This is a genomic window from Lysobacter arseniciresistens ZS79, from assembly GCF_000768335.1.
GTDB lineage: Bacteria > Pseudomonadota > Gammaproteobacteria > Xanthomonadales > Xanthomonadaceae > Novilysobacter > Novilysobacter arseniciresistens.
In genome coordinates this window covers 1-53731 of record NZ_AVPT01000017.1, presented here as the reverse complement: position 1 = coordinate 53731, position 53731 = coordinate 1, and the positions used below count along the sequence as shown (strand labels likewise).

45 protein-coding genes and 1 other RNA gene are annotated in these 53731 nt (G+C 71.8%); 27 read left to right on the top strand and 19 right to left on the bottom strand.

Annotation, left to right across the window (positions count from 1 at the left end):
• Positions 1-43 precede the first annotated feature (43 nt).
• From N799_RS14850 to N799_RS15360, 8 genes are all read right to left on the bottom strand, one after another.
• Positions 44-184, bottom strand: a complete 141-nt coding sequence (locus N799_RS14850; RefSeq protein WP_081974923.1) for a 2OG-Fe dioxygenase family protein — start codon at positions 182-184, stop codon at positions 44-46.
• An 18-nt stretch (positions 185-202) separates the two neighbouring features.
• Positions 203-865 (bottom strand): ribose-5-phosphate isomerase RpiA, encoded by a 663-nt coding sequence (gene rpiA / locus N799_RS09600; protein WP_036211477.1) that lies wholly within the window; start codon positions 863-865, stop codon positions 203-205.
• Positions 866-870: 5 nt separating this feature from the next.
• Positions 871-1341 (bottom strand): EVE domain-containing protein, encoded by a 471-nt coding sequence (locus tag N799_RS09595; protein WP_036211474.1) that lies wholly within the window; start codon positions 1339-1341, stop codon positions 871-873.
• Entirely contained in the window at positions 1338-1937 is a 600-nt protein-coding gene (locus N799_RS09590; RefSeq protein WP_036211471.1) for a 5-formyltetrahydrofolate cyclo-ligase, read from the bottom strand. Before N799_RS09590 ends, N799_RS09595 begins: the two co-directional genes overlap by 4 nt.
• Positions 1938-2020: 83 nt before the next feature.
• Positions 2021-2208: non-coding RNA, 6S RNA (gene ssrS, locus N799_RS14845), on the bottom strand.
• An 80-nt stretch (positions 2209-2288) separates the two neighbouring features.
• On the bottom strand, positions 2289-2591 hold the full coding sequence (locus N799_RS09585) for a cell division protein ZapA (protein ID WP_036211468.1): 303 nt from the start codon (positions 2589-2591) through the stop codon (positions 2289-2291).
• Positions 2588-2809, bottom strand: coding sequence for a TIGR02449 family protein (locus N799_RS09580; protein WP_036211465.1), 222 nt, complete (start codon positions 2807-2809; stop codon positions 2588-2590). The genes N799_RS09585 and N799_RS09580 overlap by 4 nt, the downstream gene beginning before the upstream one ends.
• A gap of 54 nt (positions 2810-2863) precedes the next feature.
• Entirely contained in the window at positions 2864-7429 is a 4566-nt protein-coding gene (locus tag N799_RS15360) for an EAL domain-containing protein (protein ID WP_052101426.1), read from the bottom strand.
• 126 nt (positions 7430-7555) lie between these two features.
• Between N799_RS15360 and N799_RS09570 the strand changes: the two genes are divergently transcribed.
• Together N799_RS09570 and N799_RS09565 are read left to right on the top strand one after the other, a co-directional pair.
• Positions 7556-8104: a UPF0149 family protein gene (locus N799_RS09570; RefSeq protein ID WP_036211462.1), complete on the top strand. Its 549-nt coding sequence runs from the start codon at positions 7556-7558 to the stop codon at positions 8102-8104.
• A 1-nt stretch (position 8105) separates the two neighbouring features.
• Positions 8106-9440: an aminopeptidase P N-terminal domain-containing protein gene (locus N799_RS09565; RefSeq protein ID WP_036211459.1), complete on the top strand. Its 1335-nt coding sequence runs from the start codon at positions 8106-8108 to the stop codon at positions 9438-9440.
• Positions 9441-9455: 15 nt separating this feature from the next.
• On the opposite strand, the gene pepQ is transcribed toward N799_RS09565, so the two are convergent.
• Complete coding sequence (gene pepQ, locus N799_RS09560) at positions 9456-10799, bottom strand: Xaa-Pro dipeptidase (protein ID WP_036211456.1); 1344 nt, start codon at positions 10797-10799, stop codon at positions 9456-9458.
• Between the two features lie 64 nt (positions 10800-10863).
• Between pepQ and N799_RS09555 the strand changes: the two genes are divergently transcribed.
• Complete coding sequence (locus tag N799_RS09555) at positions 10864-13479, top strand: bifunctional diguanylate cyclase/phosphodiesterase (RefSeq protein WP_238978886.1); 2616 nt, start codon at positions 10864-10866, stop codon at positions 13477-13479.
• Between the two features lie 21 nt (positions 13480-13500).
• Here the strand turns inward: N799_RS09555 and N799_RS09550 are convergent, their stop codons facing one another.
• The 5 genes from N799_RS09550 to rph all read right to left on the bottom strand — a co-directional run bounded on the left by N799_RS09550 (position 13501) and on the right by rph (position 19377).
• Complete coding sequence (locus tag N799_RS09550) at positions 13501-13857, bottom strand: PilZ domain-containing protein (RefSeq protein WP_036211453.1); 357 nt, start codon at positions 13855-13857, stop codon at positions 13501-13503.
• Positions 13854-16178 carry a DUF1631 family protein gene (locus tag N799_RS09545; protein ID WP_036211450.1) on the bottom strand — a complete coding sequence of 775 codons (2325 nt, stop codon included), beginning with the start codon at positions 16176-16178 and terminating at the stop codon, positions 13854-13856. Before N799_RS09545 ends, N799_RS09550 begins: the two co-directional genes overlap by 4 nt.
• Before the next feature lie 176 nt (positions 16179-16354).
• Positions 16355-17518, bottom strand: coding sequence for a radical SAM family heme chaperone HemW (gene hemW, locus N799_RS09540; protein ID WP_081974919.1), 1164 nt, complete (start codon positions 17516-17518; stop codon positions 16355-16357).
• A 498-nt stretch (positions 17519-18016) separates the two neighbouring features.
• Entirely contained in the window at positions 18017-18610 is a 594-nt protein-coding gene (rdgB, locus tag N799_RS09535) for an RdgB/HAM1 family non-canonical purine NTP pyrophosphatase (protein ID WP_036211506.1), read from the bottom strand.
• 11 nt (positions 18611-18621) lie between these two features.
• The gene (rph, locus tag N799_RS09530) at positions 18622-19377 is read right to left on the bottom strand and encodes a ribonuclease PH (protein WP_036211501.1); all 756 of its coding nucleotides are present in this window, start codon (positions 19375-19377) and stop codon (positions 18622-18624) included.
• 67 nt (positions 19378-19444) lie between these two features.
• Here rph and N799_RS09525 point away from each other — a divergent pair, with 67 nt between their 5' ends.
• The 9 genes from N799_RS09525 to N799_RS09485 all read left to right on the top strand — a co-directional run bounded on the left by N799_RS09525 (position 19445) and on the right by N799_RS09485 (position 29089).
• Positions 19445-20305 (top strand): YicC/YloC family endoribonuclease, encoded by an 861-nt coding sequence (locus N799_RS09525; RefSeq protein WP_036211447.1) that lies wholly within the window; start codon positions 19445-19447, stop codon positions 20303-20305.
• Between the two features lie 2 nt (positions 20306-20307).
• Positions 20308-20931 carry a guanylate kinase gene (gmk, locus tag N799_RS09520; protein ID WP_036211444.1) on the top strand — a complete coding sequence of 208 codons (624 nt, stop codon included), beginning with the start codon at positions 20308-20310 and terminating at the stop codon, positions 20929-20931.
• 102 nt (positions 20932-21033) lie between these two features.
• Positions 21034-21333, top strand: coding sequence for a DNA-directed RNA polymerase subunit omega (gene rpoZ / locus N799_RS09515; RefSeq protein ID WP_036211441.1), 300 nt, complete (start codon positions 21034-21036; stop codon positions 21331-21333).
• Between the two features lie 146 nt (positions 21334-21479).
• Positions 21480-23663: a RelA/SpoT family protein gene (locus N799_RS09510; RefSeq protein ID WP_036211438.1), complete on the top strand. Its 2184-nt coding sequence runs from the start codon at positions 21480-21482 to the stop codon at positions 23661-23663.
• 69 nt (positions 23664-23732) lie between these two features.
• The gene (locus N799_RS09505) at positions 23733-24116 is read left to right on the top strand and encodes a RidA family protein (RefSeq protein WP_036211435.1); all 384 of its coding nucleotides are present in this window, start codon (positions 23733-23735) and stop codon (positions 24114-24116) included.
• The gene (recG, locus tag N799_RS09500) at positions 24109-26271 is read left to right on the top strand and encodes an ATP-dependent DNA helicase RecG (RefSeq protein WP_052101424.1); all 2163 of its coding nucleotides are present in this window, start codon (positions 24109-24111) and stop codon (positions 26269-26271) included. The genes N799_RS09505 and recG overlap by 8 nt, the downstream gene beginning before the upstream one ends.
• Before the next feature lie 43 nt (positions 26272-26314).
• Positions 26315-27256: a nucleoside hydrolase gene (locus tag N799_RS09495; RefSeq protein ID WP_036211430.1), complete on the top strand. Its 942-nt coding sequence runs from the start codon at positions 26315-26317 to the stop codon at positions 27254-27256.
• Positions 27257-27337: 81 nt separating this feature from the next.
• Positions 27338-27580: a type B 50S ribosomal protein L31 gene (locus tag N799_RS09490; protein ID WP_036211427.1), complete on the top strand. Its 243-nt coding sequence runs from the start codon at positions 27338-27340 to the stop codon at positions 27578-27580.
• A gap of 210 nt (positions 27581-27790) precedes the next feature.
• A complete protein-coding gene (locus N799_RS09485; protein ID WP_036211424.1) occupies positions 27791-29089 on the top strand; it encodes a citrate synthase in 1299 nt (432 codons plus the stop codon).
• A 100-nt stretch (positions 29090-29189) separates the two neighbouring features.
• Here the strand turns inward: N799_RS09485 and N799_RS09480 are convergent, their stop codons facing one another.
• Positions 29190-29882, bottom strand: a complete 693-nt coding sequence (locus tag N799_RS09480) for a hypothetical protein (protein WP_052101428.1) — start codon at positions 29880-29882, stop codon at positions 29190-29192.
• A 79-nt stretch (positions 29883-29961) separates the two neighbouring features.
• Positions 29962-32478 carry a penicillin-binding protein 1A gene (locus N799_RS09475; protein ID WP_036211421.1) on the bottom strand — a complete coding sequence of 839 codons (2517 nt, stop codon included), beginning with the start codon at positions 32476-32478 and terminating at the stop codon, positions 29962-29964.
• A gap of 217 nt (positions 32479-32695) precedes the next feature.
• Here N799_RS09475 and N799_RS09470 point away from each other — a divergent pair, with 217 nt between their 5' ends.
• The 13 genes from N799_RS09470 to tkt all read left to right on the top strand — a co-directional run bounded on the left by N799_RS09470 (position 32696) and on the right by tkt (position 48289).
• Entirely contained in the window at positions 32696-33754 is a 1059-nt protein-coding gene (locus tag N799_RS09470; RefSeq protein WP_036211418.1) for a pilus assembly protein PilM, read from the top strand.
• Positions 33754-34554, top strand: a complete 801-nt coding sequence (locus N799_RS09465; protein WP_081974918.1) for a PilN domain-containing protein — start codon at positions 33754-33756, stop codon at positions 34552-34554. The genes N799_RS09470 and N799_RS09465 overlap by 1 nt, the downstream gene beginning before the upstream one ends.
• A complete protein-coding gene (locus tag N799_RS09460) occupies positions 34551-35210 on the top strand; it encodes a type IV pilus inner membrane component PilO (RefSeq protein WP_036211415.1) in 660 nt (219 codons plus the stop codon). The genes N799_RS09465 and N799_RS09460 overlap by 4 nt, the downstream gene beginning before the upstream one ends.
• A 34-nt stretch (positions 35211-35244) precedes the next feature.
• Complete coding sequence (locus N799_RS09455) at positions 35245-35766, top strand: pilus assembly protein PilP (RefSeq protein ID WP_036211492.1); 522 nt, start codon at positions 35245-35247, stop codon at positions 35764-35766.
• 18 nt (positions 35767-35784) lie between these two features.
• Positions 35785-37716: a type IV pilus secretin PilQ gene (locus N799_RS09450; RefSeq protein WP_036211412.1), complete on the top strand. Its 1932-nt coding sequence runs from the start codon at positions 35785-35787 to the stop codon at positions 37714-37716.
• 185 nt (positions 37717-37901) lie between these two features.
• Positions 37902-38918 (top strand): AAA family ATPase, encoded by a 1017-nt coding sequence (locus N799_RS09445; RefSeq protein ID WP_036211489.1) that lies wholly within the window; start codon positions 37902-37904, stop codon positions 38916-38918.
• 31 nt (positions 38919-38949) lie between these two features.
• Entirely contained in the window at positions 38950-39846 is an 897-nt protein-coding gene (locus N799_RS09440; protein ID WP_036211409.1) for a DUF58 domain-containing protein, read from the top strand.
• A complete protein-coding gene (locus tag N799_RS09435; protein ID WP_036211406.1) occupies positions 39846-40322 on the top strand; it encodes a DUF4381 family protein in 477 nt (158 codons plus the stop codon). The genes N799_RS09440 and N799_RS09435 overlap by 1 nt, the downstream gene beginning before the upstream one ends.
• Positions 40319-41371, top strand: a complete 1053-nt coding sequence (locus N799_RS09430) for a vWA domain-containing protein (RefSeq protein WP_036211403.1) — start codon at positions 40319-40321, stop codon at positions 41369-41371. The genes N799_RS09435 and N799_RS09430 overlap by 4 nt, the downstream gene beginning before the upstream one ends.
• The gene (locus N799_RS09425) at positions 41368-43107 is read left to right on the top strand and encodes a VWA domain-containing protein (protein WP_036211400.1); all 1740 of its coding nucleotides are present in this window, start codon (positions 41368-41370) and stop codon (positions 43105-43107) included. The genes N799_RS09430 and N799_RS09425 overlap by 4 nt, the downstream gene beginning before the upstream one ends.
• Positions 43104-44795, top strand: coding sequence for a BatD family protein (locus N799_RS09420; protein ID WP_052101422.1), 1692 nt, complete (start codon positions 43104-43106; stop codon positions 44793-44795). Before N799_RS09425 ends, N799_RS09420 begins: the two co-directional genes overlap by 4 nt.
• Before the next feature lie 97 nt (positions 44796-44892).
• Positions 44893-46206, top strand: coding sequence for a dicarboxylate/amino acid:cation symporter (locus tag N799_RS09415; RefSeq protein ID WP_036211397.1), 1314 nt, complete (start codon positions 44893-44895; stop codon positions 46204-46206).
• Positions 46207-46300: 94 nt separating this feature from the next.
• Positions 46301-48289, top strand: a complete 1989-nt coding sequence (gene tkt / locus N799_RS09410) for a transketolase (RefSeq protein ID WP_036211394.1) — start codon at positions 46301-46303, stop codon at positions 48287-48289.
• Between the two features lie 54 nt (positions 48290-48343).
• Here the strand turns inward: tkt and N799_RS09405 are convergent, their stop codons facing one another.
• The 3 genes from N799_RS09405 to N799_RS09395 form a co-directional block, all read right to left on the bottom strand.
• Entirely contained in the window at positions 48344-49585 is a 1242-nt protein-coding gene (locus N799_RS09405) for a putative bifunctional diguanylate cyclase/phosphodiesterase (RefSeq protein ID WP_052101421.1), read from the bottom strand.
• Complete coding sequence (locus tag N799_RS09400; protein ID WP_238978884.1) at positions 49582-50808, bottom strand: cyclic di-GMP phosphodiesterase; 1227 nt, start codon at positions 50806-50808, stop codon at positions 49582-49584. Before N799_RS09400 ends, N799_RS09405 begins: the two co-directional genes overlap by 4 nt.
• A 139-nt stretch (positions 50809-50947) precedes the next feature.
• Entirely contained in the window at positions 50948-52255 is a 1308-nt protein-coding gene (locus tag N799_RS09395) for a GGDEF domain-containing response regulator (protein WP_036211388.1), read from the bottom strand.
• A gap of 132 nt (positions 52256-52387) precedes the next feature.
• Between N799_RS09395 and N799_RS09390 the strand changes: the two genes are divergently transcribed.
• Both N799_RS09390 and N799_RS09385 read left to right on the top strand, forming a co-directional pair.
• Complete coding sequence (locus tag N799_RS09390; RefSeq protein WP_036211385.1) at positions 52388-52759, top strand: BlaI/MecI/CopY family transcriptional regulator; 372 nt, start codon at positions 52388-52390, stop codon at positions 52757-52759.
• On the top strand, positions 52746-53731 hold a 986-nt coding region (locus N799_RS09385), incomplete at its 3' end, for a M56 family metallopeptidase (protein WP_052101419.1). The genes N799_RS09390 and N799_RS09385, both read left to right, overlap by 14 nt.

The following is a 53731-nucleotide window of genomic DNA, read 5'->3' as shown; positions in this document are numbered from 1 at the left end:
TTGCGGCGCCGGGGGCATGCGGGGCCGGAATGTGCGCGGCGTGTCAGGCCAAAGGCCGGCGCCGGTAGGTCAGCACCAGTACGTCGCGATACGCCGCCGCCGCCGGGTCGCGTGGGGTCACCGCGGTCACGCCGTGCAATACGCGGTGGTCGTCCACCAGCGCGATGTCGCGTGGCCGAGTCAGCGGGAATCAACCAGTCCCTTACAACACCTGTGGCGTTTCACCGCCGACGATGACGACATCGGCCGGGCGGCGGGCGAACAGGCCGACGCTCACGACGCCTGGAATTTGATTGATCGCCTGCTCCAGCGCGACCGGGTCGGTGATGGCCAGCCCGTGGATGTCGAGGATCGCGTTGCCGTTGTCGGTGACAATGCCGCGGCCCGCCGCATCCTGGCGCCACACGGGCTGGGCCCGCGTCATCGCGAGGATCTCGCGGGCGACCAGGCTGCGGGCCATCGGGATCACCTCCACCGGCAGCGGGAAGCGCCCGAGCACGTCGACCTGCTTGCTCGGATCGACAATGCAGACAAACCGCGTGCTGGCCTCGGCGATGATCTTCTCGCGTGTCAGCGCGGCGCCGCCGCCCTTGATCAGACGTTTATGCGGGTCGCACTCGTCGGCGCCGTCGACGTACAGCGACAGCGTGCCGGTGCTGTTGAGGTCGAACACCTCGATACCGACCGCGCGCAGGCGCTCGGTGCTCTGCTCCGAACTGGACACCGCGCCGCGGATGCGCTCGCGCATGTCGCCGAGCGCCTCGATGAAATAGGCGACCGTGGAGCCGGTCCCGACGCCGATGATGCTGTCGGATTCGACGTACTCGATGGCCTTGAGGGCGGCCTGGCGCTTGGCTTCGGACATGTGGGTTACTCGAGGGAGAGCAGGAACTTGTAGTGGGCGGCCGACACCGGAAACACCGACAGCCGGTTGCCGCGCCGGATCAGGGCGAACTCGTCGCCGAGCTCGTCGGCGTGCGACTTGATCTCGTCCAGCGTGATGATCCGCGACAGCTTGCGCTCGAACGCGACGTCGACGAGGAACCAGCGTGGCTCCTCGCGGGTGGCTTTCGGGTCGTGGTAGTGCGACGAGGGGTCGAACTGGGTCTCGTCCGGATAGGCGTGGCTGGCGACGGTCGCGGTGCCGACGATGCCCGGCGGCTTGGTGTTGGAGTGGTAGAACAGCACGCCGTCACCCACCTGCATGCCGTCGCGCATGAAGTTGCGCGCCTGGTAGTTGCGCACGCCGTTCCACGGCTCGGTGCCGACGCGCTCGAGGTCGTCGATCGAGAACGCATCGGGTTCGGACTTCATCAGCCAGTAGCGGCGGCGTTTGCTCATCGTTCGACCTTGCGGAAGTCATGGACCCCGGCCTCGGTGCAGGCGGCATCGAGCGGTACGTCCCAGGGCGCCGGCGGGGGTAGCGGCACGCGCTGCAGCTCGAAGCCGACGCCGACCAGCCATGGCGGCGGGGCAACGCCGCGCCGGGCGGCGAACGTGCGATCGTACCAGCCGCCTCCCATGCCGAGCCGCTGGCCGCGGTCGTCGAAGCCGACCAGCGGCATGACGACCATGCGCATCGCGTCGGCCTCGAGCAGTGCGTCTGGTGCTACGACCGGTTCCGGGATGCCGAAACGGTTGGGCCGGAGCGGATCGCCGGGGCGCCACGGCGCGAACACGAGGCGGTCCCCGGACAAAACCGGCAGGCAGTAGCGGCACCCCGGGGGCAGGCCGAGCTGCCAGGCGTGCAGTGCAATCTCGCCATCCATCGCCCAGTAGCCGGCGACGGGGCCGTCATCGGGGGCGAACTCGAGGTTTAGCAGGTGGCGGGCCAGCCGCTGCGCCGCGTCGATGCGCTCGGCGGCAACCAGCGCGCGGCGGCGTTGGCGAAGTTGCGTACGCAACGGGCGCAGCAGGTCGGCGCGTTCGGCAGGCATCCAGCAGGTCCGGTCCGGGTCCAGTTGACTGGTCGGCCGCGGGGGCCGTCGGGGCGCGGTGGGCGCCTGAACGAAAAAAAGAAAAGTCCTCCGCCGATGGCGATGCGCGCGAAACGACCTTGAACCCGGGGTTCAAGTGGGGACGCTTGGAGGCCGTCGGGCTTCCCGCTACCAGGGCGGACTTGCACTCCGGGCTTCCGCTGCGCCCCCGCGGTCGCGATTAAGGGACAAGGCGAATGTTTGCGCGCGCCGTCGTCCACAGCAGAGGACGTGGCGGGATTATAGCCTGTCGGCGGTGCCGGCAAGGTCCGTTCGTCGGCCTCGCACGGGCGGGGTTCAGCGGATGCGCTGCTAGCGCGGCGGCTCGTCGAACAGGACGTCCAGCTTGCGCTGCAGGTCGCCGAGGCTGCGCGCCAGCTCGCGTGTGCGGCCCTCGTCCTCGCTGCGCATCTGCTGCAGCTCGTGGGCGAAGTTGAGCGCCGCCAGCACGGCGACGCGGTCCAGCGCCGCCATCCGGTTGTTGCCGCGGATCTCGCGCATGCGGGTGTCCAGCAGCTTGGCCGCGGCCAGCAGGCTGTCGCGTTCGTCGGGCTCGCAACCGACGGTGTATTCGCGGTCGAGCAGGCGGATGCTGACCGGCGTGCTGTTGCTCATGTGTGCTGTTCCAGCGACTTCAGCCGGGCGATCATCGCCTCGACCCGGGTGCGCGCCTGCTCGTTCTTGGCGAGCAGGGCCGCGCGTTCGCCGGCCAGCGCCTCCTGCTGCTGGCGCAGGCTGCGGTTCTCTTCCTGCAACCGGCGGCTGCGCTCGGCCAGCCCGTCGATGCGCTCGACGAGCGCCTGCAGTTGGGAAAGCAGTTCGGCCCGGTCCATCCCGGCACGATAGCAGGCGCGCCCGGCCGGTCAAGACGGGCGCGGGCGGGGCGTTCACACCGCGGGCGCGGTGCTGCGCAGCCGTTGCCGCAGCAGCTCCAGGCACTGCTCCGGCGGCAGCGGCCGGGCCAGCCAGTAGCCCTGGATCTCGTCGCAGCCGTGGCGCCGCAGGAACCCCAGCTGGCCGGTGTCCTCGACCCCCTCGGCGACGACGGTCAGCCCCAGCGAGTGGCCCATCGTGATGATGGTGCTGGTGATCGCGGCATCGTCGGGGTCGTGGCAGAGGTCGTCGACGAAATCCTTGTCGATCTTGAGCGTGTTGATCGGCAGGCGCTTGAGGTAGGACAACGACGAGTAGCCGGTGCCGAAGTCGTCGATCGCCAGCTTCACGCCGATCGCGCGCAGGGCCTGCAGCGTCGCCGCGGTCTCGCCGGCGTTGGCCATGATGACGGTTTCGGTGAGTTCCAGCTCGAGCAGGCCCGGCGGCAGCCCGGTGTCGGCCAGCACGCGCGCCACCAGCGACGGCAGGTCGCCGCGCAGCAGTTGCAGCGAGGACACGTTGACCGAGATGCCGAGCTCCAGCCCCGCCGCGCGCCACTGCGCCAGCGTGCCGCAGGCCTCGCGCAAGGCCCACTCGCCGATCTCGAGGATCATCCCGGTCTCCTCGGCGACCGGGATGAACCGGGCCGGCGGGATCGTGCCGTGCTCGGGGCTGTGCCAGCGCAGCAGCGCCTCGACCGAGACGATGCGGTCCTGCGACAGCGACAGCCGCGGCTGGAACGCGAGCGCGAGTTCGTCGCGGTCGAGCACCTTGCGCAGCGCGGCGGAGATGGTCGAGCGCTCGCGCACCTCCACGTCCATGCTGTCGGCGTAGCGCATGAAGGCGCGGCGGCCGATCGCCTTGGCCTGGTACATCGCGGTGTCGGCGTGCTTGAGCAGGTCGGCCGGGGTTTCGGCGTGGTCCGGGAACAGGCTGATGCCGATCGACGGCGAGACCACCAGGTCGTGGCCCCCGTCGATGTCGAGCGGCGTCTGGAACGCTTCGATCAACGCGCGCGCGACCCGCTCGGCGTGGTCGGCGCTGTCGAGGTTCTCCAGCACCACGGTGAACTCGTCGCCGCTCAGGCGCGCGACGGTGTGGCCGCTGCCGACGATCTGCTGCAGGCGCTGCGCGGCCGCGCGCAGGATGCGGTCGCCGGTGGCGTGGCCGAACGAGTCGTTGATGTCCTTGAAGCGGTCCAGGTCGAGGAACAGCACCGCGATGCGGCTGCCGGCGGTGCGTGCGCGCACCACCGCGCGGCCCAGCCGCTCGGCCAGCAGGGCGCGGTTGGGCAGGTTGGTCAGGGTGTCGTAGTTGGCCAGGTAGCGCAGTTCCTGCTCGGCGCGCTTCTGGTCGGTGATGTCGCCGAGCACCGCGACGTAGTGGTCGTGCGCACCGTCGGCATCGGCGACGGAACTGGCCTGCAGCCAGCACAGGAACTCGCCGCCGTCCTTGCGCTGCTGCCACATCTCGCCGGACCAGCGGCCGTCGCGCTGCAGCTCGTCGCGCATGTGGTGGTAGAAGCGCGGGTCGTGGCGGCTGCTGTCGAGCAGCGACGTGGAGCGTCCGAACACCTCGACGTCGCTGTAGCCGGTCATGCGGGTGAAGGCGGGGTTGATCGAGATGAAGCTGAAATCGCGGTCGAACACCGCGACCGCCTCGGCCATCGAGCGCAAGACCTCGCTGGAGATGCGCCGCTCGCGTTCGGCGCTGCGGCTGTCGGTGGTGTCGCGGGCGGTACCGGCGACGCGGACCGCGCGGCCGTCGGCGTCGCGCTCGACCACGCGGCCGCGGGCGCGGACCCAACGCCACGCCTGGCCTTCGGCGTCGCGGGTGCGGTGCTCGGAGGTGAACAGCGCGACCTCGCCGCGCAGGTGCCGCAGCATCGCCTCGCGCACCAGCGGGAAGTCCTCGGGGTGGATGGCCTGGTTGCCGCTGACGTGGTTGTGGATGGCGGTTTCGGGGCGGTCGCCGTAGGACTCCACCACGCGCGTGCGGTGCACCTCGCGGTTGCCCAGGTCGTAGTCCCAGAACTGCTCGCCCGACGCCCACAGCGCCAGGCGCAGGCGTTCCTCGCGCTCGCGGATCTGCTGGAACCAGCCCTGCTCCTGACGGCGCCGGCGGTGCCAGCGCCATCCCAGCACGGCGGCCAGTGCCAGCAGCGACAGCACCGCGGCGGTGATCGCCAGCGGATGGCGCCACAGCGGCGGGGCGACGTGAACCGGCACCTGCAACTCGACCGGGCTCCAGTTGCCGTCGCGGTCGGTCGCCTGCGCGCGGAAGGTGTAGCGGCCCGGCGGCAGGCGGGTGTAGGTGATGTCGGACTGGGTGCCGTTATCGATCCAGCCCTTGTCGAAGCCCTCCATCCGGTAGCGGTAGCGGGTGGACGCGGCGGGGGCGAAGTCGAGCGCGCCGATGCGCAGGCGCAGGATGTCGGCGCCGTCGGGCACGTCGAGCCGGCTGGCCTGCCACATGACCGCGTTCTCGTCCGGGGCATCGGCGCCGACCCGGGCCGCGAGCAGCCGCAACGGCGGTGCGTAGGCGGCGCTGCGCATGCCGCGCGGGTGGAACAGGTTGAGCCCGCGCACGCCGCCCATCGCGATGCGGCCGTCGGCGAGGGTGGCGACCGCGCCGCCGTTGAACTCCAGGTCCTGCAGGCCGTCGCCGAGGCCGTAGCGGTGCGCGTGGGCCAGCGCGGTGTCGAACCGGACGATGCCGACGTCGGTGCCCAGCCACAGCCGCAGGTCGCGGCCGGTGCCGTCGCTGGCGATCGAGAACACCACCGGCGGCAGGCGGCGGTCGAGCGTCTCGGTCAGCGGCTGGCTGAAGCCGATCGCGCCCGGGGCCGCTTCCACCACCTGCGCCAGCCCGGCATGGGTGCCGACCCAGACGTTGCCGTCGGCGTCCTGGTGGAGTGCGCGCACCATGTTGCCGGGCAACGACTCGGGTCGGCGCGGGTCGTGGCGGAAATGCCGCAGGCGGCCGGTGGCCGGGTCGAGCAGGTCGAGGCCGCCGCTGGTGCCGAACCAGATACGGCCCTTGCGGTCTTCCAGCAGCGCGTGGACGCTCGGGTGGACCAGCTTGCGCGGGTCGCCACGGTCGTGGCCGTAATGGATCACCCGCTGGCTTTCGCGCTGGTACAGCAACGCGCCGTCGCCGTAGGTCGCGAGCCACAGGTTGCCCTCGTGGTCGACCAGCAGCGCGCGCAGGTTGGCGTGGGTGAAGCTGCCCAGCGGGATCGTCTCGAACGTGCCGGTCGCCGGGGTCAGGCGCAGCAGGCCGGCGGTGGTCGCCAGCCACAGCCGGCCGTGGCCGGCGTCGGCGATGCCCATGACGCGGCGGTTCGACGGCCCCGGCATCCGCGCGGTCCAGTCCTCGAACCCGGGCCCGGGGCCGTGGTAGCGCAGCAGCCGGCCCTCGTCGGTGCCGACCCAGAGGGTGCCGTGGATGTCCTGCTGGATCGCGCGGACGCTGTCGTTGCCGGGGTGCTTGCGGCCTTCGTCGGTTTCGAGGTCGACCACGTAGCTGAAGCGCGCACCGGCCGGGTCGGCGACGGCCGCGCCGCGCGACTGGCCGCCGACCCAAAGCATGCCGCCGCGGTCCACCAGCAGGCTGCCGATGACGTCGTCGGACAGGCTGGCCGGGAGCGCCGAGCCATGGACCCGGCGGCTGCGGCCCGTGCCCGGCTCGAACCGCACCAGCCCCGAGCCGTAGACCGACAGCCACAGGCTGCCGTCGGGCACCTGCACCACTGCGCGGACGTTGCTGTTGCCGTCGGCGCTGGCGTCGGGCTGCAGCGGCCAGGCTTTCTCCAGCGTATCGCCGGAGACGCGGAACAGGCCGTCGCGGCGCCCGACCCAGACCGCGCCGTCGTGGTCCAGCAGCAGGCTGGCGGCGGCGTCGCGCCCGCCGACGCGCTCGGCCTTGCGGTCGGGGCCGATGCGGAACACCCCGGCCGCGGTCGCGTACCAGAGCATGCCGGCGCGGTCGACCAGCAGTTGCTGGTACGGCGCGCGGCGCAGCAGCTCGGGACCGAGCGCGAGGACCGACCGGCGCTCGCCGGTGGCGGGGTCGAACCGCTCCAGCCCGCCAAGGGTGCCGACCCATACCACGCCGTCGTGCGGCAGCACCGCGGCGACCTGGCGTGCGGCGGTGGTGTCGTCGGGGTCGCCTTCGGGCGGGAAGTGCGTGATCCGGCCGCTGTCGAGGTCGATCCGGGCCAGGTACTGCGAATAGAGACCGACCCACAGGGCGTTGGCATCAGGGTCGGCCGCCAGCGCGGTGACGAAGCTCTCCGGCAGGCTGGCCGGGTCCCCCGGGTCGTTGCGGTAGGCGACGTAGCGGTCGCCGTCGTAGCGGTGCAGGCCGCCCTGGGTGCCGACCCAGACGAACCCCTGGGCGTCCTGCGCCAGCGCGGTGATCGAGTTCTGCGCCAGCCCCTGCTCGCTGCCGATCGGGGTGAAGTAGTAGTCGCGGGTAGCGGCCTGCACCGACGCCAGCGCGCCCAGCCCGAGCAGGCAGGCGAGCAGGGTGGCCGCTCGGCGGCGCGAGCGCGGTTCGGGCGGAAGCGATGGGGGCACGGCACCGCGTCGGTTGGCGTGGCAGCCCGCAGTGTAGGCAGCCGCGCCCGCGCCTGCCAATCGCGGCGAGGCGGCCGCGACGGCACCGTTGCTAGACTTGGGCGCCCACAACCGCGGTGAGCACCCGTGTCGCAGAACAGCCTGCCGGACCTGTCCGAAGTCGATGCCGAAATCCGCCGCCTGGCGCTTGCCAGCTCCGCGCCGGAACTGCACGGAAGCCTGTGCGGCTGGCTCGCCGGTGGCGGTGCGCCGGTGCGCGAGTGGCCGGCGAAGGTGCTGGTCGACGACACCCTTGCCGCGCCGGCCGAAGGCAGCCCGCTCGACCGCCTGCGTACCGCCAGCGTCGCCCAGCTGGAGGACCGCAGCTTCGACTTCGCCCTGATGCTGCCGGGTGCCGACGCGCCGCTGGTGCAGCGCAGCGGCGCTCTGTTCGACTGGTGCCGCGGCTTCCTCGGCGGCTTCGGGCTGGCCGCGGGCGCCAGGCCGAAGCTGTCGGAGGAAAGCACCGAGGCGCTGGGCGACCTGGCCCGGCTTGCCCGCGCCGAGGCGCAGGAGGACGGCGACGAGGAGGACGAGGCCGCGCTGGCGGAGATCGAGGAGTTCGTCCGGGTCGCCACCCTGCTGCTGCACGGCGACTGCGTGCTCGCCGCGCGCCACCGCCAAAGCCTCAACTGACATGCACGCCCCCCTGACCATGCCCGCACGGGCCTACGCGCGCCGACGCCGGCAGCTGATGCGCATCGCCAGCGACGACGCGATCCTGATCCTGCCGGCCGCGCCCGAGCGGATCCGCAGCCGCGACACCCACTACCCTTATCGGCAGGATTCCGACCTGCTGTACCTGACCGGATTTCCCGAGCCGGAGGCGGTGCTGGTGCTGGTGCCGGGCCGCAAACATGGCGAGACCGTGCTGTTCTGCCGCGAGCGCGACCCCGAGCGCGAGGCCTGGGACGGCCCGCGGGTCGGCCCGGACGGCGCGGTCGAGGCCTTCGGGGTCGACGACGCCTACCCGTTCACCGACCTCGACGACATCCTGCCGGGCCTGCTGGAGGGCCGCTCCCGGGTGTACTACCACTTCGGCCGCGATGCCGAGTTCGACCTCAAGCTGATCGGCTGGGTCAACCGCGTGCGGGCGATGATGAAGATGGGCAACAAGCCGCCGCACGAGTTCCTCGAACTCGGCCACCTGCTCGACGAGCTGCGGCTGTTCAAGGACCGCGACGAACTGCGCTTCATGCAGCGCGCCGCCGACATCAGTGTCGCCGCGCACCAGGCGGCGATGCGCGCGGTGCGCCCGGGCATGCACGAGTACGAGCTGCAGGCCGAACTGGAGCGCGTGTTCCGCGCCTGCAACGCGGTGCCGGCCTACGGCAGCATCGTCGGCGCCGGCGGCAACGGCTGCGTGCTGCACTACGTCGCCAACAACGGCCCGGTGCGTGACGGCGACCTGGTGCTGATCGACGCCGGTGCGGAGTACGGCGGCTACGCGGCGGACATCACCCGCACGTTCCCGGCCAACGGCCGCTTCGGCAACGAGCAGCGGATCCTGCACGACCTGGTCGGCGACGCCCACGCCGCGGCGATGGCGCAGGCCCGGCCCGGCGTGCCGTACGAGGCCGGCCACCTGGCCGCGGTGGAGACGCTGACCGAGGGCCTGCTCAGGCTCGGCCTGCTGCGAGGCAAGCTGGAGAAGCACCTCGCCGACCGCAGCTACCGCCGCTTCTACCCGCACAAGACCGGCCACTGGATCGGCATCGACGTGCACGACGTCGGCGACTACCGGCTCGACGGCGAATCGCGCCTGCTCGAACCGGGCATGGTGTTCACCATCGAACCCGGCCTCTACATCCGCCCCGACGACACCTCGGTGGCGGCCAAGTGGCGCGGCATCGGCATCCGCACCGAGGACGACGTGCTGGTGACGAAGGACGGCCACAAGGTGCTGACCGACACGCTGGCCCGCAGCGCCGACGAGATCGAGGCGTTCATGGCGGACGCCGCGGGCGGCTGACCGGCGCGACCCGGCTCAGTCCAGCGCGGCGAATCCTTCGCGGGTCAGGTTGACCGGATCGCCGTCGGTGCAGACCACGTCGTCCTCGATCCGGATGCCGCCGTAGGGTCGCAGCGCGTCCACCCGGTCCCAGTCGACCGAGCCGGCGTGCTCGCTGTCGCGCAGTTCCTGCAGCAGCAGGTCGGCGAAGTAGATGCCCGGCTCGATCGTCACCACCGCGCCGGGTTCCAGCGTGCGGGTCAGGCGCAGGTAGGGGTGGCCGTCGGGTTTGTCGATGGTGCCGCCGGTGTCGCTCTCGAGGAAGCCGCCGACGTCGTGCACCTGCAGGCCGATGTAGTGGCCGATGCCGTGCGGGAAGAACTTCGCGCTGACGCCGGTCTCGACCATCGACTCGGGCGACATGTCGACGATGCGGAAGTCGCGCAGCACCGTCGCCATCTCCAGGTGGGCGTCGAGGTGGATCCGGCGGTAGTCGGTGCCGGCGCGGACCTGGTCGCACAGGCGCTGCTCGGCGGCGTCGACCGCGTCGATCATCGACTGGAACTCGCCGGCGGTGTCGTACGCGTAGGTGCGGGTGATGTCGCAGGCGTAGCCGAGGTGGCTGGCGCCGGCGTCGATCAGGAAGCTGCGGATCTCCCGCGGCGGCACGCGGTCGCGGTTGGTGTAGTGCAGCACCGCACCGTGCTCGTTGAGCGCGACGATGTTGCCGTAGGGCAGGTCGTTGGCGTCCTGCCGCGCGGCCTGGCAGTAGGCGAGGTGGATGCCGAACTCGCTGGCGCCGGCGCGGAAGGCACGCTCGGCGGCGCGGTGGGCGCGCACGCCGTGGGCGGTCGCCGCCCGCATCATTTCGATCTCGTACGGCGTCTTGACCGCGCGGTGGAACTCCAGGTAGTTCACCACCGCCGCCGGGTTGTTGGGCACGAACGCGCGGCCCGAGCCGTCGTCCAGCGTGCTCTGCGGCTCGCCGAGGATCGCGCAGCGCGACGGGTCGGCCGGCAGGTGCGCCAGCGCCTCGCCCGGCTCGCGGATCACCACCACGTCGAAATGCTCGACCCAGTAGCCCGACGGCGCCTGCGGCACCACGTGCCAGTAGTCGAACGGCTGCAGGTAGACGAGCTTCGGCTTCCCGCCGGGCGTGTATACCAGCCAGCTGCCGGGGTTCTGCACCAGCGGCGCCCATGCCTTGAACTGCGGGTTGACCGCGTACGGGTAGTCGCGGTCGTCGAACACCTGGTAGTGGATCGACCCGCTGGGGACCACCAGGTGATCGAGGCCGCCGCGCTCCAGCGCCCGGGCGCTGCGCCGTTGCAGTTCCTCGACGTGGTGCGTGTATAACTTCGACATCTCTTGGTCTGTCATGGGAGTTCTCTTGCGGGAGAGCCACGATTCTGACGGATTCCCACCACACCCGCAGCCCGCGAACGTGGCGAGAGACGTTGCCCCGTTGGGCATCGCGGCGTGGGTGTGGTCGCTGGTCGCGCTGGGGCTGGGCGTGGCGCTGTCGGTCTGGCTGGCGCAGGCGCAGCAGCGCCGGGTCGACGCCGGCCAGCGGGCCGACCTGGAGGCGGTGGCCGACGCACTCGCCGGCACCGTCGGCGAGGGGCTGCGCACCTGCGAGCTGCTGGCGCGCTCGGTGCAATCGCTGTTCCTGGCCTCCTCGGAGGTGGAGCCGCGCGAATTCACCCACCTGTACCAGAACCTCCACCCGCGCGACCGCCTGGACAGCCTGCAGGCGGTGGCCTACGCCGAGCGCGACGCCGACGGCCGCTACGTCACCCGGCTGGTGGCCCCGCGGGAGGGCAACGAGCGCGTGCTCGGCCTCGACGTCGCCAGCCAGCCGCCCAACCTCGCCGCCCTGCTGGCCGCGCGCGACAGCGACCGGCCGGTGCTGTCGGCGCCGTTCCGGCTGCTCCAGCAGGAGGCCAGCGGCACGCCCGCGGAAGGCGTGACGCTGCGCCTGCCGATCTTCCATCCGGGCCCGCCGCCGGCATCGGTGGCCGAGCGCCGCGAACGCGCGCGCGGCTCGGTCGCCATCTCGTTCAATGTGCGTCGGCTGATCGGCGACTCGCTGCCCGAGGAGATCGCCGACGCGGCCTTCCACGCCTCGGTCGCCGATGTCACCGGCGGCACCGCGCGGCCGCTGTTCGACTCCCACCCGCTCGCGCACGGCGACGCCGGCGACCACGTGACCCGCACCGTGCTGTTCGGCGGGCGCGAGTGGCGGGTGCAGGTCCACGCGATGCGGCAGCCGCTGGCGGTGGCCGACTGGTCCCAGTCGATCCTGTGGCCGGGGCTGGTGGCGAGCGCGCTGTTCGCCCTGCTGGTGTGGTCGGTGCTGACCTCGCGGCGGCGCGCGCTGGAGCAGGGCTGGCGGATGAGCCGGCGCTACCGCGAGAGCGAGGAGCGCTTCCGCGTGCTCAACGAGCTGCTGCCGGCGCTGGTGCTGCTGGCGCGCGGTGGCGACGGCCGCATCACCTACGCCAACCAGGCGGCGCGGCTCCGGCTCGGCGAGGCGAGCGGCGAACTGACGCTGGCCGCCCTGTTCGATGACCACCGGCTGGGGCTGCGCATGCAGGCCGGCGAGCTGGCCAACGGCACGCCGTCGGAAGCGGTGTTGTCCAACGCCACCGGCGACCGCTTCTGGGCCAGTGTTTCGACCGCCCGGGTCGACGTCGGCGGCGAGGACATGCTGCTGATGGTCGCCACCGACACCTCCGAGCAGCGCCAGCTCACCGAGCTGCTCGGCTACCAGGCCAGCCACGACGCGTTGACCGAGCTGTACAACCGCCGCGAGTTCGAGCGCCGGGTCGAACGCGTGCTGGTCGCGCTGTCCTCCGGCGGCATGCCGGCGGCGCTGCTGTACATGGACCTCGACCAGTTCAAGCTGATCAACGACACCTCCGGCCACATCGCCGGCGACCAGTTGCTGATCCAGCTGGCGACGGCCATGCGCGAGCAGTTCGACGGCGAGGGCGTGCTGCTGGCGCGGCTGGGCGGCGACGAGTTCGGCGTGCTGGTGCCGGGCCTGCGCGAGGCCGGCCAGGCGCGCGACCTGGCCGAGCGCCTGCGTGAGCGCATCGACGGCTACGTGTTCGTCTGGGAGCAGCGCACCTACACCATCACCGTCAGCATCGGCGGCGTGGTGCTGGACCAGCCGGGGCTGGCCTTCAAGGACGTGCTCGCGCAGGCCGACACCGCCTGCTACATGGCCAAGGAGGGCGGCCGCAACCGCGTGCACTTCTACTCGGCCAGCGACGACGAGACCGCGCGCCGTCACGGCGAGATGGAGTGGGCCAACCGCCTGCGCTGGGCGGTGGCCGAGGGCCGGCTGCTGCTGATGTACCAGGAGGTGCGGCCGGTCTCGGGCGACCGCGGCCGGCCGTATATCGAGCTGCTGCTGCGCTTCCGCGACCAGCAGGGCCGGCTGGTGCCGCCCGGCGCGTTCCTGCCGGCGGCCGAGCGCTACGGCCTGATGCCGATGATCGACCGCTGGGTGATCGAGACCGCGCTGTCGCACTTCGACCAGCTGCACCCCAGTGGCGCCGGCCTCGGGCTGGCGACGATCAACCTGTCGGGCGCGAGCATCGAGGACGAGTCGCTGGTCGACCGTATCCTCGAACTGCTGCACGCACACGGGGTCGACCCGCAGCGGGTGTGCTTCGAGATCACCGAGACGGTGGCGGTGCGCAACCTGTCGCAGGTCGGGCGCTTCCTCGGCCGGCTGCGCGATGCCGGCTGCAAGCTCGCGCTCGACGACTTCGGCGCCGGCATGTCCTCGTTCGGCTACCTCAAGAACCTGCCGGTGGACATCATCAAGATCGACGGCAGCTTCATCCGTGACCTGTTGACCGACCCGATGAGCCACGCGATCGTCCGCGCGGTCAACGACATCGGCCACCAGCGCGGGATGGTGGTGATCGCCGAGTGGGTGTCGAGCGTCGAGGTGCTCGACGCGCTGGCGGCGATCGGGGTCGACTATGCGCAGGGATTCGACCTGCACCGGCCCGAACCGGTCCCGCTGCACCGCCGGCGCGGCTGAGCGGCCGGCGGCGGGTGCCCGCTACCGACCCGGCTGGACGCGTGCGGCCAGCGACTGCAGCCAGTCGCGCAGCGGCCGGGCGTGTTCGTCGAGCACCTTGATGAAGCGGAAGCCCATCCACGCCTGGCCGGCGGCGCTGGCCTGGTCCTGCCACAGCAGGTGTGCGCCGAGTTCGATCGCCTCGCCGCGCGCGTCGCCGATCTCCAGCCGGAACTGGTACAGCGCGTCGTCGACCAGCGGCGCACAGGCGATCAGCAGCATGCCGGTCTCGGAAATGTTGCCGAGCCGGCCGACCACGAGGTCGGTCATCGTGTCGACCACCTGCACGGTGTCCGGCACGTCGTAACGGTCGGCGCGGCGGTATTCCTGTCGACTCATCCTGCCTCTCCGTCGTGGGTGGGCGCGTCCTGCGTCGAACTGGCGGGTGCCGGCCCGCGCAGCGCCGCCAGCGCGGCGTGCCAGGCGGCATCGACCAGCCGGCCGCGTTCGGCCGGCACCACGCGCGCGGTGCCGGCGGCCATCAGGCGCGCGAGCGCGGCGATGTCGGCGGGTACTCCGTCCTCGACGCGTTGCCCGCGCTGGTTCACGAACAGCACATCGCCGGTGCGCGGGCTGGACCACGCCAGCCGGCGTCGCACGATGCCGTCCGGTGCGGCGGTGTCGAACTCGATCCACGTGCCCGGCGGCAGGGCGCGCAGGCGCTCCTCCCACGCGCGCTCGCCGGGCGACAGCGGTGCGTCGTCGCGCGCGGGCACCGAGGTGTCCCGGCCGAGCCGGGTGCGGGCGTGGATCTTCATTGCCAGCTCGGTGCGCGATGCGTCCTCCGACCCCTCGTCGCCCGACGTGCCGGCGAGCACGGCGGCGATCGCGTCGGCCTCGGCGCGGTCGTGGCCGACCATCACCAGCGCAACTGCGACGCGCCGAGCGGTCTCCGGGTCGAGCGGTTCGCCGGTGGCGCCGGCTGCGGCGCTGGTGGCGATACGGACGGTATCGCTGCAGCGCTCGCGCCATTCCGGCGAGTCGTCGCCGTGGCGCAGCAGCGCCAGCGTCAGCGCGTCGACCCAGGCGTGTTCAAGCACGTTGCGCACGAACCGGGGCACCGCGCGGTCGCGCATCGCGTCGTCCACCACCGCCTTGGCCCGGTGCCGCGCCAGCAGCAGTTTCTCGCGGCCGCGCCCGGCCTCGACCTGGCGCCGCTCGCTGATCTCCGCGCGCTGGGCCGCCTTGCGGAAATGCTGCTGCAGCGACTGGTCGACGGCGACGAACACCGATGCATCGTCGCCACCGCGCTGGGCGACGCGCTCGACCGCGTGCTGCAGCTGCGCCAGCAGGTCGGGGTCGATCTCCTCGGGGCCAAGCCAGCGCGCTCCGGCCTCGGCCACCGCGTTGAGCAGCCGCCGCGCCGGGTGCTGCGGGTCGACGAACAGGTCGGGATCGGTCAGCGCCACGCGCAGCAGCGGGATCTGCAGGCGGTCGACCATGGCCCGGCTGGGGCTGTCGGGGCGCAGCTGGCGGCGCACCTCGCGGTGGAACATGTCGGCCAGCTCGAAGGTCTGGTTGTCCTCGGGCGACAACGCCGCGGCATGGCCACGCTGCAGCCGGCTCTGCGCCAGCAGGGCCTGGCGGATCGCGGCCACGCCCGGCGGGTTGGCCGAACCGACGCTGCGCGCCTGCAGCGCGGCAAGCGCGGCCTCGACCTCGGACGTGGACAGCGCGACCGTGGTCGCTTCGCGAGGGATTGGCTGTATGCCGGGCGGCAGTGCTTCGCGGCCGGCCAGCAGGCGGCGCAGCAGCGCCACGGTTTCTTCCGAGCCGGCCCGCGCGGCGGGGTCGTCGCGCCCGGTGTCGCTGCCGGACCAGCCGGTGTATCCGCCGCCGGTGCCGGTTTGCGCGGCCCCGGATGGCGTGGCGCCTGTCGGCGGGGTGCCGGCCGCGGGGGGGCTTGCAGGCGGTCGGGCGGGCTCCTCGGGTACCGTGGCGTCGCCGGAAAGCACTGCACGGCGTGGCCGGCGCAACGGCACGTAGGTCAGCCCCGGCAGCACCCGCTCGCGCGCGAGCAGGGCGTTCATCGACTCGACGATGGCCTCGTAGTCCGGCCCCAGCTGGCGCTCGAACGTGCGGTACAGCAGCAGCCGGGTGTCCAGGTCGATGCCCGCATCGGTGCCCGCGGCGGCCAGCCGGGCGACGGTGGCGTGCGGCCCGACCGGCAGGTCGGCGGCGTCGAACGCGGGCGCGCCGGCCAGCACGCCGAAACGCTGGCCCAGCAGCAGCAACGGCAGCCGGCTGCGGCGTTCCATCCGCTCGGCGATCGCCTGCAACTCGGCGTCCTCGTCGATCTCGTCGTCGTCGACCAGCCGCAGGCCTTCCAGGCGGGTGGTCGGCGGCAGGATCTCGTTGCTGATCCGCTGTTCCCGCAGGCCCAGCAGCGCCGCTTCCAGCCGCTGCAGCACGAGCGGTGCGAACCGCGCGCCGTTGTGTTGCAGGGTGCGCACCGCGGCCATGCGCTGCGCCCGGGTCGTGGGGTCACGGGTCTGCTCGGCCTGCTTCGCGAGGTCCAGCTCGACCGCTACCAGCAGGCGGTCCAGTTCACGCCGGAAGTCGCTCGACAGCGCGGCCAGCAGCCGCTGCACGATGCCGTGCACCCGCGGCGGCAGGGCCGGTTGCGACGGCGATGGGCTCGGCGGCTGGCGATCGGGCATGCGGTCGGCTCCGTCCTGTCGATGGTGGCCCGCCGCGGTGGCGGGGCCGGTTCGAGCCTACCCGTGCCGGTGTGAATGCGCGGGTGGCCGCAGGCATTAACGGCGGTTGCGTCGCGGACTTTAGGCCTTTTTGCGGTGGCCTGGCCGGGGCATGCTCCGGCGGGCGGACCGGCAGGCTAGTCCGCGAGGAACAGCCCGATGACGTCGTTGGCGAAGCGCCGCCCGAGTGCGGTCGGCCGGACGTGGCCGGCGTCGATGCGCAGCCAGCCGCGCGACACCGCTTCGTCCAGTTGCGGCTGGATGGCTGCGGCCGGCAGGCCGGTGCGCTTCTCGAACAGCGCCAGCGCGAAACCGTCGACCAGCCGCAGCGCGTTGAGCATGAACTCGAACGGCCGGCGTGCCGGTTCGACCTGTTCGTCGCCGCCGATGCCGGCGGGGGTGCCCGCGTCGGCAAGGTAGCGGGTCGGGTGCTTGTGCTTCCAGCGGCGCAGGATCGAGCCGTCGTGGCCGAGGGTGAGCTTGCCGTGCGCGCCGGCACCGATGCCGAGGTAGTCGCCGTAGGTCCAGTAGTTGAGGTTGTGCGCGCACTGGCGGTCCGGCCGGGCGTACGCACTGACCTCGTACTGGGCGTAACCGGCGCCGGCCAGCATCGCCTGGCAGTGCTCCTGCATGTCCCAGCCGAGGTCGTCGTCGGGAATGCCGGCCGGCGGCCGCGCGGCGAACACGGTGTTGGGTTCCAGCGTCAGCTGGTAGTGGCTGATGTGCGTGGGCTGCAGGGCGAACGCGCGCTCGAGGTCGTGTGCGGCCATCGCCAGGTCCTGGCCGGGCAGGGCGTACATCAGGTCGAGGTTGAAGTTGTCGAAGCCGGCGTCCCGGGCGAGCTTGACCGCGGTCTCGGCCTCGCGGCTGTCGTGGATGCGGCCGAGGCGTTGCAGGCAGCCGTCGTCGAAGCTCTGGATGCCGAAGCTGAGGCGGTTGACGCCGGCGTTGCGGTAGCCGTCGAAGCGGCCGTGTTCGGCGGTGCCGGGGTTGGTTTCGAGGGTGATCTCGCAGGCGGGGGCGAAGCGCAGGCGGCTGCTGGCGCCCTGCAGGAAGCGGTCGATGAAGTCGGGCGGCATCAGGCTGGGGGTGCCGCCGCCGAAGAAGACGGTCTGGACGGTACGGCCCCAGACGAGCGGGAGGTCGTGGTCGAGGTCGGCGAGGAGGGCGTCGACGTAGGCGGCGAAGGGGAGTTCGCCGCGGCCTTCGTGCGAGTTGAAGTCGCAGTAGGGGCATTTGCGCACGCACCACGGGATGTGGACGTACAGGGAGAGGGGGGGCGGGGTCAGGGGCTGGCTCACGTGGTTATTGTCCCACCTTGCAGCCAAGAGCCGAGAGCAACTTCGGAGGGTGCGCGCTGCGTGGCGCGGGCGGCGGGGGAGTTGTCTCCGCCTCCTCGGTCAGGGCGTCCTGCCCTGACTCGGGGCCGCAGGCCATCCATGGCCTGCTCTCCGCAACTCCCCCGCCACCCACACCACGCGGATCGTTTCGTCCTTTCTGGAAGTTGTCCGCCGGCCGTCGAGGTCGTGCGGCGTTCGGATGCTTCGACGGCCGCGACGACGGCAGAAGTAGGGGCGACGATTGATCGGGCCACACCGTTGCAGGAGCGGCTTCAGCCGCGATCCGATCCCGAGCCGCGCATCCAGCCTGCTTTTCGCAACAAGCTCCAACGTCCCGTCACAGCGCCTGCCGGGTAGCCCGCACACCAAGCGAGTATCGGGGAGCGACTGTGCGGGCTACCCGGCAGGCGCCCTCGCGATCTCTCAGCCGTGTTCCCGGTCGCTTCGGCGCAAGCCAACTCAGTGACGCGCAAGCTGCTCTTGAAGGATCGCCAACGCCTGTCCGCGATGGCTGACGCGATTCTTCGTGGCGGGATCGAGTTCCGCTGCCGTCCGCCCGCTGTCGGGATCGAGGAACAGCGGGTCGTAGCCGAAGCCGCCGGTGCCGCGCGGGGCGGTGAGGATGCGGCCGTGCCATTCGCCCTGGGCGATCAACGGCCGCGGGTCGTCGGGGTGGCGGAGCAGGGCGAGGGTGCAATGGAAGTGCGCGCCGCGTTGTTCGTCGGGGACTACGGCGAGCGTGGTCAGCAGCTTGTCGATGTTGCGCGCGGCGTCGCTCGGTTCGCCGGCGTAGCGCGCGGAGTACAGGCCGGGGGCGCCGTCGAGTGCATCGACGCACAGGCCGGAGTCGTCGGCCAGCGCTGGCAGTCCGGTCACGCGGGCAGCGTGGCGGGCCTTGAGCAGGGCGTTCTCGACGAAAGTCAGGCCGGTCTCGGGAATGTCCTCGACGCCGAGCTCGCCCTGGGCGACGAACTCGAAACCGGCCTCGCCGAGCAGGCGGTTGAACTCGGCCAGCTTGCCGGCGTTGCCGCTGGCGACGACGATCCGCCGCAGGCCCGGCGTGCTCACCCGGCCAGCGCCTCGCGCTGCTTCTCGACCAGCCGGGCGATGCCGGCTTCGGCCAGCGCGGTCATCGCGGCGAGCTCGTCGCGGCGGAACGCGTGCCCCTCGGCGGTGCCCTGCAGTTCGATGAAGCCGCCGCCGTCGTTCATCACGACGTTCATGTCGGTGTCGCAGTCGCAGTCCTCGGCGTAGTCGAGGTCGAGCACCGGCACGCCGCGGTAGATGCCGACCGACACCGCCGCGACCGCGCCGAACACCGGCGAGCGGCCGCCGCCGGGCAGCTTGATCGCGCGCGAGGCGACCAGCCCGTTGATCGCATCGACCAGCGCCACGTAGGCGCCCGTGATCGCCGCGGTGCGGGTACCGCCATCCGCCTGCAGCACGTCGCAATCGAGCGTGATGGTGCGCTCGCCGAGAAGCTTGCGATCGACGCACGCGCGCAGCGAACGGCCGATCAGTCGCTGGATCTCCAGCGTGCGGCCACCCTGCTTGCCGCGCGCGGCCTCACGGTCGCTGCGGGTGTGGGTGGCGCGCGGCAACATGCCGTACTCGGCGGTGACCCAGCCTTCGCCCTTGCCGCGCAGGAACGCCGGCACCCGGTTCTCGACGCTGGCGGTGCACAGCACGCGGGTCCCGCCGAAACTGACCAGCACCGAGCCTTCCGCGTGGCGGGTGAAGCCGCGCTCGATGCGCACTTCGCGCAGCTGGTCCGGCGCGCGGCCGCTGGGTCGCGTGAACGCGTTGCTGCCGTCTGTCATGGCGCCGATTACCGTCTTGGGGGCGCGCGAGTTTACCATTCGCCCCTTGTCGGCCTTGGGATTCACGATGATCCGCAGCATGACCGCCTTCGCCAGTGGCGAACGCGCCACGCCATGGGGCACGCTCGGCTGCGAGCTGCGTTCGGTGAACCACCGCTTCCTCGAGATCGGCGTGCGCCTGCACGACGACCTGCGCGCGCTGGAGCCGGTGCTGCGCGAGCGCATCGCCGCGCGCATCGCCCGCGGCAAGCTCGACCTGACGCTGCGCCTGCGCGCGCCGGAAGGCGAGGGCGGGCTGCACGCCAACCTCGGCCGCCTGCGCGAGCTCAGCGAGCTGGCGATCGACCTCGACGCGCGCTTTCCCGGCCTGCATACCGAGTTCACCCAGCTGCTGCAGTTCCCCGGCGTGCTGCAGGCGCCGGCAACCGATTCGGATGCGCTCAAGGCCGAGGCGCTGGCGCTGCTGGACGAGGTGCTCGACGAGTTCGTCGCCGCCCGCGAGCGCGAGGGCGCCAAGCTCGCCGCGGCGATCAACGAGCGCGTCGACGGCATCGCCCGCATCGCCGCCGAGGTGCGCGAGCTGATCCCGCGGATCCGCGCCGGCCAGCGCACCAAACTCGAGGCGCGACTGGCCGACCTCGCCCAGCCGGCCGACCCCGGGCGGCTGGAACAGGAGCTGGTCATCTGGCTGCAGAAGCTCGACGTCGACGAGGAGCTCGACCGGCTCGACTCGCACGTCACCGAGGCCCGCCGCGTGCTGAAGCTGCGCGAGGCGGTCGGCCGCCGGCTCGACTTCCTGCTGCAGGAGTTCAACCGCGAGGCCAACACGCTGGGCTCCAAGTCGGTCGATGCGCGCAGCTCGGCCGCCGCGGTCGAACTCAAGGTCCTGATCGACCAGGTCCGCGAACAGGTGCAGAACATCGAATGACCATGCGCGGAACCCTCTACATCGTCGCCGCGCCGTCCGGGGCCGGGAAGTCGAGCATCGTCAACGCGGTGCTCGCGCGCGACCCCAACATCCGGCTGTCGATCTCCTTCACCTCGCGCGCGCCGCGCCCGGGCGAGCGCCACGCCGAGCACTACCACTTCGTCGAGGCGGCGGAATTCGAGCGCATGGTCGAAGCCGGCGACTTCTTCGAGCACGCCCGCGTCCACGGCGACTGGAAGGGCACCGCGAGGCAGTCGGTGGAACCGCAACTGGCGGCCGGCAACGACGTGCTGCTGGAGATCGACTGGCAGGGCGCCCGCCAGGTCCGGGCCAAGGTGCCGGGTGCGGTGAGCGTGTTCATCCTGCCGCCGTCGCGCGACGCGCTGGAGCAGCGCATGCGCGCGCGCGGGCAGGACAGCGAAGCGGTGATCGCCCGGCGCATCGCCGCCGCGCGCGAGGAGATGTCGCACTACGGCGAGTTCGACTACGTCATCGTCAACGAGCACTTCGACACCGCGGTCGACGAGATGTGCGCGATCTTCACCGCCAGCCGCCTGCGCCGCGAGGCCCAGGTGGCCCGCCACGGCCGGCTGATCAGCCAGTTGCTGGCCGGGGAATCCGCTTAAGTCTTTGATTGGAAAGGCGATGCTTGCTCATGGCAGGCGCTTCGGCTACACTCCCGTCCCCTTTGTATCCGCATTGACGGCCGCCAGGCCGCCGGGAGCCCCATGGCCCGCATCACCGTAGAAGACTGCCTGCAGGTGGTCGACAACCGTTTCGAACTCGTCATGATGGCCGCCAAGCGCGCCCGCCAGCTGGCCAACGGCGTCGAGCCGCAGCTGGACAACAGCGAATCCAACGACAAGCCGACCGTTCTGGCGCTGCGCGAGATTGCCGCCCGCAAGATCGACACCGATTACGTCGACGCGGTCGAGAAGGCCGAGCGCGAGCGCAAGGAGCGCGAGGCGCTGGAGTGGGCCGCCGCCGAGGTGGTCGCCGACGACGACCTGTCCAAAGGCGACGACTGAACCCGTCGCCAGCGGTACCACGGAGCCCCGCCACGAGCGGGGCTCCTGCTTTTGGGGACCCTGCCGCCGGGGCTCCGTCGATTGCCCGCGACCACCCGTTTCCGTCGACATTGCACCGCGCCGCGCCGCGCGCGTAGATTGCCAGCATGACTCCTGCAGAGCCCGCCTGTAGCCGTTTCGACGTGCCGCCCATCGATGACGCGGCGGTGCCGGACTACGTGCGGGAGATGGAGCAGGCGGCCTCCTACCTGACCGCGCCGCAACTGGCGATGGTGCGCCGCGCGTGGACCATCGGCGCGGCGGCCCACGCCGGCCAGACCCGCAAGTCCGGCGAGCCCTACATCACCCACCCGGTCGCCGTCGCCGGGGTGCTGGCCGAGCAGAAGCTGGACGCCGAGACCCTGGTCGCGGCGATCCTGCACGACACCATCGAGGACACCCCGCTGACCCGCGCATGTATCGCCGCCGAGTTCGGCGACACCGTGGCCGACCTGGTCGACGGCGTCACCAAGCTCGACAAGCTGCATTTCCGCGACCGCCAGGAAGCCGCCGCCGAGAGCTTCCGCAAGATGCTGCTGGCGATGTCGCGCGACCTGCGGGTGATCCTGATCAAGCTCGCCGACCGCCTGCACAACATGCGCACGCTCGGCGCCAAGAACCCGGAGTCGCGCGCACGCATCGCCCGCGAGACGCTGGAGATCTACGCGCCGATCGCCCAGCGGCTGGGCATGAACCTGATCAAGGCCGAGTTGCAGGACCTCGGCTTCCGCGCGCTGTACCCGTGGCGCCACACGGTGCTGGAGAAGCGTATCCGCACCCAGCCGGTGGTGCGGCGCGAGGCGCTGGTGCAGATCGAAGCCAACCTGGCCCAGCGGCTGGCCAAGGAGAAACTGCCGCATCGGCTGATCAGCCGGGTCAAGTCGCCGTGGAGCATCTACACCAAGATGCGCGCCGAGCACAAAAGCTTCGCCCAGGTGATGGACGTGTTCGGCTTCCGCATCGTGCTGCGCACGGTGGCCGACTGCTACCACGCGCTGGGGGTGGTGCACGCGACCTACAAACCGCTGGACGCGCGCTTCCGCGACTTCATCGCGATTCCGAAGGCGAATGGCTACCAGTCGCTGCACACCGTGCTGTTCGGGCCCTACGGTTCGCCGGTGGAAGTGCAACTGCGCACCGAGGAGATGGACCTGATCGCCGAGCGCGGCATCGCCGCGCACTGGTCGTACAAGGACGGCAGCGAGGGTCCCAACAGCGCCCAGAGCCGCGCCCACAACTGGATCAGCGGGCTGGTCGAGACCCAGCACGCGACCGGCTCGTCGCTGGAGTTCCTGGAGAACGTCAAGGTCGACCTGTTCCCGGACGAGGTCTACCTGTTCAGCCCGAAGGGCGACATCCTGTCGCTGCCGCGCAACGCCACCGCGCTCGACTTCGCCTACGCGGTGCACACCGATGTGGGCAACCAGGCCGTCGCCGCGCGCGTGGACGGCAAGCTGGTGCCGCTGCGCACGCGCCTGGCCAACGGCCAGCGGGTCGAGATCATCACCGCGCGCTCGTCGATGCCCAAGCCGCAGTGGCTGGAGTTCGTGGTGTCCGGCAAGGCGCGCACGTCGATCCGCCAGCAGCTCAAGCACATCGAGCACGAGGATGCGGTGCAGCTCGGCCACCGCATGCTGGACCGCGCGCTGGAGGCACTCGACACCTCGCTTGAACGGGTGCCGGCCGAGCGCGTCGAGGCCTACCTGCAGGAACACCGCTACCCGCGGCTGGAGGCGTTGCTGGCCGACATCGCGCTGGGCAACCGGATGCCGAGCCAGGTCGCGCTGCAGCTTTCCCGAGAGGCAGGCGCGCGCGGTGGCCAGCGCCGCGCCGAGCCGGTGCCGCTGAGCAAGGACCGGATCCTGATCACCGGCGCCGAGCGCGGCGTGATCACCTTCGCCAACTGCTGCCTGCCGGTGCCGGGCGACGAGATCATGGGCTACCACACCGCCGGCAAGGGGCTGGTGGTGCACCGGATGGATTGCCCCAACGTCGCCGACTACCGCAAGTCTCCGGAGCGCTGGGTCGCGATCGGCTGGGACCGCAAAGTCAGCGGCGACTTCAGCGCGGCGTTGCGGATCGAGGTGGACAACCGGCCCGGCGCGCTCGCCTCGGTGGCCGCCGCGATCGCCGAGGCCGAGTCGAACATCGACCGGGTCGAGTACCTCGAGCGCGACACCCACATCGCCGTGCTGCGTTTCTCGATCGAGGTCGGCGACCGCCGCCACCTCGCCAACGTGATCCGCAAGGTGCGCCGGCTCGGCGTGGTCATGGGCGTGCAGCGGATCTGACCGGCCGGGACGTGGCCGCGCCCGGGCGCCACTCCTACAATGCGGCTTCACGACCGCGCAGGAGCCGACATGGCACGCACCCCGATCCAGACCGACCAGGCGCCCGCCGCCATCGGCCCGTACTCCCAGGCCATCCGCATGGGCCAGACCGTGTTCCTGTCCGGCCAGATTCCGCTCGACCCGGCCACCGGCGAGATCGTCGGCGGCGACGTCGAGGCGCAGGCGCGTCGCGCGTTCGACAACCTCAAGGCGGTCTGCGCCGCGGCCGGCGGCTCGCTCGGCGACGTCGCCCGGCTCGGCCTGTACCTCACCGACCTGGGCGACTTCGCCAAGGTCAACGCGGTGATGGCCGAGTACTTCGACGCCCCGTACCCGGCGCGCTCGACCATCGAGGTGTCCGCCCTGCCGAAGGGCGCCGCGTTCGAGGTCGACGCGATCATGGTCGTTGGCTAGACGCGCCACCCGGCGAGTGCCCGCGCCAGCGCCGGCGCTCGCCGCGGCCGGCGACGCGGCGCTGACGACGCTGGCCGGGTGCGGCCCGAAGGTCGCCGAAAAACTCGCCGCGCGCGGTCTCGTCCGGCTGCAGGACCTGTGGCTGCAGCTGCCGCGGCAATACGAGGACCGCACCCGCCTGACCCCGATCCGCGCGCTGCAGCCCGGCGTCGCCGCGCAGGTCGAGGGGCGGGTCGAGGCGGTCGAGCGCGGCTTCCGCTACCGGCCGCTGCTGCGCGTCGCGATCGGTGACGATTCCCGCGCCACCCTCGTGCTGCGGTTCTTCCACTTCCGTTCGGCGCAGGTCAACCAGTTCCGGGTCGGCGCGCGGGTGCGCTGCTACGGCACGCCGCGCCCGGGCCAGAACGGCCTGGAGATCGTCCATCCGAGCTACCGCGTCCTCGACGACGCGGTCGATGACGGCCTCGGCGACCGGCTCGATCCGGTCTACCCGGTCATCGAGGGCATCGGTCCGGCATCGCTGCGCCGGCTGATCGGACTCGCGCTCGACCGCCTGCCCGACGACGGCACACTCGAGCTGCTGCCGCCGTCGCTGCTCGCCTCGCTGCACCTGCCGCCGTTGCGCGAGGCGCTGTTGACGGTGCACCGGCCGCCGGGCGACGCCGACGTCGCGCTGCTGCTGGAGGGCCGCCACCCGGCCCAGCGCCGACTGGTGCTGGAGGAACTGCTCGCCCACCACCTGAGCCTGCGCCGCCAGCGCATCGCCCAGCAGGCGCACGCCGCGCCGGCGCTGCGCGACACCACGCTCGCCGCACGCCTGCGCGACGCGCTGCCGTTCGAGTTGACCGGCGCACAGCAGCGCGTGTTCGACGAGATCCTCGCCGACCTCGCCCGGCCCTCGCCGATGCTGCGGCTGGTGCAGGGCGACGTCGGCAGCGGCAAGACCGTGGTCGCCGCGCTGGTGGCGATGCTGGCGGTCGCCGACGGCCGGCAGGCCGCGCTGATGGCACCCACCGAACTGCTCGCCGAACAGCACCTGGCCAACCTGCGCGGCTGGCTCGAACCACTCGGCCTGCAGGTCGCGTGGCTGGCCGGCAAGGTGACCGGGCGTGCCCGCGCGAAGGTGCTGCAGGCGGTCGCCAGCGGCGAGGCGCAGGTGGTCGTCGGCACCCACGCGCTGATGCAGGACGGCGTGGCTTTCCACGACCTCGCGCTGGCCATCGTCGACGAGCAGCACCGCTTCGGCGTGCACCAGCGGCTGGCCCTGCGCGACAAGGGCGCGGGTGGCGAGGTCGGCGCGTCGGCGGTGGTGCCGCACCAGCTGGTGATGACCGCGACCCCGATCCCGCGCACGCTGGCGATGTCGGCCTACGCCGACTTGGACGTCTCCGCGATCGACGAACTGCCGCCGGGCCGGACCCCGGTGCAGACCGTCGCGCTGGGCGACGGCCGCCGGCCCGAGCTGGTCGAGCGCATCCGCTCGGCCTGCGCCGAGGGCCGGCAGGCGTACTGGGTCTGCACCCTGATCGACGAGCCCGACGACGACGGCCCCGGCGCGGCGATGAAGGTCGAGGCGCAGGCGGCGCAGAGCACGTACGAGGCGCTGTCGACGCAACTCCCGGAAGTGCGGGTCGGGCTCGTGCACGGCCGCATGAAGCCGGCCGACAAGCAGGCGACCATGGCCGCGTTCAAGGCCGGCGATATAGACCTGCTGGTCGCGACCACGGTGATCGAGGTCGGCGTGGATGTTCCCAACGCCTCGCTGATGATCATCGAGAACGCCGAGCGGCTCGGGCTGGCGCAGCTGCACCAGTTGCGCGGCCGGGTGGGGCGGGGCAGCGCCGCGTCCAGTTGCGTGCTGCTGTATCGCTCGCCGCTGTCGCAACTGGCGCGGCAGCGGCTGGAGACCATGCGTGAGACCAGCGACGGCTTCGTCATAGCCGAGAAGGACCTGGAGCTGCGCGGCCCCGGCGAACTGCTCGGCACGCGCCAGACCGGCCTGGCCGGCTTCCGCCTCGCCGACCTCGCCCGCGACGCCGACCTGCTGCCCCAGGTGCACGACATCGCCGGCCAACTGCTCGACGGCTCGCCCGGCATCGCCGACGCGATCGTCGCGCGCTGGGTCGGCGGCGCCGTGCGCTACGCCGGCGCCTGACTCGCCCGCGTCGCCACGCCGCACCCCGGGGCATAATCGCGGCATGACCGAATCCACCCGGATCCCGCTGCTGATCGACACCGACCCCGGCGTCGACGACGCCCTCGCTCTGCTGATGGCGTTCAACGACCCCCGCCACGCCGTGGTCGGGTTGACCGTCGCCGCCGGCAACGTCGGCCTGCAGCACACCGTCGCCAATGCGCTGAAGCTGTGCGAGGTGGCCGGCGTCGACGTGCCGGTGTTCGCCGGCTGCGCGACGCCGCTGCTGCACCTGGCCGAGGACGCCGGCTACGTCCACGGCCGCGACGGCTTCGGCGACGTCGGCTACGTCCCGGCCGCCCGCAAGGCCGAGGCCGAGCACGCCGCGCTGGCGATCCTGCGGCTTTCGCACGAGCACGCCGGCCGCCTGCTGCTGGTCGCGCTGGGCCCGCTGACCAACCTCGCGCTCGCCCTGCGGCTGGACCCGACCCTGCCGTCGCGGGTCGGCCGGCTGGTGGTGATGGGCGGCGCGGTGACCGGCCGCGGCAATACCAGCGCGGTCGCCGAGTTCAACATCGGCTTCGATCCGGAGGCCGCCCACATCGTGTTCGACGCGTTCCCGCGGGCCGACCTGGCCGATTGGGAGGCGGTGCTGGAGCACGGCTTCCCGCACCGCGAGGTCGAGCGCTGGCTGGCCTGCGGCAGCGCGCGGGCGACGTTCTACGAGCTGATTTCGCGCAAGACCCGGCAATGGGCCGGCGACAGTCGTGGCGACCGCTGGCACTCGGCCGATGCGCTGGCGATGGCGTTCGCGCTGGAACCGGACGGGGCGCTGGAAGTGGCCGAGCGCCCGCTCGCGGTCGAACTGGCCGGCCACCACAGCCGCGGCGCGACCATCGTCGACTGGCAGCGCCGCGGCGGTGCGCCGGACAACGCCGCCATCCTGCTGCGCTACGACCAGCGCCGGTTCGAGGCCCTGATCGAGGCGGCGCTGGCGGCCGTCTAGGACGTCGCCGACCGGGCTTGCGCCGGCCCCCGGGAGGCCGCTATACTGCCGCGCTTCCCTCCGCATAATTGGTGAGTGCCAATGAAAGCCGGCATCCATCCCGAGTACCGCGAAGTCGTGTTCCAGGACGTGACCACGGACTTCCAGTTCCTGACCCGCTCGACCCTTGGCAGCAAGGAGTCGGTGAAGTGGGAGGACGGCAACGAGTACCCCCTGATCAAGATCGACATCTCGTCGGCCTCGCACCCGTTCTACACGGGCAAGCACAAGATCATGGATACCGGCGGTCGCGTGGACAAGTTCCGCAAGCGCTACGCCAAGTAAGCGCCGCTCCAACGCTGTTGCCTCGACGGTCGCCCATGGCGGCCGTCGTCGTTTCTGCCGCCGTGCGCGCAACGCATTGTTGCGGGTCCCCGGGCGGACCGTGCGGTACGGCACTGTGCGATAATTCGCGGATCGCGGCACGACCCGCGACCTTGTCCACCCCCTCCGCCCGCGACCGGCTCGCGGGTGTGCAGACATGAGGAGTGCTTCGTGTCCGAAACATCTTCCAGCGCCCACGCGACCCTTTCCGTCGGTGACAGCAGTGTCGAACTGCCGGTCCAGCGCCCCACCATCGGGGCACCGTGCATCGACATCGGCAAGCTGCCCAAGGGCACCGGTCATTTCACCTATGACCCGGGCTTCACCGCCACCGCCAGCTGCAAGTCGGCGATCACCTACATCGACGGCGACGAGGGCACGCTGCTGTACCGCGGCTACCCGATCGAGCAGCTGGCCGAGAAGTCCAGCTTCCTCGAGGTCGCCTACCTGCTGATCAACGGCGAGTTGCCCGACAAGGCGCAGTTTGCCGGCTTCGAGCACGACGTCACCCACCACACGATGATGCACGAGGCCTTCAAGGGCTTCCTCGGCGGCTTCCGCCACGACGCGCATCCGATGGCGATGCTGGTCGGCATGCTCGGCTCGATGGCGAGCTTCTACCACAACGACCTCGACCTCGACGATCCGGAACAGCGCCGCCTGGCCGCGATCCGCCTGATCGCCAAGGTGCCGACGATCGCCGCCGCGTGCTACCGCCACTCGATCGGCTGGCCGCTGCGCTACCCGCGCAACAACCTCGACTACACCACGCGCTTCCTGCACATGCTGTACGAGGTGCCGAGCGAGCCGCTGGAGCTCAACCCGGTCGCGGCCAAGGCGATGGACCTGCTGTTCATCCTGCACGCCGACCACGAGCAGAACGCCTCGACCTCGACCGTCCGTCTGGTCGGTTCGACCGGCGCCAACCCGTACGTGTGCGTCGCCTCGGGCGTCGCCGCGCTGTGGGGGCCGGCGCACGGTGGTGCCAACGAGGCCGTGCTGAAGATGCTCAACGAGATCGGCCGGCCGGAGAACGTGAAGTCGGCGATCGACCGGGCCAAGGACAAGGAGTCGGGCTTCCGCCTGATGGGCTTCGGCCACCGCGTCTACAAGAACTACGACCCGCGCGCGGCGCTGGTGCGCAAGATGACCCACGAGGTGCTGGGCCAGCTCGGCGTCAACGACCCGCTGCTCGAGGTCGCGATGAAGCTCGAGGAGGCGGCGCTGAAGGACGACTACTTCGTGCAGCGCAAGCTCTACCCGAACGTCGACTTCTACAGCGGCATCATCTACAAGGCGCTCGGCATCCCGGTCGAGATGTTCACCGTGATGTTCGCGATCGCCCGCACCGCCGGCTGGGTCGCGCACTGGCTGGAGCAGCAGAACGATCCGGAGAACAAGATCGGCCGTCCGCGGCAGGTCTACACCGGCGCGGACAAGCGCGACTACGTCGGCTTCGACGCGCGCTGATCCCGGGCCGCCCGGTGGCTCGAACGCCCCGGTCGGTCGAGTACGTGGACGCCCCGCAATCGCGGGGCGTTTCCGTTTTCCGGGCCGCAGATACGCGTCGTCAGGCCGGCGGCGCGCCCTCGTACCCGGTGATCTCTTCCTCGGCCAGCAGCCGCCGCAGTTGCGCGGCGTTCGCCCGCTGCATCGGCCGCTCGTCGACCGCCGACAGCGGCGCCTGCCGCAGCAGTATGCGCGGCAGCACGGTCAGGTCGAACGTCAGGTCCTCGGCGCTGAACAGCCATACCGGGAAGTCCCCGCTGCGCACCCGGTCCAGTCGCAACCGGCGGCCGCTGGCCTCGGCCGGGATGCCGTGCTGGTCGAGGAAGCGCGGCACCGCGTCGGCGTCGTCGCTGTGCAGGAGCAGGGCGACCGGGCTGCGCGCATCGGCGGTGCCTCCCAGCACGGGGCCGACCAGCCGCGGGTCGAACGGCTCGAAGAACTCCAGCGCACGCAACGCGGCGTCGCGGCGGCGGCGCAGGCCGTCGGCATGGTCGGGGCGGAACAGTCGCTGGTATTCGCGCAGCGCGTCCTCGATCTCGCGGTTGCGCGGAAGCGAGGCGTCGTCGGAAATCCCCAGCCGCTGCGCGGCCTTCAGCTTGGCCTGGTGGTAGTCGCGCAGGCCGCCCTCGGCGATCAGCCGGGCGGCCTCGCCGGCGACCCGCCCGCGGCGCTCGCGGATGCGGGTCTCGGCGTGCCGCGCATGGTGGCCGGCGGTCGTCGCCTTGCCGGGTGTAGCGTGCTTGTGGCGTGGCATCGCGACCTCCACCGGTGCGGCGGCACCGCGATCGCGGGCCGCGGCCGGCCACGCGGCCGGCGCGACCACGCTAGCACGGTCAGAAGATGTCGAACGTCTCCTCGGCCTGGCTGGCGTCGGGGCCGTAGCTGTCGTACTCGGCGTAGGCCTGCATGCGCTCCAGGTCCTCGGTCTTGACCCACTCGGTGATGCCGCCGCTGGCGTTGGGCAGCAGGCTGCCGTTGGCCGCCACGCCGACCTCGACCATGCCGGCCGGCGGCAGGTTCTCCTTGACCGGGCGGCCTTCCAGCGCGACGCGCATGTAGTCGATCCAGACCGGCAGCGCGGCCTTGCCGCCGTACTCGCCGCGGCCCAGCGACTCGAAGTTGTCGCGGCCGACCCAGACCGTGGTCACCAGACCCCCGCCCAGGCCGGAGAACCACGCGTCGCGATGGTCGTTGGTCGAGCCGGTCTTGCCGCCGACGTCCTCGCGGCCGAGCACCTTGGCCTTGGTGCCGGTGCCGCGCTGGACCACGTCGCGCAGCATCGACTCGATCTGGTACGCGATGCGGCCGTCGATCGCGCGCGGGGCGACCTTCATGTCGGCCGGTGGTGTCTCCGGCTCCGCCGGCGCCTCCGGTTCGACAGCCGCCGGCTCGGCCGCTGCGGTCGCCGGCCCGAGGTTGAAGCCGCCGATCACGGTGCCGCCGCCGGACGCCGCGGCCGTCGCCGTGCGCGCGCCGCCGCCGCAGTACGGGCAGGCGGTGAGCGGGTTCTCCTCGAAGATCACCGCGCCGTCGCGGTCCTTGACCTCCTTGATCAGCCACGGCGTGACCCGGAAGCCGCCGTTGGCGAACACGGCGTAGCCGCGCGCGATCGACAGCGGGGTCAGCGACGCCGTGCCCAGTGACATCGACAGGTTCGGCGGCAGGCTGTCCTCGTCGAAACCGAAGTGGCTGATGTACTTGCGTGCGTAGTCGACGCCGATCGCGTCCAGCAGCCGCACCGACACCAGGTTGCGCGAGCGCACCAGCGCCTCGCGCAGGCGCATCGGGCCGAGGAACCTGGCGTCGTCGTTCTGCGGCCGCCAGGTGTTGCCGGCGCGGTCGCGGAAGACCACCGGCGCGTCGAGCACGACCGAGGCCGGGTTGAAGCCGCGCTCGAACGACGCGGCGTACAGGAACGGCTTGAAGCTCGAGCCCGGCTGGCGCTTGGCCTGGGTGGCACGGTTGAACTTGCTGCCGGCGAAGCTGAAACCGCCGGTCAGCGCACGCAGCGCGCCGGTGTCGGCCTCCATCGATACCAGCGCCGACTGCGCGCGCGGGATCTGGGTCAGCTCGTAGCGTGGCGCGGCGGGCTCGCCGGCGGCGGTGGTGGCGCCCTCGTCGCCGGCGTCCTCCCCGGTGTCGACCCGGTGCACCCGGACCACGTCGCCGCGCTTGACCAGGCTGGCCGGGTTGCGGCCGTTCCAGCCCTGGTCACGGCCAAGGGTGACCTCGCGCCCGCTGCGCAGCACCACCGTCGCACTGCCGTCGCCGGTGGCCAGCACCAGCGCCGGCAGCATGTCGGTCTGGGTGGCGATGCCGCGCAGTCGGGCCTTGGCGGTTTCGGCGTCCTCGCCCTCGGCCAGGTCGAAGTGCTGCTCCACGCCGTGCCAGCCGTGGCGGCTGTCATAGGTGGCCAGGCCGTCGCGCACCGCCTGGTTGGCCGCGCGCTGCATCTCCGGGTCGATCGTGGTGACGACGTGGTAGCCCTTGGTCATCGCCTCGGCGCCGAAGCGGTCGATCATCTCCTGGCGCACCATCTCGGCCACGTACGGGGCGTAGAGCTGGATCGGCGGCTCGTGCGGGGTCGCGTGCATCGGCACCCGCTGCGCGGCCGACTTCTCCGCGTCGCTGATGAAATCCAGGTCCGCCATGCGCTCGAGGATGTAATCGCGACGGATGCGCGCGCGCTCGGGGTTGCTGACCGGGTTGCCGCTGGACGGGAACTTCGGGATGCCGGCGAGCGAGGCCATCTCGTCCAGCGACAGCTCGGCCAGGTCCTTGCCGTAGTAGAACTCGGCCGCGGCGGTGACGCCGTAGGCGCGGTTTCCGAAGAAGCTGCGGTTGAGATAGAGCTCGAAGATCTCGTCCTTGCTGAGCTCGCGCTCCATCCGCCAGGCCAGCATCATCTCGGCGATCTTGCGGGTGTAGCTGTACTCGGTGCTCAGGAAGAACTGCCGGGCGACCTGCTGGGTGATGGTCGAGCCACCCGGGACGCGCTCGTCGTCGGTGGTCAGCAGCAGCCACACCGCGCGCGCCACGCCGACGTAGTCGACGCCGCGGTGCTCGTAGAAGCGGTTGTCCTCGATCGCGATGAAGGCCTGCTTGAGCCGTTCCGGCACCGCGTCGATCTCGGCCGGGTAGCGCCGGACCTCGCCGAACACCGCCATCAGGCGCCCGTCGCGCGCGTACACGTACATGGGCTCCTGCAACTCGACGTCGTGCAGGGTCTCCACGTCGGGCAGCTGGGGGGCGATCAGGTAATAGACGACGCCGAGGGCGATCACGCACGCGACGGCCAAGCCGGCCGCGGCCAGGAGTGCCCAGCGCAGCAGGCGACGGGGAAGGGACATCGAGCGGGTCCGGATTGCGGGTGGATAGGGTTGTGGAGTATAGAGGAGCCCGGGAAAGACACCGGCCGGGGAGCCGCCCTTTCGACCTCCAGTGGCAGAAAGGAGCACTGGTGGGCAATTAGTGGATGGAATGGTTGCGGGGTCGTAAAAAGTCCGTTATCTAGGACGCGGCCACGGAAAGAGCGCGCGAGCGCCTGGTGGCAAGGGGAGATAACAAGTGGGTGTCATTACCAAAAGCCAGCCGGCGCTCGTCGGCGTGGACATCAGTTCGACTGCGGTCAAGCTCCTGCAGATCTCGCGGGCGGGCAACCGCTACCGCGTCGAGCACTACGCGGTCGAGCCGCTGCCGCCCAACGCGGTGGTCGAGAAGAGCATCGTCGAGCCGGTCGCGGTCGGCGAGGCGATCAAGCGCGCGGTGGCGCGCTCCGGCACGCGGGCGCGGCACGCCGCCGCCGCGGTCGCCGGTTCCTCGGTGATCACCAAGGTGATCCCGATGTCGGCCGACCTCGAGGGCGACGACCTGGAGGCCCAGGTCGAGCTGGAGGCGGTCAACTACGTGCCGTACCCGATCGAGGAAGTGAACCTCGACTTCGAGGTGCTCGGCCCGGTGCCCGGCAGCAACGAGTCGGTGCAGGTCCTGCTGGCCGCCTCGCGCGCCGAGAACGTCGAGGTCCGCGCGTCCGCGCTTGAGATGGGCGGGCTGACGCCGAAGGTGATGGACGTCGAGGCGTTCGCGATCGAGAACGCGTTCGCGCTGGTTGCCGACCAGCTCAGCGCGCCGAAGGACGGCCTGGTGGCGCTGATCGACTCGGGCGCGACCATGACCACCCTCAACGTGCTGCGCAACGGCCGCAGCCTCTACAGCCGCGAGCAGGTGTTCGGCGGCAAGCAGCTGACCGACGAGGTCATGCGCCGCTACAGCCTCAGCTACGAGGAAGCCGGCCTGGCCAAGCGCCAGGGCGGCCTGCCGGACACCTACGAGACCGAGGTGCTTGAGCCGTTCAAGGAGGCGATGGTCCAGCAGATCAGCCGCCTGCTGCAGTTCTTCTACGCCGGCAGCGAATACAACCGCGTCGACCAGATCGTGATCGCCGGCGGCTGCGCCGCCATCCCCGGCATCGCCGGGATGATCGAGGAGCAGTTGGGCGTCCCGACCCTGGTCGCCAACCCGCTGGCCCACATGACCCTGGGGCCGCGCGTGCAGGCGCACGCACTGGCACAGGACGCGCCCGCACTGATGATCGCGTGCGGCCTGGCGCTGAGGAGCTTCGACTGATGGCACGGATCAACCTCCTTCCGTGGCGCGCCGAGCGCCGCAAGCAACGCCAGAAGGAAGCGATGGTCATGCTGGCGCTGTCGGCGCTGGCGGCCGTGGTGCTGTCGTTCCTCATCGTCGGCTTCTACAACGCCCAGATCGACGGCCAGAACGAGCGCAACGATTTCCTCAAGGCCCGCATCACCGAGGTCGACAAGCAGATCGCCGAGATCGACGAGCTCGACAAGAAGAAGGCCAAACTGCTGGCCCGCAAGGAAGTCATCGAGAAGCTGCAGGCCAACCGCTCGCAGATGGTGCATCTGTTCGACTCGCTGGTGCGCACGATTCCCGACGGCGTGATGCTGACCTCGATCAAGCAGGACAGCGAAACCCTGACGCTCGAGGGCCGCTCGCAGTCCAACGCACGGGTCAGTACCTACATGCGCAACCTCGAAGGCTCGGGCTGGATGACCAACCCGGAGCTGGCGATCATCGAGGCGCGCGGCACCGACAAGGGCCTGCCGTACGAGTTCAAGCTGCAGGTCAAGCTGGCCAACCCGAACGCGCCGAAGGACGAGGACGGCGACGGCATCCCCGATCCGCTGCCGGTCGAGTCGGAGGCCACCCCGGTCGCCGAGACCACCGGCGCGGTGCCGGGCGAGGTCGCCGCGATGCCGTCGGAAGAGGCCGCCGCCGCCCCGGTCACGGTCGAGGCCGCCCCGGGCGGGACCGAAGCAGCCGAGGGTGACGCGGCCGAGGGCGCCGTGCCGGCGAGCGAAGACGCCGCCGAAGTTCCCGCGTCCGAGGAGGCCGCGTCGTGAGCCAGAAGAAAATCAATCTCAAGGAACTGGACTTCAACAACATCGGCGGCTGGCCGCAGCAGGCCAAGGTCGGCCTGTGCGTGATCGTCGGCCTGCTGATCGTCGGCCTGGCCTGGTGGGTGTTCGTGCGCGACCAGCGCGACCAGCTCGCCAGCCTGGAGACCACCGAGTCCGAGCTGCGCGCCGAGTTCGAGAAGAAGCAGGGCCGCGCGTCCAACCTGGAGCCGCTCAAGCAGCAGCTGGCGCAGATGGAGCAGCAGCTGCAGCAGATGCTGCGGCAGCTGCCGAGCAAGACCGAGATGCCCGACCTGATCGTCGACATCTCGCAGACCGCGCTGGCCACCGGCATCAGCAACGAGCTGTTCCAGCCCGGTCCGGAGCAGCCCAAGGAGTTCTACGCCGAGAAGCCCATCGCGCTGCGCATGGTGGGCACCTACCACCAGTTCGGCGCGTTCGTCAGCGGCGTGGCCTCGCTGCCGCGCGTCGTGATCATGACGATGCACGACATCTCCCTGAAGCCGCGCGGCGATGCCAAGGGCGTCGGCATCACCGCCAACGCACCGCTGGAGCTGGCAGGCACCGTGAAGACATATCGCTACCTCGACGAAGAGGAAATCGCCGAGACCACGGCCGCGGCCGCCGGGGAGGGCAACTGAGATGCGTGAGCTGACCGTTCGCGGCGGTGCATCGATGCCCCGCCTGGCCCTGGCCATCTCGGTCGCGCTGCTGGTGGCCGGTTGCGCCCGCGGCGTGACCAGCACGCCGGGCGATGCGCCCAACCTCGAGGCCTGGGTCGCCGAGGTCAAGGCGCGGCCGGCGCCGCCACTGGATCCGCTGCCGGTGATGCAGCAGTTCGAAACGTTCGAGTACGCGGCCCAGGGCCTGCGTGACCCGTTCAGCAACGCCTTTACCGACCGTAGCAACGGCAGCGGTCCGCGCCCGGATTCCGACCGCCGCAAGCAGACGCTGGAGCAGTTCCCGCTCGACAGCCTCGACATGGTCGGCACGCTGGGCCGCGGCAACGGTATCGTGGCGCTGGTGATGGCCCCGGACAAGGTGACCTACCGGGTCCAGCCGGGCGCCTACATGGGGCAGAGCGACGGCCGGGTGACCGGCGTGTTCGAAGATCGCATCGAGTTGGTTGAACTGGTTCCGGACGGGGCGGGGGGCTGGCTGGAGCGGCCGGCAACCGTCGCGTTGGAAGATCAATAAGGATTGGGGGATTGCACGATGACCGTTTTCAAAGCCACCCGCGCGCGGCCTGCCCGGCGCCCCCTGTCCCGGGCGCTTGCGCGCACCGCCGGTTACGGCCTGCTGCTGGGGGCGGTCGCCGCTTTCAGCGGCGTGCATGCGGCGGCGCCCGAGTCGGCCGGCGGCACCTTCACGCCGACCTTCATCAGCCAGCTGGCCCCGGCGACCAACGCCGACCCGGCCAAGCAGCTGCCCGGCACCATCGCGGTCTCGGACATCGACTTCAAGCGCGGTGACGGCGGCGCCGGCCGGCTGATCCTGCGCTTCACCGGCGAGGGCGCCGCGCCCGACCTGCAGACCCAGGGCTCGCGCGTGGTCATCGACGTGGCCAACGCTTCGATTCCGGCCTCGCTGCAGAAGCCGATCAACGTCTCCGACTTCGCCACCCCGGTGGAGCAGATCGACGCGCGCAGCGCCGGCGGCGGCACCACCTTGGTGCTGAACACCGAGGGCGCGTTCGAGTCGATGGCCTACCAGACCGGCAACGAGTACATCGTCGAGATCGTGCCGCGCGCCCCGGCCGCGGTCGCCAAGACCGGCAGCACCGGCAACGCGGCGATGGGCCAGACCATCTCGACCACCAGCGAAAGCCGCAGCTATGCCGGCCGTCCGGTCACGTTCAACTTCCAGGACGTGCCGGTGCGCACCGTGCTGCAGCTGATCGCCGAGGAATCGGGCCTCAACATCGTCGCCTCCGACACCGTTACCGGCAACGTCACCCTGCGGCTGGTCAACGTGCCGTGGGACCAGGCGCTGGACATCGTCCTGCAGGCCAAGGGGCTGGACAAGCGCCGCAGCGGCAACGTGGTCTGGATCGCCCCGCAGGCGGAGATCGCCCAGTACGAGCAGGACAAGGAAGACGCCCGCATCGCGCTGGCCAACCGGGTCGAACTCGTCACCGAGTACATCCAGATCAACTACCACAACGCCGCGCAGATCTATAAGGCGCTGACCGAAGCCAAGGGCGTCGGCGGTTCCGGCGGCGGCCAGGGCCAGAGCGGCAGCGTCGACACCGGCTTCCTGTCGCCGCGCGGCCGCTTGGTCGCGGACGAGCGCACCAATACCCTGATGATCAGCGACACGCCGAAGAAGGTCGCCGAGATGAAGGAGCTGATCTCCGTCATCGACCGTCCGGTCGACCAGGTGGTGATCGAGGCGCGCGTGGTGGTGGCGACCGAGAGCTTCATGCGCGAGCTGGGTTCGCGGTTCGGCATCAGCGGCACCAAGGACAACGTCGCCTTCAGCGGCGATCTCGAGCCCAACCGCCTCAACCTCAACGACACCACCCAGATCACCCGCGGCCTGATGACCGACCTCGCGGTCACCAACCCGGCCGGTGCGGTGGCGCTGTCGATCCTCAACGCCGGTTACCTGCTGGACGTCGAACTGTCGGCGATGCAGACGCAGGGCCGCGGCGAGGTGATCTCCAACCCGCGCATCGTCACCAGCAACCAGCGCGAGGCGGTCATCCGCCAGGGCCAGGAAGTCGGCTACGTGACCATCCAGCCGGCGCAGGCCGGCGGCGTCGCCACCCCGAGCGTGCAGTTCAAGGAAGTGCTGCTGGAGATGCGCGTCACCCCGACCATCACCAACGACGGCCGCGTGTTCCTCAACCTCAACGTCAAGAAGGACGAGATCGAGGGCTTCATCGACACCTCCATCGGCGACGTGCCGCAGATCAGCACCCGCTCGGTCAACACCGCGGTGCTGGTCGAGGACGGCCAGACCGTGGTGGTCGGCGGCGTCTACGAGTTCCGCGAGCGCGACGACGTCAGCAAGGTGCCGTTCCTGGGCGATATCCCGTTCCTCGGCAACCTGTTCAAGAAGAAGGGCCGCTCGAAGGAGAAGGCCGAGCTGCTGATCTTCGTGACCCCGAAGGTGCTCGAGGTCGCGCAGCGCAACCATCGCTGAGCACGACGCGGGATCGAAACACGACGGGGCCTTCGGGCCCCGTTTTCGTTGGTGGCGGGGCACCGGGGGGCGTGCCGGTCGTCGCGAAAGCTGAACCCCGGGCGGCGCCTGGCTGAACCCCGGCCACCCAGTTGGGTCAAACTCGGGCCACTCCCCACCCGAGGTTCTCCATGGACGACAGCGCGATGCCGGCCCCGAGCGCGCCCCGAAGCGACGCCACGGCGCCCGGCCACGCCCGCCTGTACGACGCCTTCCGCGCCCTGCGCGACGAACTCGCCGGCGAGATCGTCGGCCAGTCGGCGCTGATCGAGCGGCTGCTGATCGCCTTGCTGGCCGACGGCCACCTGCTGGTCGAGGGCGCCCCCGGGTTGGCCAAGACCAGTGCCATCCGCGCGCTGGCGTCGCGGCTGGAGGCCGATTTCGCCCGCGTCCAGTTCACCCCCGACCTGCTGCCGGCCGACCTGACCGGCACCGAGGTCTGGCGGCCGCAGGACGGGCGCTTCGAGTTCCAGGCCGGGCCGATCTTCCATCCGATCCTGCTGGCCGACGAGATCAACCGCGCGCCGGCCAAGGTGCAGTCGGCGCTGCTCGAGGCGATGGGCGAGCGCCAGGTCACGGTCGGCCGCGCGACCTATCCGCTGCCGCCGCTGTTCCTGGTGATGGCGACGCAGAACCCGATCGAGCAGGAGGGCACGTTCCCGCTGCCCGAAGCGCAGCTCGACCGGTTCCTGATGCACGTGCGGATCGGCTACCCCGACGCCGGCGCCGAGACCGGGATCCTGCGGCTGGCCCGCGAGCGCGCCCGCGACGCCCTGCGTCCAGCGGCGCCGCCGACGCGTCGGCTGAGCCAGTCCGACGTGTTCGAGGCGCGTGCCGCGGTGCTGGAGCTGCACATGGCGCCGGCGGTCGAGCGCTACCTGGTCGAACTGGTGCTGGCATCGCGCGACGCCTCGCGTTATGACGAATCACTCGGGCAGCGGATCGCCTGGGGCGCCAGTCCGCGTGGCTCGATCGCGCTGGAGCGCTGCGCGCGCGCGCACGCCTGGCTGGCCGGACGCGATTACGTGACCCCCGACGACATCCGTGCGATCGCGCCCGACGTGCTGCGCCACCGCATCCTGCCCAGCTACGAAGCGACCGCCGAGGGCTGGGACGGTGGCCGCCTGGTCGACGAACTGTTGGCCCGGGTGCCGCTGCCGTGACCCGCGGTCACTACCCGGGCGACCCCGCGGCGTGAGCGACGGCATCACCCCGACGCTGGCCGAACTGGTCGCCCTGCGTCCGCTCGCCGGCGGTCGCCGGCCGGCACGGCACGGCCGCCACGGCCCGGCCGGGCACGCGCTGTCGCCGCTGCGCGGGCGCGGCATGGAGTACGCCGAGTCGCGCGAGTACATCGCCGGCGACGACGCCCGCCACATCGACTGGCGGCTGACCGCGCGCAGCGGCCGCGCCCACACCAAGCTCTACCAGGCCGAGCGCGAACGCCTGACCCTGATTGTTGCCGACACCGCGGCGCCGCTGTATTTCGGCACGCGCACCCGCTTCAAGTCGGTGCAGGCGGCGCGGGCCGGCGCGATCGCCGCCTGGGCCGCGGCGCGCGACGGCGACCGCATCGCCGCCCTGCGCGGCAGCGGGCGCGAACCGCCGGTCGCGCCCGCCGGCGGCCAACACGGCGCGCTGCGGGTGCTCGACGCACTCGCGCGCTGGTACACCGCGCCACCGCCGGACGACAACGGCCTCGGCGTCGCGCTCGATCACGCGCGCCGGTTGCTGCGTCCCGGTTCGCGGCTGGTCGTGCTGGCCGACCCCCACAGCGTCGCCGCGCAGCCCGCGCGCAGCTGGCCGGTGCTGGCCCAGCACCACGAGGTCGTCGTCCTGCTGATGACCGACCCGCTCGAGCTCGACCCACCCGCGGCGATGCTGCCCTTCCGCAGCGGCGGCCAGCGGGTCGAGATCGACCTTGCCGGACGCGCGCCGCGGCAGCGCTGGGACGCCGAATTCGCCGCGCCGGTGCGCGCCGCGCTGGATCTGCTGCCCTCGCGCGGAGTCCGTGCGCAGGCGCTGTCGACCGACGCGCCCAGTGAATCGTGGCTGCCGCTGCTGGGCCGGCCGCGGCCGATGGTGGCCTGATGGCGGCCGTCGACCTCGTCCTGCGCGACATCCACGCGTCGCCGGCGCCGCCGTGGTGGCCGCCGGCGCCGGGATGGTGGCTGGTCGCGGCGGTGGTGCTGCTGGCGCTCGCGGGCTGGACGGCGTGGGCGCTGCATCGGCGCCGGCGCCGCACGCGGATCGCCTCGGTGTTCGACCGGGCGGTCGATGCGGCGCCCGACCCGGCGGCGGAAGTCGCGGCGATCTCGGAACTGCTGCGCCGCGCCGCGCGCCGGCGCGATCCCGCTGCCGACCGCCTGCAGGGCGACGAGTGGCTGGCCCTGCTCGATACCGGCGCCGCCGCGCGCCGTCGCGGCGCACCGGTCGACGCCTTCAGCCGCGGCGCCGGCCGGCTGTTGCTGGACGGCGGCTACCGTCGCGAGGTCGACCCGGCCGCGGTCGCGGCGCTGCGGCCGTTGGCGCGCGCGGTGTTCCTGCGCTGGATGGGCGCGGAATGAACGGCGCCGGCTGGATCGACCCGCTGGTGTCGCTGCTGCCGGGCATCGACGGCTTCGCGTGGCCGGCGTTGCTGCTGGCGCTGCCGTTGCCGTGGCTCGCGCGCTGGCTGCTGCCGCCGCGGCGCGGTACCGGCGCGGCGCTGGCGGTGCCGTTCGGTGCGCGGCTGGCCCGGGTGCAGGGCGGCACGGCGGTCGCCACCCGTGGTGGTCATGCGCCGTGGCTGGCCTGGTGTGCCTGGGTACTGCTGTGCGTCGCCGCGGCGCGGCCGCAAATACTCGGCGAGGCGGTGCAGCCGCCACAGGCCGGGCGCGAGCTGATGCTGGCGCTCGATCTGTCCGGCAGCATGAGCGAGCCGGACATGCAGCTCGGCGGCCGCCCGGTCGACCGGCTGACCGCCGCCAAGGCGGTGCTCGCCGACTTCCTCGACCGCCGCGCCGGCGACCGCGTCGGCCTGCTGGTGTTCGGCCGCCGCGCCTACGTGCTGACCCCGCTCACGCTCGACCGCGAGACGGTCCGCCAGCAGCTGGTCGACAGCGTGGTCGGGCTGGCCGGGCAGGAGACCGCGATCGGCGACGCCATCGGGCTGGCGGTCAAGCGCCTGCGCGGTGGCGCCGACGGCTCCGCGACCGACCCCGACCAGCCGCGCGTGCTCGTGCTGCTGACCGACGGCGTCAACACCGCCGGCCTGCTCGACCCGTTGAAGGCCGCCGAACTGGCCGCCGATGCCGGCGTCCGCGTCCACACCATCGCGTTCGGCGGCGAGGGCTCGCTGTCGCTGTTCGGCTTCCAGCTGCCGATGCCGGGTGCCGGCGACGAGATCGACGAGGACACCCTGCGCGGGATCGCCGAAGCGACCGGCGGCCGGTTCTTCCGCGCGCGCGACACCGCCGAGCTGGCCGGCATCTACGCCGAGATCGACCGGCTGGAACCGGTCGAGCGCCCCGGCGAGGCGGTCCGGCCGCGGATCGAACGCTACGCCTGGCCGCTCGGCGGCGCGCTCGCGCTGGCGCTGCTGGCATTCGCCTGGGCACGGCGGAGGCGCGCATGATCGCCAGCCTCGACGCGTTGCACTTCCTCCGCCCGCACTGGCTGTGGGCGCTGCTCGCGCTGCCGCTGCTGGCCGCGTGGTGGCGGGCGCGCCGGCGTCGCGCCAGCGTCTGGCGCGAGGTGGTCGACCCGCACCTGCTGCCGGCACTGATCGACAAGGGCGTCGGCCGGGCCGGGTGGGGCGCGCCGGTGCTCGCCGCGCTCGGCTGGACGTTGGCGGTGCTGGCACTGGCCGGCCCGAGCTGGCGGCAGGTCGAGCAGCCACTGTGGCAGAGCCATTCGCCGCTGGTGGTCGCGCTCGACCTGTCGGACACCATGCTGGCCGGCGACGTGCCGCCGAACCGGCTCGCGCAGGCCCGGGCCAAGCTGGCGACGCTGCTGGCGCAGCGCGACGGTGGCCAGGTCGGGCTGGTCGCGTTTGCCGGCGACGCCTTCACCGTCGCGCCGCTGACGCCGGACGCGGCCAATGTCGCGCTGTTCCTCGACGCACTGCACCCACGGGTGATGCCGGTCGACGGCCAGCGCGCCGACCGTGCGATCGCGTGGTCGACCGACCTGCTGCGACAGGCCGGCTTCGACCGTGGCGAGATCCTGTTGATCACCGACCACGCCGACGCCGCAGCGGTCGATGCCGCGGCCAACGCGGCGGCGCGGGGCTACACCGTATCGGCGCTGGGGGTCGGCAGCGTTGCCGGTGCGCCGTACAAGCGCGCCTCCGGCGACTTTGCGACCGTGCGGCTGGACGCGGCGTCGCTGCGTCGGCTGGCGGCCGCGGGCGGCGGGCACTACGCCGGCATCACCACCGACGGTGGCGACCTCGACGCACTCGGCGTGCTCGATCCCGCACTGGACGCCGCCGCGCAGGACGCCGGCGACAGCGGGCGCAGCTGGCAGGACGGCGGCTTCTGGCTGCTGCCGCCGCTGATACTGCTGGCGCTGCTCGCGTTCCGCCGTGGTGCGCCGGTGGCGGTGCTGCTGGTGGTGCTGTGGCTGCCCGGCCAGTCGCAGGCGGCCGAGCTCTGGCGCCGGCCCGACCAGGTCGCGCACCAGCGGATGCAGCGCGCCGCCGAGGCCTACCGCGGCGGCGACTTCGCCCGCGCGGCGGAGATCTACGCGCAGGTCGACGGCGCCGACGCCGACTACAACCGCGGCAACGCGCTGGCCAAGGCCGGCCGCTTCCCGCAGGCGATCGAGGCCTACGACGAGGCGCTGCGGCAGGCGCCCGGCATGGAGGACGCGATCGCCAACCGGAAAGCGGTCGAGGCCGCGATGAAGCGGCAGCCGCCGAAGGGCGGCGAGCAGGACCGGCAGGACGGCGAACAGCAACCGCAGGACGGGCAGGGCCAGTCCGGCGACGGCCAGCCGTCGGACAACGGTGGCAGTCAGAACCGGGATAGCGAAAACCGCGGCGAGCAACCACCGGAGAGCGACGGGGCGAAGCAGCCGCCCGAGTCCGGCGACGGCGCCCGTCCCCAACCCGACCCCGAAGCCCAGGCCGCCGCCGACAAGGCCCAGCGCGAGCGCATGCGGCAGGCGCTGCAGGACGCCGGTATGCCGCCGGCGGACGAGGCCACCGCCCCGGCCGAGGCCACCGAAACCCCCGAGCAGCGCGAGCGCCGGCTCGCCAACGAGGCCTGGCTGCGGCGCATCCCTGACGACCCGGGCGGCCTGCTGCGCGAGAAGTTCCGGCTCGAACACCAGCGCCGGCAGATGGAACAAGGCTGGGAACCCCGATGACGCGTGCAGACACCCCCACCCACGGCTTCCGCCACCGGTTGCAGGCACTGGTGCTGTTGCTGCTGTGCCTGGCCACCGGCATGGCGACCGCGCAGACCCGCGCCTGGCTCGACCGCGACCGCATCGCCTTCGGCGAGACGGTGACCCTCAACATCGAGACCGACCAGTCCGCCACCCCGGACTACGGCCCGCTGCGGCACGAGTTCGACATCAGCGGGCGCAGCAGCAGCCGGCAGGTCTCGCTCGGCAGCGGCGGCATGAGCACCCGCACCCTGCACGCGGTCGCGCTGAAGCCGCGCAGCGACGGCGTCATCACCATTCCCGCGCTGCGCGTCGGGGGCGCCACCACCTCGCCGCTGTCGCTGGTGGTGACGCCGGCCAGCGCCGCGGTGCCGGCCCGCGCCGGCGACGACGTGTTCCTCGAAAGCACGGCCGACGACCGCGACCCCTACCTGCAGCAGGCGGTCGGCTGGGTGGTGCGGCTGTACTCGGCGGTGCCGCTGGTGTCGGGCCAGCTCGACCAGCCGCAGCCCGACGGCGCCACCCTGCGCCAGGTCGGCGACGACGCCCAGTACACCCGCGAGATCGACGGCCGCCGCTACACCGTGATCGAGCGCCGTTACCTGCTGATTCCCGAGCGCAGCGGCAGGCTGGAGATCCCCGGCGCGGTGTTCCAGGGCCGCGGCACGGTCGGCTTCTTCGACGACTTCCTCGGCCGCAGCGGCGAGTTGAATGCACGGGCGGCCACGCGCGTCCTCGACATTCGCCCGGTGCCCGCCGGCGCGCCGCAGCCCTGGCTGCCGCTGCACGACCTGCAGCTGCGCTACCAGTCGGTCCCGAAGGACCTGAGCGTCGGCAACGCCGCGACGCTGGTGGTCGAGGCCGTGGCCGACGGCGCCAGCGCCGCGCAGATGCCGGAGCTGGAACTGCCGGCGATCGACGGCGTGCAGGTCTTCGCCGAGCCGGTGCAGGCCGACGAGCGCTTCGTCGACGGGCGCCCGCGCGTCACCCTGACCCGGCGCTTCTCGCTGGTGCCCACGCGCGGCGGCGCGGCGACCATGGCCGGGCTTTCGATGGACTGGTGGGACGTCGGTTCCGGCTCGGCCCGCACCGCGCGGCTGCCGGCGCTGGACTGGGACATCGGCGGAAGCGCCGCCCCGGCCGCCTCCACGCCCGATCCGGCGGCCGCCGGCGGCCCCGCGGCGGCATCCACGCCGGCCGCCTCGTCGATCGACGCCGCCCGCGCGAGCGTCGCTCCGCATCGCGGCTGGGTGCTGGCGACGCTGCTGTTCGCGGCGTTGTGGCTGTTCACCCTGGTCTGGGCAGTGCAGCGCACGCCCGCCGCCGGCACGTCGAAGACCGCCGCCGCCCCGGCCACCGTCCGCCCGCCAGCCGCCGACCTGCGGGCCCTGCGGCAGGCACTCGACACCGGCGACCTCGGCGACGTCGCCGACCGCCTGCGCGCGCTCGCCCGTCCGCCGGCGAAGGACATCGACGAACTGCGCGCCCGCCTTGCCGACCCCGCCCAGCGCGCGGCGGTCGACGCGATGGAACAGGCGCGCTGGGGCGGTGGCGACGGCGTGGCCGCGCGCGCACTGCTGCGCGAGGCCTTCGCGAAGGGCCCGCGCTGGGTGCGGCCGGTCGCCGCCGAAACCGGAGTCCTGCCGCCGCTGTACCCGCGCGACTGAGTCCCACCTGTTCATGGTTTGCCGGCCGCGGCGGGTCGGAAGTGGGCCCGTCGCGGTTTGTTAAGCTCGCCCGATTGTCGAGGGGAACCGCGCGAACATGACCGAAGCGAACACCGGCGCTGGCAAGCGGGCCTTGCCGCTGCACTGGAAGATGGCGATCGGCTTTGGCGCCGGCCTGCTGGTCGGGCTCATCGCCCATTACGTGTCCGGCGCCGACGCGCCGTGGGTGCAGTGGCTGACCAGCTACGTGACCCAGCCGGCCGGCACGCTGTTCCTGCGGCTGATCTTCATGCTGGTGATCCCGCTGCTGTTCTCGGCGCTGGTGGTCGGCATCGCCGAGATGGGCGACGTGCGGTCGCTCGGCCGGGTCGGCTGGCGCACGCTGGCGTACACCGTGGTGGTGTCCGGCATCGCGGTGCTGATCGGCCTGCTGCTGGTCAACTGGCTGGAGCCCGGCGCTGGCGTCGACCGCGCCGCCGCCGCGCAGATGCTGGCCGAGGGCTCCGACCGCGCCGCCGCGATCGTCGGCTCCAGCGCCGACCAGCCGCAGGGCATCAACATGCTGCTGTCGATCGTGCCCGACAACGTGGTCGCGGCCGCGGCCGACAACGCGATCCTGGCGGTGATGTTCTTCGCGCTGATGATCGGCGTCGGCCTGGTGCTGACCCGCAGCGCCGCCACCGAGACCCTGCAGCGCGGCATCGAGGGGCTGTTCGAGGTGTCGATGACGCTGATCGGGCTGGTCATCCGGCTTGCGCCGTACGCGGTGTTCTGCTTCATGTTCAACCTCGCCGCGCTGTTCGGCTGGGACCTGCTGGCGCGGCTGGGCGCCTACGTCGGCGTGGTGGTGCTGGCGCTGGCGATCCACATGTTCGTGGTCTATTCGGCCGCGCTCAGGTTCGCCGGTGGCTATTCGCCGGCGAAGTTTTTCAAGGGCATCCAGGAAGCGATGGTGATGGCGTTCTCGACCGCATCGTCCAACGCCACCCTGCCGACCGCCCTGCGCGTGGCCGACGAGCAACTGGGCCTGCCGCGCAAGGTCTCGCGCTTCGTGCTGACCGTCGGCGCCACCGCCAACCAGAATGGCACCGCGCTGTTCGAGGGCGTGACGGTGCTGTTCCTGGCGCAGTTCTTCGGGGTCGACCTGAGCCTGGGCCAGCAGGTCACGGTGATGTTCGTGTGCATCCTCGGCGGCATCGGCACCGCCGGCGTACCGGCCGGCTCGCTGCCGGTGGTGGCGCTGATCTGCGGCATGGTCGGGGTACCGCCGGAGGGCATCGGCCTGATCCTCGGCGTCGACCGCTTCCTCGACATGTGCCGGACCACGCTGAACGTGACCGGCGACCTCGCCGCGGCGGCGGTGGTGTCGCGCGGCGAGATCGACCCGCCGCCGGAACTGCTGGCCGACTGAGCGCGGTTCGGGCGACCGCCCGGCCGCCCCGGCGCGACACGGTCGGCAGGGGATGGGACAATGGACGGCTCCACCGCTTCGCCGCCAGCCGACCATGCCCAGTCCCTCCCGTCGCGACCTCGCCAACGCCGTCCGCTTCCTCGCCATCGATGCCGTGCAGGCGGCCAACTCCGGCCACCCGGGCATGCCGATGGGCATGGCCGACATCGCCGAGGTGCTCTGGAACGACTACCTGAGCCACAACCCGGCCAACCCGACCTGGTTCAACCGCGACCGCTTCGTGCTGTCCAACGGACACGGCTCGATGCTGCAGTACGCGCTGCTGCACCTGGCCGGCTACGAGCTGTCGATCGACGACCTGAAGAACTTCCGCCAGCTCGAGTCGAAGACCCCGGGCCACCCGGAGAACTTCATGACCCCGGGCGTGGAGACCACCACCGGCCCGCTCGGCCAGGGTTTCGCCAACGCGGTCGGCATGGCGCTGGCCGAGAAGCTGCTGGCGCAGCGCTTCAACCGCCCCGAGCATGAGATCGTCGACCACCGCACCTGGGTGTTCATGGGCGACGGCTGCCTGATGGAAGGCATCTCGCACGAGGCCGCCTCGCTGGCCGGGACCTGGGGCCTGCACAAGCTGGTCGCGTTCTGGGACGACAACCACATCAGCATCGACGGCGACACCGCCGGCTGGTTCACCGACGACACTCCGGCGCGCTTCGAGGCCTACGGCTGGAACGTGGTGCGCGGCGTCGACGGCCACGATGCCGATTCGATCAAGGCCGCGATTGATCAGGCGCTGGCCTGCACCGACAAACCGACCCTGGTCTGCTGCCGCACCACCATCGGCTACGGCTCGCCGAACAAGGCCGGCAAGGAATCCAGCCACGGCGCGCCGCTTGGGCTGGAAGAGATCGCCGCCTGCCGCACCGGCCTGTGCTGGGAGCACGAGCCGTTCGTGATCCCGCAGGCGGTCTACGACGGCTGGCGCGTCGGCGATGCCGGCACCGTGCGCGAGGCGCAGTGGAACCAGGCGTTCGACAGGTACGCGCAGCGCTTCCCCGAGCTGGCCGCCGAACTGACCCGCCGCAGCCACGCCGAACTGCCGGAAGGCTTCCTCGCCGCGGCCGACGCGTACATCGCCAAGCTGCAGGCCGATGGCCCGGTGGTCGCCTCGCGCAAGGCCTCGCAGATGGCGATCGAGGCCTTCGCGCCGCGCCTGCCCGAGCTGATCGGCGGCTCGGCCGACCTCGCGCACTCCAACCTCACCCTGTGGAGCGGCAGCAAGTCGGCCAACAGCAGCGACCCGGACGCCAACTACATCTATTACGGCGTTCGCGAGTTCGCGATGACCGCGATCAGCAACGGCCTGAACCTGCACGGCGGCTTCATCCCGTACGACGCGACCTTCCTGGTGTTCAGCGACTACGCCCGCAACGCCGTGCGCATGAGCGCGCTGATGGGCGCGCACGCGATCCACGTCTACACCCACGATTCGATCGGCCTGGGCGAGGACGGCCCGACCCACCAGCCGGTCGAGCACATGGCGAGCCTGCGCTACATCCCGCACAACGACGTCTGGCGCCCGTGCGACGCGGTCGAGTCGGCGGTGTCGTGGCGTGCCGCGATCCAGCGTGCCGACGGCCCGAGCTGCCTGGTGTTCTCGCGCCAGAACCTCGACCACCAGCCGCGCAGCGACGCGCAGGTCGCCGACATCGCGCGCGGCGGCTACGTGCTGAAGGACTCGGCTGGCACGCCGGAGGTCATCCTGATCGCGACCGGCTCCGAGGTCGGCCTGGCGATGCAGGCGGCCGCGCAGCTGGGCGACGGGGTGCGCGTCGTGTCGATGCCGTCGACCGACGTGTTCGACCGCCAGGACGCCGCCTATCGCGAGTCGGTGCTGCCGAAGGCCTGCCGCAGGCGCGTCGCGATCGAGGCCGGCGTGTCCGACTTCTGGCGCAAGTACGTGGGTCTGGACGGTGCGGTGATCGGCATCGACAGCTTCGGCGCCAGCGCCCCGGCCGGCAAGCTGTTCCCACACTTCGGCTTCACCGTCGAGCGCGTGGTCGAGGTGGCGCGCGCGCTGTGACGCGGCCGCCGCGGTCGGTCGCGCGGTGACGTGCCGCGCGGCGACCGGACGGGCTCAGGCCGCTTCGCGGGCGAGCAGGTCGATCAGCGTCCCGGCCGGCTGCGGCCGTTCGATATGCATGCCCTGGGCACGGTCGCAGCCCAGCCGCGCCAGCCGTTCAAGCGTGTCGGCGTCCTCCACGCCCTCGGCCACGATTTCCATGCCGAGGTCGTGGCCGAGGTCGATGATCGAGTGGACCAGCTGCTCCGAGCGCCGGTCGCGGCACAGGTCGGTCACGAACGCGCGGTCGATCTTCAGTTCTGTCGCCGGCAGGTGCTTGAGGTAGGCCAGCGAGGAATAGCCCGAACCGAAGTCGTCGATCGAGATGCCGATGTCCTCCGCGCGCAACCGCTCCAGCAGGGCGAAGCCGGTGGCCGGGTCCTCCATCAGCGCGGTCTCGGTGACCTCCAGCGTGAGCGCCGAGGCCGGCAGGTCCCAGACGTCGAGCGACGACAGCACCTGGGCGACGAAATCGCGCTGGCCGAACACCCGTGGCGACAGGTTGACCGACACCCCGAGGTCCGCCACCGCGCGCCGGGCACGGGCCGCGTGGCGCAGGCTGGTGTTGAGGCTCCAGCGGGTCAGGTCGGCGACCAGCCCGGTGTCCTCGGCGAGCGGGATGAACTCCAGCGGCGGCACCAGTCCTCCCTCGGGGTCGCGCCAGCGTGCCAGCGACTCGATGCCGACCCAGCGGCGCCGGGCGAGGTCGAGGATCGGCTGCAGGTGGACTTCGAGCCGGTTGCCGGCGAGGGCCGCGCGCAGCAGTTCGTAGGGCACGCCGGTGGCGTCGCTGCCGGCGCGGTACAGCACGCAGCGCTCGCTGCCGCGGCGCGCCTGCCCGGCCGCGATGCCGGCGCGGCGCAGCAGGGTTTCCGGGTCCTCGCCCTGGTCCGGGCCGACCGCCAGGCCGACCGCCGCCGAGACCGGCACGGCACGCTCGCCGAAGACCACCGGCGCATCGAGGATGCGCAGCACCCGCAGCCCGGCCAGCAGCGCGTGGTTGCCGTCGCGCAGGTGCGGCAGCAGCACCGCCAGCTCGGCGTCGTCCAGTACGTGGACCTCGTCGCCGGGGCGCAGGGTCTGGCCGATCGACTGCGCGGTCGCCGCGGCAAGCGCCTCGCCGGCCGCGTAGCCATGGGCGATGCGGATCTCGGGCAGGCGCTGCAGGCGGACCAGCATCACGCCAAGCACGCCGTCGCCGGACGGCTGCGTTGCGAGCAGCGAGGACACCCGCTGCAACAGTCCGGCGCGCGTCACAGGAACAGCTCGGCTGGGTCGAGGCCGTGGGCACCCACCGGCAGCGGGCGGACGATGTTGACCTGCTTCGACACCGGCTCGCCCTCGGGCTGCAGCATCAGGTCCAGCGGGCTGAACACGTCGCGCGGGACCTTGTCGGCACCGGTCAGCAGCATCACCAGCGGGCGCAGGCGGCGGCTCGGATTCTGGGTCATCACCACGGCGACCTCGCCGGTGCTCAACTCCACCAGCGAACCGGTCGGGTATACCCCGAGGCAGCCGGTGAACTGTTCGACAAGCTCGCCGTGGTAGAGCCGGCCGCGGTTGCGGTAGAGCTCCTGCAGGGCTTCGTGCCGCGCCTGTGCGGGGGCGTGCGCGCGCAGGCTGGTCATCGCGTCGAAACTGTCGATGATCGCGGCCATCCGGCCCGCCAGCGGGATCGCGCGGGCCATCAGCCCATCCGGGTAGCCCGAACCGTCCCAGCGCTCGTGGTGGGTGCGCAGCATCTGCACCACCGTGGCCGCGTGGGGTTCGTCGCTGTCGGCGAGGATGGCCTGGCCGAGCTCGACGTGGGTGCGCACCTGCTCCATTGCCGCCTCGTCGAGCGGGCCGGGGTCGGCCAGCAACGCGTGCGGCAGCTGGGTCTTGCCGACGTCGAGCAGCAGCCCACCGCTGGCCAGGTCGACCAGCAGGTCCTCCGGCAGGCCGAGGTGGCGGCCGAACGCGGCGGCCAGCACGCAGCAGTTGATCGCGTGCCCGTAGGCGTAACTGTCGTGGCGCTGCAGCGCGTTCACCCAGAACAGCGCGTCGGCGTTGCGCAGCACGCTGTGGACCACCGGCTCGGCCGCGGTCCGCACCTCGCTGGCGGCCAGCTTGTGGCCGGCCTGCACGTCGGCGAGGATCCGCGCGGCCAGGCGCGCGGCGTTGTCATGGGCCTGGTGCGCGGCGGGCAGTTCCTCGGCAAACGGCACGGTGTCGACGTGCACGACGCTGCCGATCAGCCGGTCGCCGGTGTCCATGGCCGCCGCGGCAGCCACCGCCGGGCGCCCGGCTGGCGCGGTGCCGCGACGGACGTCGATCCAGACCCAGTGGCAGTGTTCGCGCAGCCAGTCCAGCTGCGTGCCCGGCTGCACCAGGAAGCCCTGCAGCGGGAACGGCGCGCCGGTCCACGGCCGGTCCAGCCGGCAGACGTACATGCCCGCCGACAGCTGGCCCGTTCCGATTTTCAGCTCCTGCAGCATCATCGACAGGTCAGGTGTTCCAGTGGAACCGGTTCAGGGAAATACGCGGGCCATGGGGTGGTGCGGCCGCGCTGGCGCTGGCCGGAGGCCGCGAAAGTCCACGATACCGTTCGCGCGTGCCGCGCGCGTGCACGCCGCGCCGTCACGCCAGAACCCGCACATCGGTGCCTATCCGGTTGCGGCCCGCCGCCTTGGCCAGGTACAGCAGGCGGTCGGCGTCGGCCAGCAGGGCATACAGGTCGGTGTCGTGCCGGTGGCAGACGCCGATGCTCACGGTCAGTGACAGCGACTGCTGCCTGAACGGAATCCGCAGCGCCGCGATCGACTCGCGCAGCCGCTCGAAGAACCCGACCGCGGCGTCACCGTCGAGCCCGCCGGCCAGCACGCAGAACTCCTCGCCGCCAAAGCGCGCGACCACGTCGCCGGGCCGGGCGTGGGCGGCGATCGCCGCGGCCACCGCCACCAGCGCGGCGTCCCCGGCTTCGTGGCCGTGGGTATCGTTGATGTGCTTGAAGTGGTCGATATCGAGCATCGCCAGCGACACCGGCCCACGCTGCGTGGCCAGCGCCCGGCGGCCGGCGTCGAAGAAGTGGCGGCGGTTGGCCAGCCCGGTCAGGTAGTCGCGGGTGGCGAGGTCCTGCAGGGTGCCGATCAGTTCGAGGTTGTCGACGTTCTGCGAGATCCGGCACATGAACTCCTCGCGCGAGTAGGGCTTGGCGATGAAGTCGTTGGCGCCGTGCTTGAGGAAGCGGGCGATGCGCGGGGCGCCGCCGCCGCTGGAGGCGCCGACGATCGACAGGATGTCGCGCGGCCGGCCCTGGCGCGCGCGGCGGGTGAACTCGACGCCGTCCATGTCGGCCAGGTCGTGGTCGACCACCACCAGCCGCATGGCCGGGTCGGCCGACAGTGCCTGCAGCCCGGCGGCGCCGGTGTCGCGCTCGCACACGCGGAACCCGTACAGCGCCAGCAGCGCGCTGGTCTCGGCCCGCGCCGGACCGGCCGGCTCGACCACCAGCGCGGCGATCCCGCGGTTGCTGTGGAGGCGGCGCACCAGCCAGACGAGGTAGTCGATGGTGTCCGGCGCCTCCTTCAGCACGTAGTCGATGATCGGCAGCGCGGCCATCTGCTGGCGGGTGGCGTCGTCGTAGACCCCGGTGACCACCACGATCGGCAGGCCGTGGTCGACCAGCAGCCGTGCGATGCGGGCGGGGTCGGCGTCGGGCAGGACCAGCCCGGTCAGGGCGAGGAAGAACGGTGGGCCGTGCTGCAGCGCCTCGCGCGCGGCGGCCAGCGACGACACCGCGACCACCTCCAGCTGCAGACGCTCGCGCAGCTCGGCGGCGAGCATCTGCGCGTAGGAGCGGGAGTTCTCGACCAGCAATACCCGGTGCCCGGCCGTTTCGCCGTCGAGGCCCGGAGGCGGGGGCGCGGGAGCGTGGGGCGGCTGCATCGGGCCGGGTCGAAGGGAGGTGTTCCCGGTATCGGCCTGGCCGCGGCGGGCTTGAGACCGCGTGCCGGGACATCACTTGACACGGGAAATTACATGTGTAATTTCCGCATATCGGTTACAGGTGTAAACGAAATGCAGATCAGTGAAGCCGAGTCCGTCGTGATGGACGTTCTGTGGGAACGCCAGCCGTTGGCAGCGGAAGACGTGGTCGCGGCGCTCGCCGGGACCCGCGACTGGCAGGAGCCGACCATCAAGACCCTGCTCAACCGTTTGCTGAAGAAGGGCGCTATCGCGGCCGAGAAGGACGGCCGGCGCTACCTCTACTCGCCGGTGCTGCGCCGCGAGGACTGGGTGCTCGACGAAAGCGAAAGCCTGGTCGAGCGGCTGTTCGGCGGCCGGGTCGCTCCGCTGGTCGCGCACTTCAGCCAGCACCGCAAGCTCAGCGAGCGCGATATCGCCGAGCTGCGTCGCCTGCTCGAGGAGATCGACGATGGAAGCCGCTGAGTTGCTGCGGGTGCTGGTCGAGCTGGCGGTCGCCAGCGGCGTCGCGATCGTGCTGGTGCTGTTGTTGCGGGCGCCGTTGCGCCGCCGGTTCGGGGCTGCCGCGGGTTATGGCGCGTGGTGGCTGGTGCCCGTCTCGATGGTCGCGGTGCTGCTGCCGGCCGCCCCCGCCACGTCGCCCGGCGTGTCGATGGTGCTGGCGATCGGCAACGCGGTGCCGCAGGCGCTGGCGGCGGGGGCGGTCGATGGCGGCGGTGGCGCGCCGGCGTGGCTGGTGGTCTGGCTTTCCGGAACGGTGGTGATGGCGCTCGCCTTCGCCCGGCGGCAGCGGCGCTTCCGCCGCGCGCTCGGCCGGCTCCAGCCGCGTGGCGACGGCCTGCTGCAGGCGGCGGGACGCGGCGGACTGCCGGCGACGGTCGGCCTGTTCCCGCCGAGGATCGTGGTGCCGGTCGACTTCGACCGCGCCTACAGCGACGAGCAGCGCCGGCTGATGCTCGCGCACGAACGCTGCCACGTCCGCCACGGCGACCTGCAGGCCAACGCGGCCGTGCTCGCGCTGCGCAGCGTGTTCTGGTTCAACCCGCTGGTGCACCTGGCCGCGCGCCACTTCCGTCACGACCAGGAGCTGGCCTGCGACCAGCGCGTGGTCGCGCGACACCCGCATGCACGCCGCGCCTACGGCGAGGCGATGTTCAAGGCCCAGTTGGCGGCCCAGCCGCTGCCGCTGGGCTGTCACTGGGGCTACGGCCACCCGCTCAAGGAGAGAATCGCGATGCTCAGGCAACCCGCTCCAACCCGTTCGCGCCGGCTCGGCGGCATCCTCGCCGTCGTTGCGCTTGGCCTCGCCACCGGCTACGGCGCCTGGGCCGCGCAGCCGGCATCGCAGCCGGTGCTGGTGGTGTCGCCGGCGGGGCACATGCCGCCACCGCCTCCGCCGCCGGCCGCCCCGGAGCCGCCGCCGGCCCCGCCCGCACC

What these genes read in the sequence shown, in the direction of transcription:
- rph (WP_036211501.1), bottom strand. Translation starts at nt 19,377, where the DNA reads ATGACAGACGGCAGCAACGCGTTCACGCGACCCAGCGGCCGCGCGCCG.
- N799_RS09435 (WP_036211406.1), top strand. Translation starts at nt 39,846, where the DNA reads ATGGCGGCCGTCGACCTCGTCCTGCGCGACATCCACGCGTCGCCGGCG.
- N799_RS09505 (WP_036211435.1), top strand. Translation starts at nt 23,733, where the DNA reads ATGGCACGCACCCCGATCCAGACCGACCAGGCGCCCGCCGCCATCGGC.
- N799_RS09545 (WP_036211450.1), bottom strand. Translation starts at nt 16,178, where the DNA reads ATGCCCGATCGCCAGCCGCCGAGCCCATCGCCGTCGCAACCGGCCCTG.
- N799_RS09565 (WP_036211459.1), top strand. Translation starts at nt 8,106, where the DNA reads ATGCACGCCCCCCTGACCATGCCCGCACGGGCCTACGCGCGCCGACGC.
- N799_RS09590 (WP_036211471.1), bottom strand. Translation starts at nt 1,937, where the DNA reads ATGCCTGCCGAACGCGCCGACCTGCTGCGCCCGTTGCGTACGCAACTT.
- N799_RS09595 (WP_036211474.1), bottom strand. Translation starts at nt 1,341, where the DNA reads ATGAGCAAACGCCGCCGCTACTGGCTGATGAAGTCCGAACCCGATGCG.
- N799_RS09445 (WP_036211489.1), top strand. Translation starts at nt 37,902, where the DNA reads ATGCCGGCCCCGAGCGCGCCCCGAAGCGACGCCACGGCGCCCGGCCAC.
- tkt (WP_036211394.1), top strand. Translation starts at nt 46,301, where the DNA reads ATGCCCAGTCCCTCCCGTCGCGACCTCGCCAACGCCGTCCGCTTCCTC.
- N799_RS09425 (WP_036211400.1), top strand. Translation starts at nt 41,368, where the DNA reads ATGATCGCCAGCCTCGACGCGTTGCACTTCCTCCGCCCGCACTGGCTG.
- N799_RS09465 (WP_081974918.1), top strand. Translation starts at nt 33,754, where the DNA reads ATGGCACGGATCAACCTCCTTCCGTGGCGCGCCGAGCGCCGCAAGCAA.
- N799_RS09585 (WP_036211468.1), bottom strand. Translation starts at nt 2,591, where the DNA reads ATGAGCAACAGCACGCCGGTCAGCATCCGCCTGCTCGACCGCGAATAC.
- N799_RS09430 (WP_036211403.1), top strand. Translation starts at nt 40,319, where the DNA reads ATGAACGGCGCCGGCTGGATCGACCCGCTGGTGTCGCTGCTGCCGGGC.
- rpoZ (WP_036211441.1), top strand. Translation starts at nt 21,034, where the DNA reads ATGGCCCGCATCACCGTAGAAGACTGCCTGCAGGTGGTCGACAACCGT.
- N799_RS09550 (WP_036211453.1), bottom strand. Translation starts at nt 13,857, where the DNA reads ATGAGTCGACAGGAATACCGCCGCGCCGACCGTTACGACGTGCCGGAC.
- N799_RS09475 (WP_036211421.1), bottom strand. Translation starts at nt 32,478, where the DNA reads ATGTCCCTTCCCCGTCGCCTGCTGCGCTGGGCACTCCTGGCCGCGGCC.
- pepQ (WP_036211456.1), bottom strand. Translation starts at nt 10,799, where the DNA reads ATGACAGACCAAGAGATGTCGAAGTTATACACGCACCACGTCGAGGAA.
- N799_RS09400 (WP_238978884.1), bottom strand. Translation starts at nt 50,808, where the DNA reads ATGATGCTGCAGGAGCTGAAAATCGGAACGGGCCAGCTGTCGGCGGGC.
- N799_RS09480 (WP_052101428.1), bottom strand. Translation starts at nt 29,882, where the DNA reads ATGCCACGCCACAAGCACGCTACACCCGGCAAGGCGACGACCGCCGGC.
- gmk (WP_036211444.1), top strand. Translation starts at nt 20,308, where the DNA reads ATGCGCGGAACCCTCTACATCGTCGCCGCGCCGTCCGGGGCCGGGAAG.
- N799_RS09455 (WP_036211492.1), top strand. Translation starts at nt 35,245, where the DNA reads ATGCCCCGCCTGGCCCTGGCCATCTCGGTCGCGCTGCTGGTGGCCGGT.
- N799_RS09525 (WP_036211447.1), top strand. Translation starts at nt 19,445, where the DNA reads ATGATCCGCAGCATGACCGCCTTCGCCAGTGGCGAACGCGCCACGCCA.
- N799_RS09490 (WP_036211427.1), top strand. Translation starts at nt 27,338, where the DNA reads ATGAAAGCCGGCATCCATCCCGAGTACCGCGAAGTCGTGTTCCAGGAC.
- N799_RS09510 (WP_036211438.1), top strand. Translation starts at nt 21,480, where the DNA reads ATGACTCCTGCAGAGCCCGCCTGTAGCCGTTTCGACGTGCCGCCCATC.
- N799_RS09495 (WP_036211430.1), top strand. Translation starts at nt 26,315, where the DNA reads ATGACCGAATCCACCCGGATCCCGCTGCTGATCGACACCGACCCCGGC.
- rpiA (WP_036211477.1), bottom strand. Translation starts at nt 865, where the DNA reads ATGTCCGAAGCCAAGCGCCAGGCCGCCCTCAAGGCCATCGAGTACGTC.
- N799_RS09450 (WP_036211412.1), top strand. Translation starts at nt 35,785, where the DNA reads ATGACCGTTTTCAAAGCCACCCGCGCGCGGCCTGCCCGGCGCCCCCTG.
- N799_RS09390 (WP_036211385.1), top strand. Translation starts at nt 52,388, where the DNA reads ATGCAGATCAGTGAAGCCGAGTCCGTCGTGATGGACGTTCTGTGGGAA.
- N799_RS09580 (WP_036211465.1), bottom strand. Translation starts at nt 2,809, where the DNA reads ATGGACCGGGCCGAACTGCTTTCCCAACTGCAGGCGCTCGTCGAGCGC.
- N799_RS09420 (WP_052101422.1), top strand. Translation starts at nt 43,104, where the DNA reads ATGACGCGTGCAGACACCCCCACCCACGGCTTCCGCCACCGGTTGCAG.
- N799_RS09415 (WP_036211397.1), top strand. Translation starts at nt 44,893, where the DNA reads ATGACCGAAGCGAACACCGGCGCTGGCAAGCGGGCCTTGCCGCTGCAC.
- N799_RS09395 (WP_036211388.1), bottom strand. Translation starts at nt 52,255, where the DNA reads ATGCAGCCGCCCCACGCTCCCGCGCCCCCGCCTCCGGGCCTCGACGGC.